This is a genomic window from Paenibacillus sp. cl123 (assembly GCF_900101595.1).
Classification (GTDB): Bacteria; Bacillota; Bacilli; order Paenibacillales; family NBRC-103111; genus Paenibacillus_G.
Map to the genome: position 1 here is coordinate 115,343 of NZ_FMYY01000005.1, position 57,671 is coordinate 173,013.

Sequence of the window (57,671 nt, forward strand, 5' to 3'; positions counted from 1 at the left end):
GGTAGGCTTTCCGATCCCCATTCTGCTGGCTCTGCTGGTCAATGAGATCCGGGTCCGGTGGCTGCAGAAGCTGCTGCAAAATACGACGTATATTCCTCATTTTCTCTCAATCATCGTGCTGGTCGGGATGCTGAACATCTTCCTCCATCCGGAGACAGGGAAGATCAATCAGATCATGGTCATGATGGGCATGGACCCGATTGATTTCATGAAGAAGGCGGACTGGTTCCAGACGATCTTCGTCACGTCAGGGATCTGGCAGCATATGGGCTGGGGCTCGATCATATATTTGGCAGCGCTCAGCGGGATTGATCCGACGTTGTACGAGGCGGCCAAAATCGACGGAGCCACAAGATTCCGGCGGGTTCTGCACGTATCGATTCCGGGTATCATGCCGACGGTTATTATTTTGTTCATCCTGCAGATCGGGCAGTTGATGGATGTCGGCTTCGAGAAGGCGCTGCTGATGCAGAATCCGCTGAACGCCAGCAAAAGCGACATCCTGCCGACCTTCGTGTACAAAAACGGCATTCAGGGCGGCCAGTTCAGCTATACGGCAGCGGCCGGCTTGTTCAACGCGGTGATCGACTTTACGCTGCTGGTGCTGGTGAACGGGTATGCGCGGAGAAAAACCGAGTCGAGTCTATGGTAGAAGAGAGGAGAGAAGCCAATGCACGCAATGAATGAAAGCAAGCTGCGCTCCCGTGATGACAAGCTCTTCGATGCCGTTGTGTATGTCATCACCGCCGTGCTGCTCGTGATGGTCGGGTATCCGCTGCTGTTTGTGATCAGCGCCTCGTTCAGCAATCCCATTGACGTCGTGGAAGGCCGGGTCTGGCTGCTGCCGGAGGGCTTCACCCTGGAGCCGTATAAGCGGGTATTCGAAAATGAAAAGATATGGAACGGGTATGCGAATACGATATTTTATGCCATAGCGGGCACCTTCATCAATCTGGTGATGACTGTGCTGGCTGCGTACCCGCTTTCGCGCAAGGATTTGCCGGGGCAGCAGTTTCTTATGTTTTTCGTCATATTCACGATGTTTTTCAGCGGGGGGCTTATTCCAACCTACCTGCTGGTGAAAAGCCTTGGCATCAATAACACGGTATGGGCCATGCTGCTTCCCGGCGCCATTGCGACCTATAATCTGATCGTGATGCGGAGCTTTTTTCAGAACAGTATTCCGAATGAGCTGCAGGAGTCCGCTTGGATGGACGGCTGTACCTTTTTCCGTATGCTGTGGAGCATCATCCTGCCGCTGTCCAAGCCGATATTGGCGGTTATGGTGCTGTTTTACGGGGTAGGGCATTGGAACGCCTATTTCAACGCGCTGATCTACCTGAAGGATCGGGAGCTGTATCCGCTGCAGCTGATTTTACGGGAAATCCTGATCTTGAATCAGGATGATATGGCGGGCGGCGATGCCGGTATGACAGAGCGCGTGATGATGGCCGAGAGCATCAAGTACTCCGTTATTCTGATATCGAGCGTTCCGGTGCTGCTGCTGTATCCGTTCATTCAACGTTATTTCGTAAAAGGAGTTATGATCGGCTCGATTAAAGGGTAGCGGATCAGGCTGTCAGAAGGGAGAACCATGATCATGATGGATAACAGGCCCAATTTACTGCTCATCCAGACGGACCAGCAGACGGCGGAAACGCTTAGTCTATACGGAAACCCGGTCTTGAAGACGCCCATGCTGGAGAGCCTGGCCGAACGCGGCGTCGTCTTTGAATTTGCTTTCTGCAATTATCCGGCTTGCTCCCCGTCCCGATCCTCGATGTTTACGGGCAGATATGCCTCCACGATCGGCGTTCAGGCCAATCATATGATGATTAATCCGGCGGAGGTTACGCTGCCTCAAGTGCTCAAGGAGCATGGCTACCAAACGGCGATTATCGGGAAAAATCATGCGTTTATGGAAAACACGAAGACCTACTATCCGGGTGAAATCGTAGACCGCGAAAAGGCCAGCGTGCTGAGGCAGGTGTTCGATTACGTCCGGCTGGCCGACCACGGGCATCTGGTTGACGGCTACCGGGATGATCCTGAATGCAAGGCCGCCCATGAGTGGTCCCATACGTGCTGGGTAAGCCCTCTCGGGCATGGAACGAATCCCGCCCGTCCGGAAAAATGCGGCACCTACCTGCTGGGAGATACGATGATCGATTACCTGGAAAACCGGCGGGATCCGGATAAGCCGTTTTTCACCTGGTTGTCGTTCCCCGACCCGCATACGCCGTACCAAGCTCCGGAGCCTTATGCGAGCATGATCGATCCCGCCAAGGTGCCGCTTCCGCCCAAGGACAGCATGGAAGGGAAGCCGGAGCGGCAGCGGGTGGCTTATCTGATGGATGCGATGGATACGGCGGACGATGAGCTGATTCGCAAGGTGCGGGCAATCCATTACGGCATGATCCGCTTTATCGACGATACGCTCGCCCGTGTGTTCGCCAAGCTGGAGGAGCTGGGCTTGACGGACAATACCGTCGTCGTCTTCACTTCCGACCATGGCGATTCGATGGGGGCTCACGGGCTCATTCAGAAGCATAACCTGTTCTACGACTCCTTTACCCATGTGCCGCTTATTGTCGCGGCCCCGGGTTATCAGGGGCCCCGGCGAACGAGCCATCTGGCCGAGCTTGTGGATATTATGCCGACCTTCCTGGACATGGCCGGCATCCCGATTCCGCCGGGCGTGCAGGGCAAAAGCCTGGCGCCGTTTCTGAGGGGCGAGGCCTACACGCCGCGTGACTATGTCGTCATCGAAAGCGGCGAGGAAGGAGTGCCGCTGCGCGTCTCGGATGTTACAGTCCGTCCGGAGCATCCGTTCGACGACCGCTATTTCGTCTGGTGCGCCTACCGCGAGGCATGGGTGGGCAAGGGCAAGAGCATCCGCACGCTGGCATGGAAGCTGAATATATACGCGAACGGCGAAGGCGAGCTTTATGATCTGGTGAACGATCGCGACGAGCTGCACAATCGCTTCGATGATCCTGCCTCGGCCGGCATTCGTGCGGAGCTGGAGCGCAAGCTGTTGTACTGGACGATGGAGAAGGAGGACCGTCTTCCTCTAAATACGACCGTGAAGTTAAGTTATGCCGAGGTGAAGACGAAGCATGCAAACATGGGTCATGAGAAGGGTTAAGCGCTGCGGACGGGCGGAGGCTAACGTTATGGAAAGAGGAGAAGAGAGGAGCTCGACTGCGAGCTCCTTTTTCTCGTATTGGAAATTTTCTAAATCCAATAGCGGGTGCGAACGAAGAAATGCCGCCTGGAGTGGTGGCAAAACCACGTCTCTACAGCTCGGGGTGGAACAAAGCTTCGGCGAGCAGCACGATCACTAAAGCTTGTCCGTAGGCAGTCGGCGCGAAGACGATTTTTTTGTAGTCTTCCTTCGTCTCGCAGATGGGAGTTCCCGCCGAGACGTTTAATACCGTGCCGTCTTCGGAGATGTTGGCAAGCACTGCGGCGACCGCCTTGCGGCAATAAGCCAGGTAGCTGTCGTCCAGCAGACCGAGGCGGACTCCCTTCAAGATTCCTGCGGCAATCGCAGCCGAGCCGGAAACCTCCGTATAGCTGTCTTTGTCGTCAAGCAGCGTATGCCAAAGTCCGGTTTCGCTTTGCAGCTCGATCAATTTATCTACTTGTGCTCTATAGGTGCCGAGAATAAGGTCGCGCGACTCCGTCGTCAAGTCATCCTGCATAATTTCCACAAATTCGGGAGCGGCCAGCGTAAACCAGCTGTTTCCACGGCACCAATGCGCTTCGCTGAAATTGTTTTGGTTTTTGAAGTCATAGCCGTGGAAGAACAGGGAATTGTCCGGATGAAAAATATGCTTGATATGAAGAGCAAATTGATCGGAGGCCTCATTCATCCATGCCGGATTCTTATAAGCCTTGCCCATCTTGGCGATGAAGAGCACGACCATAAACAACGTATCGATCCAAATTTCCTGATCATGCAAATTTAATTCGAATTTGGACGTATTGCCGGAGGTGACATGCTGAATCCCGTTCCCGGTTGTCCGCGGGCATTCATGCTCTACCCATTCCATCCACTCCAGAGCAAGCTTCTCTATATGGGGCAGATCCATCAATGTAAGCAGAGGCGCTGTCGTATTCACATTTTTGAGGGGCAGTCCGCGCGCGATCTGATGATTGGACCAATTGACGAAAAAATCCCGTGATACGTCAAAGCCTGCCTGATTCGTGAGCTTATTCAGTCCGTATAAGCCGATGCCCTGGGGCCAGTCCCATTCGTCCATACCGAAGTCACGGGGAAAGTACCCCAAGGCTTTACCCTCGTCGGATAATTCCTTTAACTGGTTTTCGTTGTCAGGTCTTTTCAAATGCAGCGTCTGGTGGATGACTTTCTTAAGCTGATGCCGGATAGTTGCTTGCATGTTGAAGAATCTCCTTTTGTTTTTATTTGAATTATTTTGTTTTTTAATCCAATCTACAATGATTAACCAAACAAACAATTGAATACGGAATTTAATGCTATTGTACCTTCTTTATTCTTCGGGAGCAATGAAAATATGAAGGAGCGAACATGTCCGGGGCGCCGGCCTGTCAGACGGAAGGAAGCGGCAGGATGCCCCGACGAAGCTCTCAGCTGCTTTCCGCACACGGCAAAGGCCAACCTTTGCAGCAGGTGCAAAGATTGGCCTTATGGTCAATCAGGCAATTTTCTCGATAACGATCGACGCGCTGACCGTAGGCGCCTCTACTGCGCCTCCGCCGATGCTGTTCTGGAGAACCACTGTGCCGGTAGCATCTATCCGGTTCAGGGTGAGTATGCTGCCCGCAGTCAGCATGGTGACGACTTGCCCCTGGTAAGGCTGATTTCCTGATCCTGCTCCGTAGTTGCTGCACATGACGAGAACCGGCGGCAGCGGACCTGCGCCATCGGGGTCGGAGAACAAGGCAAATGCCGTGTTGCCCTCAAGAGGGAATACTTCATAGCTGATATTGTACAAGCCGGTCTCATTGATGCTAATCGTTGTTGGCGAGGGGAAGCTGACCGCCGCCGTATTGCTGAGATCACTAGTGAAGGAAACCGCTCCGCCTTGCCCGCCGGCTACCGGCGCTGCGGCGATCGCCTGCTCCTCCGTGCTGCAGCGGAAAGCAATCGCTCCAACTCCCGCCGGTCCCTGCGGCCCCTGCGGGCCTTGAGGTCCGGGGACTCCCTGCAGTCCTTGCGGCCCGGCAGGTCCGGCAGGTCCGGCGACTCCTTGGGGTCCCTGCGGTCCCGCCGGTCCGGCAGGCCCTGGAACTCCCTGCAGTCCTTGCGGTCCGGCAGGCCCTGTTTCTCCCTGAGCACCAGGAGCTCCGATCGGCCCGGGAATTCCCTGCAGGCCTTGAGGTCCGACAGGTCCCGAAGGTCCGGCAGGTCCGGGCGCCCCTGGAGGGCCCTGAAGTCCTTGAGGTCCCGGAATAGGCGTAACCCTTACTTTCGGCGGCGGGCAGTTCACCTTAACAATTTTTTTGACGATAGGATGAGGGCGCTTTTTCGGCGGGCAGTTCACCCGAACGTGTTTTTTAGGATGCAAGCACTTTTTAACTTTTTTGATTTTCGGCGGGCAAACCTTGACAACTTTTTTTCTGCATGTTTTTTTAACAGGACATTTCAACACCAGCACCTCCTCGTAGGATGGTATCAGTGTACGTACTCCTGCCTTAAAGGAATTGGACGAATCACCCTGTAGAAGGTAGACTAGAATCCAATTTCTGCAAATTAGGCAAAAATACGGCGGGAAAAGCCTGCTTTCTAGTAGCATACCTAGCACTATTTCATGATAATCGGCATCTATTAGTATACAGGACATTTCAACTTAACGGAGATTGCCGGCCATTAGCGGGAATAATGGTTGGGAGTCTCTTTTTTTGTTGCCCGGCCAAAGCGCGTAATCGAGAGGCTCTATGAAGTGATTTGTACGCTCTGATATATTGATATATCCATGTTAATATATTATGAAGCAAACAAGTAAATTTACCCATTTACAAGATATTTATATTTATGTCATTGAATATGTCAGTGACATGAGTTAAGCTCGTTTTAGATCAGCGATCGAGACGTGTAAAAACGCTTCCAACCAGGCCCGTGATCTTGATAAAAGAAGGATGACGTTAGATGAAGAACGCGCGTGTGAGAAAGAAACCAAATCAGCAGCTGTATCTGCAGATTGCAGATAAGGTGATCGGCATTATCCAGAGCCGCCGGCTGCGGCCGCACGACCCGGTCCCTTCGGAGGGAGAGCTGGCCAAGCTGTTCGGCGTAAGCCGGATGACAAGCAAGCTGGCGTTGGAGCGGCTTGCCACCCAGGGTGTGGTATACCGGCTGCCGAGACGGGGGACTTTCCTGGCGGGCGCCGGGCAGCAGGAAGTAACGCCTTATCTCGGGGGAACGCCGGCCGAAGGCGAGCCGCTTCCGGCTGAAGAAGAACGGCGCAAGCAAATAGCGCTCGTCGTACCCCATCTGTCCGACTATACGTCCAGAATCATTGCCGCATCCGAAGCCGAAGCGCGCAAGCATGATTGCGATCTGATCCTTAAGATCAGCAAAAATAAAGACGATGAGGATCACTGTCTCCAGATGCTCGTCCAAGGGGGGATCGACGGAATCATTTTATTTCCCCAAGGACGCAAAACATGCAGCGATCATGTGCTCCGGTTGAAATTGCAGCAGTTTCCGATTGTGATCATTGACCGGATCTTCCGAGAGGTACAGATTGATTGCGTGTATCACGACCATTATCAGGGCTCGTACCGGATGACCCAATATTTGATCGAGAAGGGCCACCGGGAGATTGGATACACATCCAATGCCATCGATAATATCACCAGCAGAGAGGAAAGGTATCAGGGGTATATTCAAGCCTTGCTCGATCATGCGATTCCCGTCAGGACGCAGCGTATTCATTTCAGAAGCGTCCCGTGCGATACGAGCCGGATTAATGAAAGCGACCCTGAGCAAGAGCGGTTTATCCGGGAAAATCCGCAAATGTCGGCGCTTATGTGCGGGGATGATCATGTCGCCATTTCGACGTTACATACGGCGCTGCAAATGGGGATTGCTGTTCCGGATAAGCTTTCTATCGTAGGATTCTCCGATATCCAGCTGGCCGGTCTTACCTCGATTCCGCTGACTACGGTCAGGCAGGATACCGAGCAGCTGGCCCAATCGGCATACAATCTGCTGATGAAGCGCGTGAACCATTCGCTGGAGAAACAGATTACCATCAAAATTCAAACGACCATCGTAGAGAGGAAATCCGTTCTCTAGGGTTGACAGGAGGAGTTTGCAGTGAAAATTCATTTTTTGGGAACGGCGGCTGCGGAAGGATTTCCGAATGCCTTTTGCCGTTGCGAGCACTGTATGAAGGCCCGTGAGCTTGGCGGAAAAAATATACGTACCCGCAGCTCCGCCATCATTGACGATGTGATCAAATTCGATTATTCGCCCGATTCATATATGCAGTCTCTTCGCGACAATATTGATTTCACCGCGATCGAGCATCTGCTTGTGACTCACACGCATTCCGATCATTACAATGCGTTTGATCTGGAATGCCGGAGAACGGGCATCGCTCATAATCTGGAGACTCCGATGCATATTTACGGCAATGATGCCGTGATGCACCATACGCGGGTGGCGATAGGCCGCTTTGCGGGAGAGCGGTATGCGTTCCATCTGCTGCGCCCCTTCGAGACGATCACTGTGGGGGATGCGAGGGTGACTCCGCTGCTCGCCGATCATGACAAGATGGAAACCTGCCTCTTGTACGTCGTCGAGAAGGGCGGAAAAACGCTGCTGTACGGACATGATTCGGGCTGGTTCCCGGAAGCTACATGGGCCTGGTTGAAAGGAAAGCAAGTGGACTGCGCCATACTCGATTGCACGCACGGGTTTACGGGAAATTCCCGCGACCGCAACCACATGTGCATCGAAACCATCCTGGAAGCCCAGCGCGAGTTTCAGAAAGAACAAATATTGAAAGAAAACGGACAAATTATCGCCACGCACTTCAGCCATAATTCCAAGCTGCTGCATGACCAATTTGAAGAAGTTTTCAAGCCTGCGGGGGTCGTGGTGGCCTATGACGGAATGATCGTTCATATCTAGGCTGCCATGGTTTGATATACCAATCCATGAATTATAAAAAGGGAGTGTAAACAAAATGAAAAGAATGATAAGCACAACATTGGCATCGATCCTGTGTCTGGCGGTAACGGCTTGCGGCGGCGGCAATACCAGCGGCAAAACGGCGGAGACTGCTCCTCCGGCAAATACTCCGTCTGCAACAGCGCCGGCAGCGAATGAACCGGTTAAAAACGAGAAGCTGATCGTCTATACGAATGCGAATTCCGACGGACGCGGCGAATGGCTTATCGAGAAGGCGAAAAGCGCCGGCTTCGAGATGGAGCTGGTCGGAGCAGGCGGAGCCAACTTGACGAACCGCTTGATCGCGGAGAAAAACAACCCGATTGCGGACGTCGTATTCGGCCTGAACAATATGCTTTATGAAAACCTGAAAAAAGAAAACGTGCTGACCAAATATGTTCCGAAATGGGCGGGAGAAGTAGAGCAGGGCTTGAACGATCCCGAGGGCTACTACCACGGGCTGGTGAAGCAGGCGATTCTGCTCGGTTATAATCCCCAAGCTTACACGCCGGAAACGGCGCCGAAGGATTGGACGGACTTGTACAAAAATCCGGCCTTCAAAGGCAAATATGAAGCTCCGACGCTGCTTGGACAAATTACGCCGCAGCTTGTCGTAGCCGGCATATTGACCAGACACAAGGATGCGAATGGCGAGCTTGGCATATCCAAACAAGGCTGGGACGAAGTCAAGCAATTGTTCGACAACGGCGTAAGAGCGGTTGAAGGGGAAGACTTCTATGCGAATCTGGCAAGCGGCAAAACGCCGCTCGGCGCGCTCGTGTCCGGTACGCTCAGCAAGAAGGAAGAGCAGTATAAAGTGAAAGCGGGCATCGTAAGCCCATCTATCGGTGTGCCGATGATTGTCGAGCATGCAGCCATTGTTAACGGCACGAAGAAGAAAGCAACGGCAGAGCGGTTCGTAGAATGGATGGGTACAGCCGAAGTGCAAGGAGAGTTTGCCGCCAAGTTCAACGCGATGCCTGCCAATACGAAGGCCGCTGAGAAAGCGAATGATTCCGTCAAGGCACTGTATGCCAATCTGAAAGCACAGCCTCTGGATTGGAGCTTCATTGCCGGCAACATTGGCAAATGGGTCGAGAAAATCGAATTGCAGATTATGAAATAATCAAGAACAATGGACAACGGACTGCATATTGGATGCTCCAATATGCAGTCGTTCTTTAAGAAAAGGAGCAGCCATGATCACATTTCATGACATTCAAATCAAGTTCGGTAGCTTCCATGCCATTCAAAATCTCAATCTGCAGATCAACGAAGGCGAGTTTTTTACGTTTCTCGGTCCGTCGGGATGTGGGAAAACAACGATATTGCGCAGCCTTGTCGGATTTATTACCCCCACGAGCGGCGAGATTCGGCTGAGCGGCAAGGATATCACGCATGTTCCCATCGAGAAGAGAGGAATCAGCATGGTGTTTCAAAGCTATGCCTTGTTTCCGACCATGAACGTGTATGAGAATATCGCTTTCGGCATGCGCGTCAAGAAGGCTTCCAAGTCTGAGGTGGACCGGGAAGTAAGAGATATTGCGCAGAAGGTGGATCTTAAGGAGGGACAGCTGTTCAAGAAGGTGTCGGAGCTGTCGGGCGGCCAACAGCAACGCGTAGCGATTGCCAGAGCGCTGGTGCTTAAGCCGAGTATTCTGGCGCTGGATGAGCCTCTCTCCAACCTCGACGCCAAGCTGAGGGTGCAGCTGCGCAACGAGCTGAAAAATCTGCAGAAGAAGTTCGGGATCACGACGATCTATGTCACGCACGATCAAGAGGAAGCGTTAACATTGTCTGATCGCATTGCCGTCTTCAATAATGGGATTGTCGAGCAGGTCGGCACGCCGCAAGAGGTGTATAATCAGTCCCAAACCGAATTTGTATGCAACTTCATAGGCGATATCAACAAGATCGACCCGCAAATTATTCAGAACAGCCGGCTGAAGGAGCATCTGGATGCGAGCAAGGTATCGTATATTCGCAATGAAAAAGTGAGTCTGCTGCCCCTGCCGGGTCAAGATAGCGTGGAATTAAAGGGCAGAATCGTAGATAAGGAATTTTATGGCCTGTACAGCAAATTTGTCATCGAGGTGAACGGCGGCGGGCTGCTGAAAACCATCGAGAAGGAAAGCGGAACGGCTCATTATCAAGTCGGCGACGAGCTTACCGTATATGTGGACAGCAGCGATATTTTGCAGTATTAAGGAAAGGAGGATGCAGGTTGCCCAGCGCAGAGAAGTTGAAGAAATCGATAGCATCCGTCAATTGGACAACATTTATATTGTACGCGCTTATTGCGTGGTTTGTCGTAGCGTTTTTGATCTATCCGAACATTAATATTTATTACGAAATCTTCTTTAAAGGCGGCAAATTTTCGTTGGAGGCGGCAGAGAAGCTTTTATCCTCCCAGCGCGCGATGAAAAGCTTGTATAACAGTTTTATTTTGGCTGTTTCTCTTGTATGTACAGTAAATATTGTTGGCGTAACCCTGGTACTGATCTCGGAGTATTTTGACATCAAGGGTGCGAAAATTTTAAGACTCGGCTACTTTACGACCCTGATCTATAGCGGCGTAGTTCTCGTGTCGGGCTATAAATTCGTATATGGCGAAAACGGTTTCATGACCAAGCTTTTGGTCAACCTGTTTCCAGCGTTTGATACGACATGGTTTCACGGCTACTGGGCGGTTCTTTTCGTCATGACCTTCGCTTGTACGTCCAATCACGTGCTTTTTTTAAGCAATGCCATCCGCAAAATTGATTTTCAAACTGTCGAAGCGGCGAAAAACATGGGGGCGTCCACATTTTATATTTTATGGCGGGTTGTGCTTCCGGTTTTAAAGCCTACGATGTTTGCATTGACCATCCTGATCTTTCTGACAGGGCTGGCCGCCACATCCGCTCCGCTCATTCTGGGTGGAACAGAGTTTCAAACCATCACACCGATGATTTTGACCTTCTCAAACAGCGTGTCGTCCCGAGACCTGGCTGCGCTGCTGGCGCTTATTTTGGGCCTCGCGACTTTAATTTTGCTGACGATCATGATCCGGTTCGAGCGCAAAGGCAACTTTATGTCGGTGTCGAAGGTCAAGTCGGAATTGGTTAAACAAAAGATCAACAATAGGCTGGGCAATATCGCCGCTCATTTGTTGGCATACCTGCTGTTTCTCATCTATATTATTCCGGTTGTCCTGATTATCATCTTTTCGTTTACGGACGCCCACAGCATTTCGACGGCGACGCTGACGCTTTCCAGCTTCTCTTTGGACAATTACATTCAAGTATTCTCCAAGATGTCGGCGTTTAAGCCTTACCTGGTAAGCATCTTGTATGCGGCTGCGGCATCGGTCACAGTTGTAGCGCTGACTTTGGCTGCCTCGCGCATTTTGCATAAGTTTAAAAACAAGTGGACGGCAGCGCTGGAGTACGCGTTGCTGATTCCGTGGATGCTTCCGTCTACGTTAATTGCCATCGGACTTATCGTCACCTTTAATACGCCGAGACTGATCATCGGACATTCCATCCTGGTAGGAACGGTCTGGATGCTGTTTATCGCCTACGTCATCGTCCACATTCCCTTCACGCTGAGGATGGTTAAGGCATCCTTCTTCAGTCTGGACGGCAATCTGGAGGATGCGGCGAAAAACCTGGGGGCCAAATCGTTCTACACGTTTAGAAAAGTGCTGCTGCCCATCATACTTCCATCCACGCTGGCGGTGCTGGCGCTAAACTTTAACGGTATTTTGGCGGATTATGATCTTACCGTATTCCTGTATCATCCTTTGTACCAGCCGCTTGGAGTCGTGATCAAGAACAGTACGGATGCGCAGGCGCTGGCGGATACGAAAGCTCTGACTCTCGTTTACTCGGTCGTGCTGATGATCATGTCGACTATTACATTATACTTTGTGTATGGAAGGAAAAGTAAATCCTGATGCATGCAAGCTACTAGGTGCCATGTGTAAGAAGAAGCTCTGTTTCCGCTGTCCCGGTGGAAACGGAGCTTATTTGGTTTGAAGGTTGGGACTTCGCACAACGCTCCTGCTTCTACCGCCAAGCGGAAGCGTTTTGTACGAAATTCCGTACAACGCTCCTGCTTCGACCGCCATACGGAAGCGTTTTATACGAAATTCCGCACAACACTCCTACTTCGACCGCCATACGAGAGCGTTTTATACGAAATTCCGCACAACACTCCTGCTTCGACCGCCATACGGGGACGTTTTATACGAAATTCCGCACAACGCTCCTGCTTCGACCGCCATACGGGGACGTTTTATACGAAATTCCGCACAACAATGCTACTTCGACCGCCATGGGGGAGTGTTTTAAACGAAATTCCGCACAACGCTCCTACTTAGACCGCCACACGGGGGCATTTTATACGAAATTCCGTACAACGCTCCTACTTCTACCGCCAAGCGGAAGCGTTTTATACGAAATTCCGCACAACGCTCCTACTTCGACCGCCATACGGGGGCGTTTTATACGAAATTCCGCACAACACTCCTGCTTCGAGCGCCATGGGGGGCGTTTTATACGAAATTCCGCACAACGCTCCTACTTCGACCGCCATACGGGGGCATTTTATACGAAATTCCGCACAACATCCCTACTTCGACCTCCATGGGGGAGCGTTTTGGACGGTTTTTCGTTTCAACCTAGACCTGCTGACCGACCTAGCCCCGCCATGGTCTTATTTTTCCCCGTACAAGCTTTCCCAACAAGCGAAAACCTGCTTTTGAGAGGGCCTCTTTTTGTGTTTTCCCCCAAACTCCTGCAGTTTCCGGATGAAATGATCCGATTTGTTCGAACGTGTAAGAATAATACGAATGGAATTCTTCGGAAAAGTACGTATTTATGAGCCAATTTGCGATGTACGCTGCCCGTCTTGAGATGGTAAGGTGTGTCCATGAAGCGCTTGACGCTAAGACAGAAGGAGGAAGAGACGTTGACAAGGCTGGAGAGACTATACAAAAACGGAGCGCTGCTGGTCATGACCGTGCCGGGATTGCTGCTTCTGCTGGCATTTCATTATTTGCCTATCGGCGGGATCTTGATTGCATTCAAGGATTACAGCTACTCGGGAGGCGACTTCTTTAGCAATTTCACAAACAGCCCTTGGGTCGGGTTCGACAACTTTGCATTTTTTCTCAATACGCCGGATGCCTTCATCATTACCCGCAACACGATTCTTTATAATCTGGTGTTTATCGGGCTGGGAACGCTGATCGCCGTATTTCTGGCGGTGGCGTTCAATGAGCTCAGGAGCCGCCGGATGGCGAAGATATACCAGACGACGATTCTCCTGCCTTATTTTTTATCCTGGATCGCGGTCAGCTATTTATTTTTCGGGTTTCTAAGCGCCGATAAGGGGATCATCAACCATCTGGTGCTTGAACCTCTGGGCATAGGGGCGGTCGACTGGTATAGCCAAAGCGCCTATTGGCCCTATATTCTGGTGTTTGCCAATGTGTGGAAGTATGCAGGGTACAACTGCATCGTATATTTGGCTGCGATAACCGGAATCGACACCGAATATTACGAAGCGGCCTCTCTGGACGGGGCGAGCAAGTGGCAGCAGATCCGCCATATTACGATACCTTCCATCTCGACGGTTATTACGCTGCTGGTGCTGCTCGGAATCGGACGCATGTTTTTTGCGGATTTCGGCTTATTTTATCAGGTGCCGCTGAATTCGGGGGCTATCTTCGATGTAACGAATGTGATCGATACGTTCGTCTACCGGGCTCTGATCAATAGCGGCGATATCGGCATGTCTTCGGCAGCCAGTACCTTTCAAGCGTTTGTCGGGTTCGTGCTGGTGCTGTTGTCCAACTGGGTCGTCAAGCGTATCGATAATGAGAAGGCCATTTTCTAGGGAGGAAGCATCGTATGAAATCCAGTTACAGAGGCAATTCGATATCGCTGACGGCTAATGCTATCATTCATGCGATTTTCATTATCATCAGCTTATCCTGCATTGTGCCGCTTCTATTGGTGATAGCCGTGTCCTTTTCGGACGAACAAACGGTCGTTGTGCATGGTTACCGGTTCCTGCCCGATAAGCTGTCTCTCGACGCTTACCGTTATTTATGGCAAGAAGGGCGTACAATCATGAACGCATACGGGGTGACGGTATTTACGACAGTGGTGGGAACGGTGCTGAGCCTGGCGGTCATATCGACCTTTGCCTACCCGCTGTCCAGGAAGGACTTCGCCTACCGGAAGCTGTTCACCTTCCTGGTTGTATTCACCCTGCTTTTCAACGGCGGACTCGTGTCCTGGTATCTGGTGACGACCCAAGTGCTGCATCTCAAAAACAATATTTGGGCGCTAATCATCCCGCATCTGTTTAACGGCTGGTATGTGATGATCATGAAAACCTATTTCAACACGACGATCCCCGACCCGGTTATCGAATCCGCCAAAATCGACGGAGCGGGCGAATTCCGCACCTTTCTGACCATTGTGCTGCCGCTGTCGCTGCCCGGACTGGCGACGATCGGATTGTTCAGCGCGATAGTGTATTGGAACGACTGGTGGCTGCCGCTCATGCTGATCACGAACGACAAGCTGCTGAATGTGCAGTATTTGCTCTACAAGGCGCAGAGCTTTGCGGACTTTTTGTCCAGCGCCAGCGGCTTGAACTATGGGTCGGTCATGCAGATGTCGCCGCCCTCGCTGACGCTCAGGATGGCGCTGGCCGTCGTTGGGATTGGCCCGATCGTACTGGCCTACCCGTTTTTCCAAAAATATTTTGTACAAGGACTCACGATAGGAGCGGTCAAAGGCTAACCCCAGGTATACTGGTTAGTATAAAGAACAATTCACGGGAGGTTGCTGCAAATGGGAAAAAGAAGATGGTCCTCGCTTTGTATGACGGCCATGATGAGTCTGTCGCTTGTGATGGCGGGCTGCAACAGCAAGAGTGAGGGAACGCCGGCAAGCGCGTCGCCGGAAGCACCCGGCAAAGAGGCGAAGCAGGAGCTGCCGCCTTATGTCATCGACTGGTACATCATAGGGACGTCGCCGCAGCCGGACAATGCGCTCGTCGAGGCGGAGATCAACAAAATCGTGCTGCCGCAGATCAATGCGACGGTGAAGATGCATATCATTCCTTTCGGCGACTACGATTCCAAGATGACCGCTCTGCTGGCCACGGGGGAAAAGGTCGACCTGATGTTCACCTCCAACGGGAATATGAACTACAGCGCCCTGATCGCCAAGGGAGGATTGGTCGATCTGACCGACAAGCTTGACAAGCTGGCTCCGGACGCCAAGAAGCTGTTGTCGGAGGGCTTCCTCCAGGCCAGCGCTATCAAGGGGAAAACTTATACGCTGGCTGCCTACAAGGAGAAGGGGTCATGGCTTGGCTTTATCGCCAACAAGACGCTGATGGAAAAATACAGTATCGACATAACTAAAATCAACAGTCTGGAAGAGATGGAGCCCGCGCTCAAAATCATCAAGGACAATGAGCCGACGATCACGCCGCTGCTTGCGTCCGGAGGCGCCAAAATTCCATTTGTCGTCAATCGACATCTCTGGAATGCCTCACCGGTTCAGTCCATTGTGCTGAAGAAGGATGGAAGCGCTTATACGCTGGTGCCGGATGAGCCGGAATATGTCGCAAGCTTGAAGACGCTGCACCGGTTTTTTCAGGCGGGTTATCTGAGGAAGGATTCGGCCGTCCTGAAGATTACGAATGACGATAGAGTCAAGAGCGCCTTTTCATTTTCACAGCTCAAGCCTTATGTGGATGTCCAGGTTTCGAACTCTTACGGGGCGCCGTTCATCTATCATCATTTCGGCAAGCCGATTACGACTACGAATGATCTGGTCGGCTCCATGATGGGCATTCCGACTACCTCCAAAGACCCGGATCGTGTATTAATGTTCTATAACATGATGTACAAGGATGAGAAGCTGATTAATCTGGTCGGCCGCGGAATCGAGGGCAAGCATTACGTGAAGAAAAGCGACAAGAGAATCGAGTTTGCACCGGATACGGACAACGGCAAAAAATCCGGCTACAATCCGGGTACAACCTGGGCCTACGGGAATCAATATTTGACTTATTTGATGCCCGGCGAGCCGGACGATATTTGGGAGCAGTTCAAGAAATTCAACAGCGAATCCGAGGTTGTGCCCAATCTGGGCTTTAACTTTGACAGCTCCAACCTTAAGACGGAAGTCGCGGCGATCAAAAACGCCGAGAACGAGTTCCGTCCGACTTTGGAGACCGGCTCCGTCAATCCCGACGAATATTTGCCTAAATTCAAAGAGAAGCTGAAAGCGGCAGGAATTGACAAGGTGCTTCAAGAAATCAATAAGCAGTATGCCGAGTGGAGAGCGGAGAATAAAAAGTAACGCTTGGTATGTCGGTCAGAAGGGGGCTTGTTGTCCAGGTGACGGCGGGTCCCCGGGCTGAGCGGGAGTAGAGCCGGAGGGAGACGAGAGGCGATGTTGAGATGGGTGCCGGAAAAACATTATTTTTCCAGTTTGCTGATTTATTTCTCCGCGCTCGTGTCGCTGGTTATTCTGGCTGTTTCCTACATTCTCTACGTGCAGTTCATGGAAATCGAGAAAAGGAACATCTACGCCTACTCCGAGGAGTCGTTGTCGCAGATTAGTACGACGGCTGACAATATGCTGGAAAACGCCAAGATGGCTATCTCTCAGATTTTGCTGGATAAGGAAATTACACGTGTGTTCTATCAAACGGAAACGGACCCGCTGGAATTGAAGCGAATAGGGGACCGGATCAACCTGATCGGCTCGATGCCGTTTCTACATTCCGTCTATCTGTACAACAGCAAGCTGGATCTGTTCTATACGAACCAGCAGGCGCTGATCAACAGTGCCGGCTTCCAGGATCAAGGGATCGTGGAGCTGCTTAAAGACTTCGATCCCTCCCGGAATTTGAAGCCGATCACGCGTGTCATCAAAAACTCGACGGTTTTCGCCAATATGGATTATAACGTATACACCTTTATTTATACCGAATCGATGGGGCCCGGCAGCAACAACTCCATCATACTGAACATTACCGACACCTGGATGATCAACGCCATCTCCGCCATGGACAAAAGCCGTGAAGGCGGGATCTTTATTATGGATTCGGGCGGCGTGCTGGTCAGCAGTATTTACAAGGATCAGATCCTCAGCAATGTATCCAGACAAGAGTTCGCCCAGCAGATTTTGCAGTCGGGGGACAGCTCGGGACATTTCATCGGCGATGTGGATGGAACCCGTTCTTTGGTCACCTATGCTTCGTCCGATGCCCTGGGGTGGAAGTTCGTGCGGTACACGCCATACGAGGATGCGATGAAGGAGATCAACCGGATACGTTCAAGAACGATACTGATTGCGTTGGCTGTGCTTCTGGCGGGTCTTGCGCTTGCCTACGTCACCTCCCGCAGATTGAACCGGCCAGTGGAGCATATGACCAGGAAGCTGCTGCAGCAAAGCGATGCGATCCGAGAGCATTCGTACAAAGCGAAGCAAACGTTTTTGCGCCAGCTTATGATGACGGAAAGCGCTTCATTCCCGAAGGGCACCCCCAAGAAGCTGGCTGAGTTTGGCTGCAAGCTCGATGCAGAGGAACCGGTTCGGCTGCTGCTCTTGAAGCTGGATCGCTTTAAGGAGTTTGCCCGTCAGTACAACTCGCAGGACCAAGGACTGCTGCGATTCGGCATGATGAACATTGCGGCGGAAGTGATGGCGCGGCATACGGGATGCGAAACGGTAGACGCTGCGGACGATCATATTGTGATCCTGTTCAGGGATGGCGGGGACGCTGACCTTGAAGCTTGGGCAAGGGAGATTCAATTGAACATCCGCCAGCATCTGAAGCTGTCGGTGACGGCCGTATTCAGCCCGGCGGGTACGCGGCTATCGGAGCTTGGAGAGCTGTACAGAGCCTCTCGGGAGGCGGCGTCCTACAGAGTATTTACAGGCTGGGAAGCAGTGCTGTTTGCGGAAGAAACAGCCAAGCTGGAAACGGTTTCTTACCGTTACCCGCTCCAGAAGGAAGAGCAGATGACGGATGCCCTTATGCTGGGACGGATGGAGGAAGCCAGGAGCTTGTGCCTGTCTATTCTCGGCTCGACGGAAGGCTGCTCGTACCGGCACCTCCACTTGACCATGTTTCGTCTGTTTTTCGCCATCAATATGGTCGCGGATACGCTGGAGAAGGCATCCAGCTTCGGCTTTGAGGTTCGTTTCCATGAGTTGTTCGCCGAGTTGTCCGAGCTGGAGAGGCTGGAGGATATGAAGGAGAAGTTCATGACACTTTTCCGGCATATGGAGACTCGAATGGGCGAGAAGAAAAATGCCAAATACGATGAGCTGATGCGCCGGATAGCCGTCATTATAGACAGCCAATTTATGAAAGAAGACCTGTGTCTGGACAGCATCGCGGAGGTGCTGAACATGTCGCCGGTTTATCTCGGCCGCCTGATCAAGAAGTATACGTCCAAGTCGGTGACCGATTATATCAATGAGGTGCGGATCGAGAAGGCGGAGGCCATGCTGCGCGAAACGGATAAACGGATAGCGGCGATTGCGGAAGAGACGGGGTTTACGAGCAACAGCTATTTTGGCCGGGTGTTCAAGAAATACAAGGGCATCTCGCCCAATGAATACAGAGCGAATGCCAGACATTCCACGCAAGAGACGGAGGAAGAGGAATGAATCCTGAAAGACTTATTTATACGTATGTCAGCATGGCATCGTATTACCAAACCTCATGGGGGAACGGGACGCCCGTTGAAGGAGTGGAACGGACGGCTGCAACGGCTCATAAATATAACATTCCCGTTACCTGGATCGTCAACAGCGGATCTATCCGGGTGCTGGGCGAACGGATTCGCCAGTGGCATGAAGAATACGGCGACGATGTGATTCTGAAATGTCCAAATTATTACAGGGACGCCGGGCGTTCCAGGGAAAAGCTGAAGGAGCTGCTCCAGCAGGAATGGGAGGTCCTTCAAGCCGCTTTTCCTTGGGCGCGGACGAAGGTCGCGGGAAGCGGTGTAACGGACGGGGAGGTCGTCGGCGTATTGGAGGAAGCGGGCTTCCAAGGCATGTGGGGGTACTGCTGGGAGCAGGTCTGGTGGGATGGCATTACAAACAAAGGAGTTCCATGGGGCTTCTGGTACGCGGACGGCGAACGGTATAAGGTGCCAAAGTCCAGCGGAGGCAAGCTGGTAGCCTGCGAATGGACGGCGCGTGACCTGCATCAGACGTATCACACGGCAAGTCCCGTTATTTATTCGTCGGATCCGAACGATGTGCTGCGGGCCGGCTTGTGCGCAGGCGACAATATCGAATATTGGAAGAAGCTGTTCGGAGATTACCTGAATAATACGGAGGCCAACGAGCAGGTTTATTTCCTTCAGCATCAGGAAGCCCATGAGATGGAAGTCAGCGAAGCTTATGCCGTGTGGCCGATGGCGGATATTTTGGCGACCGACAGCATGCAGGATTTATTTTTTCAGCATATCACGGAGTATCCGATCACGATCACGACATTGCCGCAAGCGGTGAGCATGTATCATGAACGGAATCGGGAAACGGCGCCTGTCTATATGCTGACCGAGGATACTTCGGTCCGACCGGCTGTCAACGAGTATACGATGACCTTGGGCGGAATTGGCCTGGGACCTTGGCCGCAGACGTTTTTCTACTATGACAAGGAATGTCAGCTGGCCTTTGTCAAAGGGGAAAATAAGCCTCGCATGCTCCGGAGCTATGTGGGGCAATGGGACATGAATGATGACTTCTCGGAAGCGGTGCCGCCTGTATTCGTGACGAAGTATGAAAGAACGGAAGATACGATCGAGATCGTGTATGAGCTCGGCCATTGGAAGCCCATTCCGTTCGGATTGGCTTATTGGGGTGCGCTGGATGACTTTGAAATTGCCAATGCCGACGGGGCCGTATCGGCCAAGATCGTTGAGGACCAGCTGGCGTTTTTCCGCCTGAATCTGACTGGAGACAAAATGAACGTCGCCGTTACTCTGAAGAGGAAAAATACGGCTTGATTTCGTCCTTTACGCAGCTTGCTCCGCTGAGCTATAGTTGGTTTCGTAAGGCTTGCCCTGAACGGGGCATGTCCAGTCTGAGATGGAAGAGGACAGAACGCGATGAACGGATTAACGATATTAAACGAGCTGTCCGAACAGATTGCCGTTCGCATCCGGTCCTGTCACGAGGAATACCACCCGGGCGGCTGGAGCGAAAGCAAGGTTCATGCCGACTATGACCTCTGGTATCTATTGTCGGGAGAAGTCAAGATTCATACGAATGAGACGGATCACACGGCTAAAGCAGGGGATGCGGTTTTTTTCTATCCCCATATGCCATATGTCGCTTCAACCGGAAGCGAAGGCTGCCGATTTATTTTTATCCACTTCGATTTCGTGATGGGGGAGCAGCTGAATATTTTGAATGAATACCGGCTGACGGGTGTCGTTCCCGGGCGCTTGATCGCCGAGGAGGGCTTGTTGTTCCGGCTTGCGTTCGAATCGTTCAAACTGCGCAAAGATTTATCGGCGATGCGCCTAAAGGGCGGTCTCCTGACGCTGCTTGCGCAAATTCTCCATTGTTACGGCGACCAGAGCTATAGCGGCTCCTTCGAGCGGGCCCCGGCGGCCGGCTCTGTCTCTCGTCTGTCGGCCCTGCAGCCTGTGTTCAGCTATATTCATCAGAATGTACACCGGACGGTGCGCATTCATGAGATAGCCGAGGCGGCGGGGATGTCGGAGAAGTATTTTATCGCCTTCTTCAAGCAGGCGCTGGGCATCACGCCGGGCCAATACATGTACCACCTGAAAATGAACAAAGCGAGAGACCTCATCTACAAGCGCGAGTATTCGGTCAAGCAAATTGCCGATCAGCTCGGCTATCCGGACGCCTTCAGCTTCTCCAAGGCGTTCAAAAAGTTTTATAAAGTGTCCCCTTCCAAATTTATATGAGGACTCGGGTGGGAACGCGCATGAATCGTACTATTTGACATGTTTCCGGTACTGCTTCCTATTCTAAAAATTTTTCACCATGGTAGGATGATGTTATCCAAGCACAAGGAGGCATTATCCATGAAGGAACCGAATATTGAGCGCCCGAAGGTTGTGGTTATTGGCGCAGGCAGCTTGTTTTTTGGGCGACAGGCGATCTGGCAGATGGTCCAGTCCCCGTATTTGAACAAGGGCACCTTGTCTTTTGTCGATACGGACGAGCAGCGTCTGGAGAAGATGGTTACGCTTGCCAGGATGGTGGCCGAAGCCAATCACGTCGAGCTTCGCGTCGAGGGCTCCGCGAACAGGAGGGATGTGCTCCCGGGGGCCGACTTCGTCATCTTAAGCTTCGCCAAAGATACGGTGAAGTATCGGGGGATCGACTGCGCCGTATCCGAGAAGTACGGCATCCGGATGTGCTCGGGCGATACGATCGGGCCTGGCGGCATTTTCCGGGCGATGCGCGAGTTTCCCGTCATTCTGGAATGCGCCAAGGACATAGAAGAGCTGTGCTCCGACGCCTGGGTCATTAATTATATCAACCCTTCGGCTGTCCACGGGATCGGGATGAAGCGCTATGCGCCGAGCCTGAAAAGCTTCGCGCTCTGCGACAGCCAGCATCTGCCGCATATTAAGCAAAGGTATGCGGTCCGCGCCGGCATTGTGGCAGCGCCCGAGGAGCTGACCGAGGAGCTGTCGCGCAGGTTCGATTTCCGCATCGCGGGCGTCAATCATTTTACTTGGCTGCTTAAGGCCGACTATGACGGGAAGGACATGTCCGAGCGGATCGCGGAATCCATGCGGGCTGATGCCCGCGCTGAGAAGGAGACGCTGGGCGGAGACACCGGCGCGAAGGCGATCTTCAATCATGCGATCAGCTATGAGCTGTATTCGGCGTTCGGCCGCATTCCGACTTGTACGGGACATACGAAGGAATACGTTCGCTTCTGGCAGGGGCTGGGCACAGGCGCCGAGGGTATCCCGCCTCTGTCCATCTGGGAAACCGAAGAGCGGTACAAGCGCCACGAGCAGATGTGGGAGCAGGTTGACGATTTTATTAGCGGCCGTCTGCCGATCGAAAGCTATATGGACTCCTTCGCGCCCGATCACGCGACCGATATTATCGAGAATATGGTCGGCAATCTGGGCAAGCCCTTCTACATCAATACGTTCAATGAGGGCGCTGTCTCCAATATGAACCGGGACGCCTTCCTCGAGCTGTGCTGCGACACGAGTCTGGAAGGAGTCAAGCCTTATCCGGTCGGCGACATGCCCCGAGGCATCCGAGGGATGTGCGAGCTGATCCTGGATACCCATGAGCTGACGGCCGAGGCGATCGCCGAGCGCAGCTTTGCGAAGCTCCGGAGAGCGATGCTGACAGACCCGCTCGTGAACTCTATCGGAGACGCGGACCGGATTATCAAGGAGCTGCTGGAGCAGGAACGTGACGCGCTGCCGGCTTGGTGGTATGAATGACCGAAATATAACCTGAGGAAACCCTCATCCGGCTGAACAAACCGACCGGCTGTGCATGGACAGACAAGTCCGCGTACAGCCGGTCGGTTTTTCTCTATGCCTTCAAACTGCGGAAGAAACGAGGCTTCAGCTCTGTCGAATTCATCCTGGAGTAAGTTAGGCATTAACGGAGCATCGTATCCCACCAACTAGTAAAAATAGCCGTACGATCAGTCAAATTAGCAGCATGAATGCGGTTTCATGTCCCGGTATAATTTGGTTGTCTGCACCTATACGGCAGAAGAAGGAGGATATGTGAGTGAGCAGTAAGCAGCATTCCATTAGAACAAGGATTTTTTCGATCGTGATGTCCGCTATGCTGATCGCCGGATTGTTTCCGGCCTACGGACTGCAGGCGGTGTCTGCGGCTGCGACGGATACGATCTACGCGGCCGCCTACATGGGGGCGAAGACAACGACAGGCACTACTTTGCCCGGCAGCCTTGCGATTGAAGGGCAAAATACGCCCGTGACCTGGCATATTGGCGAGGACACCTTTGCCGTGCCTTACGAGACGGTGACGGTCACCGGTACGGCAGGCGGCGCACAGGTCGCAGCGAGTGTGGAGGTGATTCCGCCGGCAAGCAACCCGCTCGTTTACTTTGTAGACAGCGGCCGGGGCGGAGATTCCGTAGGCAATGGCCCCACTCCCTCTCCGCTGTATGAAGCAGTCAAGGGGTTAACCGGCGCCAAACTCCTAAACCAGCTTCCCGATCAGAAGTATGTCAGCGGAACGACCGCCTGGGGGCTGGACGATTCCGTCCAAAAGGTGAAAAACTCCAAGGATGGGGGACATACGAACCCCGCTACCGACCCGTCCCTCTGGGTTGTTGGGCTTCGCTCGGCGAACGACCACATCGTGTATAAATTGAAGGCGCTCCCTGCCGGAACCTATACGCTTAGCAGCGGATTCCACGACTGGTACGGCAACCGCTCCCGGGTGATCCGGCCCGCGCTCGAGTATCAGGATGCGAGCGGCGGCAAAAAGACGATTCTGCTTGATCAGTTCAATACGAATGCAACCAAGTCAATTTCCAGCGAATTCACCATTCCTGCCGACATTGACGCAAGCGTGCCTATGACCTTGACCTATGGCTACGTCTCCGGCGAAAAACCGATTCTCAGCTGGTTCGCCATCGCCGAAGGCGGAATCAAAGGCATGATCGAAAGCGCCCGGCACGCCGCAGCATCCACCGTCAAGATCATGCTGGACGGCAACGACATCAAGCCGGACAATGTCAACGGCCTGACGTTCAAGGGCTTTGGCGTATTAAGCGCCAACAGCACCAGCGCGCTGCTGATGGATTACAAGTCTGAGCATCCCGAGGCTTATGCGGATATGCTGCGGATATTATTCGGCGGCGAGCATCCGATTATGACGCATGTCAAAATCGAGATGGGCAATGACCGGAATAACTCGACAGGCCCGGACCCGGCCACGATGCGTACGGCCGATGAAGCGGCCAATGTCAAGCGCCATCCCGGCTTTCAGCTGGCAGCCGACGCCAAGGCCGTGAACCCTGATCTCAAGGTGAGCATACTGCGCTGGAGCGCGCCGGCCTGGGCGAACAGCAACGACAACATTTACACATGGTATAAAAATACGATTTTGGCCGCTTACCGCGAATACGGGTTTATGGTCGATTACGTGAATCCCCATATTAACGAGCATTCGGCCGATCTGGCTTGGACCAAGCAGTATGCCGAGCGGGTGAGAGGGGATAACGCGGGCTTTAACAGCCCGGAAGAGCAGGCGCTGTACAATCGCATCGAGATTGTCATCTCCGATGAAGTCGGGATCGGCTCCTTCGGCGGCAGTATGGTGAGCGACGCCTCCCTGCGGAGTGCCGTGTCGGTCGCCGGCTACCATTATAATACCGACGACGACAGCGCGGGCAACTTCAAAAAGCTCGCGGAGCAATACGATATCGAGATTTGGAACAGCGAGGCGCAGGCGACCTTCAGCAACTCGTCCTTCCGCCCGAACAACAACATGAAGGACCCTAGCGTGGCGGGCACCGGCCTGGGCGGCACGGGCAGCGCGCTGGAAATGGGCAACACCATTATCAAGGGATTTGTCAATTCCCGCCGGACGCATTTTGTATACCAGCCGGCCATCGGCTCCTTCTATGAAGGCGGACAATATTCCTTCAAGGAACTGCTCAGCGCGCGCGACCCGTGGTCGGGCTGGATTCATTATGACGCAGGTCTTGTTGTTCTGCGGCACTTCAACTGGTTTGCGAAAACCGGCTGGGAGAACGATACGAATACCGCGGGAATCTGGAGGGCGGTCCCCAAGGCCAGCTTCACCGGCGCCTCAGGCACGAATCCGGTCAGCGGCCGCAACGGCACGCCCAGCTACATAACGCTTGCGGCTCCCGACAAAAGCGATTTTTCCACCGTGATCGTCAACGACAGCGAATATGAACGCATTTACAAGCTGCAGACGGTCAATATGGGCTATACGGGCAACCCTGCTCTGGAAGTATGGGAAACCCGCGCGGCTGATGCCGGAAAAGCGTTCAACAGCAATCATATGAACTATCTTGGCAATGCTGCCGCAGACGGCGGCGGCGTGTACACGGTTCGCGTCAAACCGTATTCGGTCGTCACCGTTACGACGCTCGACAAGCATGATAAAACGGAATACAACACGAAGCTGCCCGTAGAGGGCGAGCGCACCGTGCTGGACACCGATGCGTCCGGGGCGGTTCGGAGGACGGATGACAAGATCCTGTATGCCGATGATTTTGACTATACGGGCCAAACGGTTCCGGTGATCGGGGCAGGCGGCCGGATTACGGGCAGCGAAAGCTACATCGACTCCCGTGGCGGCTCCAAAAGCGTGATCCCGCGGTATACGCATGACCGCAACGGGGCGTTCGAGGCGTATTTGCCGGACGGGTCCGCTAACTATGTTCTGCGCCAGCAGCTGGACAAAGCGATTATGGGGCTTGGCGGCACCTGGAACGGCGGCGATCCGGTCACGGCGATCGGGGATTACCGGTGGACGAACTACAAGGCGAGCGTCGATGTTTCGTTCGAAAACAACAGCACCCAAAACGGCGCCAATTACGCGGCGATCGGCGCCAGATACCAGGGAGGCGGCAGCTCCCATACAATCAGCGGCACGCCGTATGTGCTGAAATACTGGCTCGACGGCGGCTGGCAGCTGCTGGTCAATAACAGCGCGGTAGCCGGCGGCAATGTCGTGAGCGGCGACGGCGGCGTGACCATCGACGGGTTTAACGCAGCGTATGACGCCTGGCATAATCTGGCCATTCAGGTGGCGGGCAGCGTAGTAACCGCTTATTTGGACGGCGTGAAGCTGGCCTCCTACACCGATCCGAATCCCAAGCTGTCCGGGCGGGTCGATCTGGCCAGCGGGTATTATCACGTCCGCTTCGACAATCTGCGGGTTGAGACAGTGGACGGCTACACGCCTTACTACTCCGAGCATCTGGACAATCTGGAGATGCATGATCTGGCATCCGCTCCTGGCCCCAAGTTGATATACAGCGGTCCATGGAGCCATCGGAACGGCGAAGGGATGTATATTTACCAGCGCTCCCTATCCGTCAGCCAAGGAGCCGGCGCAGCCCTGACCTACACGTTTACGGGCACCGGGCTTGATATTCTCGGTCCGAACGACGGCTCCGCGAAGCTGGAGGTGACAGTGGATGGGGAAGTCGTCAGCGGGTCCGCGGGCACGACAAATTCCAAGGAATTGTATCAAACCTATGCGCTTCGCGGTCTTGATTATGGCGAGCATACCGTTCAGCTCAAGGTCGTAAGCGGCACGCTGACGGTGGACTCCGTAGCGGTAGTTTCCGGCGAAGTCCAAGGCACGCCGGATATCGCGGCTCTTCAGGCGGCGGCCACGGTAGCCCAAGCCATCAGCCGTCAGGCCGAATTCAAGGAAAGCGACTGGCTGCTCTTCGAGGCTTCCCGGCATGCGGCTCAGGCAGCGTTGAGCGATCCTGCCGCCTACCGGCTGGATCAGGAGGGAGCCGATCAGCTCGCGGCGCGGTTGACTTCCGCCCAAGACCAGCTGTTTACGGGCGATATTCGGGAGCTTGCTTCGCCTCTTTATGCAGCCGCTTATGTCGGGAAGCGTCCGAATCTTCCCGAGAAGGTGCTGGCGACACGGGCGGATGGCACAACGCAGGAAGTGGCCGTCACTTGGAAGCTGGACGGCGTCAGCTTCGACAATGCCTATGAAACGGTAGCGGTGACCGGAACATACGGAAGCCTGCAAACGGTCGGTTATGTGGAAGTGGTGCCGGAAGACATTCGTTATTTCGTGGATCTTAACGCCACGGCGACGGGATTGACAACCGGGCATACGTCCTCCACGACGCTCGGCTATGATTCGCCTGCTTATGGCGCAGTCGCAGCGCTTGCCGCTGCAGCCGGCAAGCCGCTGCTCAACGGCGCTCCGGATCAGGTGTACGACGCCGCCAAGGGAACCGGCTGGGGACATGCCGGCTATAACGCCGCCGGCTCGCCGTCCGTTACTTACAAAGGCATTGTGAGCGGACCTTACAGCAAGCAAAGCACGACGGGCATTTATACGGCGAATCAAAACGGCGCGTCCGTCACGTATGCGTTCGATAATTTGCCTGCCGGGGAGTACACGCTGACGCTTGGCACTTACAGCTGGTGGCCTTCCTCCGCACGGACTGAAGAAGTGTACCTGGAGTATGACGACAGCAGCAAGCTTGTCGACACCATTACGCTAAACAGCAGCTCGTTTGACGTAGTCCGGGGCTATACGTTCACCAAAGCGGGAACGGGATCGTTGAAGCTTAAGCTCGCAGGCGCGCAGAGCAACCAGTCGCCGCTGCTGTCCTTTGTCGGAGTGGCGCCGGTACGAAGCGCTGCCGTTGACAAAACGGCCCTGCAGGCGCTGTATGACCAGCACAAGAGCAAGGAGAACGACAACTACACCGATGCCAGCTGGGGCAGCTTCCAGACCGCTCTCGCGGATGCGCTGAATGTGCTCGGGAAAGCGGATGCGACACAGGATGAGGTCAGTAGCTCGCTGCAGGCTTTAAACCAGGCGGTTGCAGGTCTTGTGCGAAACACGGACACAAGCCGCACGGCCGACCTGTACGCCACTTATGCGGGCACAGTGCCGCAGCTGCCGCTGCGGATTCGGCTTGTCGACGGCGGGCCGGAGTATGAAGTAAACGCATGGATGATCGACGGGAATCATGCGATGACTGCGGCAAACTTTGACACAGCTTATGAGACGGTTACCGTGGTCGGCAGCTATACGGATGGCGGCGAGAAGCAGTTCTCCGTACAGGTGGAGGTTGTGCCGCAGAACCTCAAATACTTTATCGACGGCGGCGCAGCGAACCCTTATGTCTATAACGCCGTTCGGAAGCTGACGGGCAACGCCTTGCTGAACGATTCGGCCAATCAGGCGTACAGTTCCGAGTCCGGCTGGGGCTATATCGCGCTCAGCAGCAGCGGAGCGGTCAAGCCGATTATCAACAAGTCCGCCCAGCCCGACATGGACAAAAATGCTACGGGCATCATGATCGACGGCGGCGATCCGCTGTCCACGCTATCGTATCGGCTCGATGGGCTGGAAGGCGGGAAAACGTACCGGTTTACATCGTATCACCGTCTGTGGTGGGGCAATGAAATGCCGATCAAAATCGCGGTGACCTATGCGCTGAACGGCGAAACGGTTACCCGGGTTGTGAACCGTCTCCATCTGGATCATGCCGGACACTCCAAGCAGGTCGCCTACAGCGTGAATCTGCCGGAGGGCGCATCCGATGTGCGGTATGTTCTGACCAACGCAGGCTCCTATACATCCGGTCCGGGCGCAGGCAAAACGAACAAAAATGCCGCCATCAGCTGGCTGGCCGTCGAGGAGCTGAACGGTCCGGTCGAACCGGTAACCTACGACTCCATAGGCGGTGTGGCCGGGGAAAATACCGACGTATGGATGGATACGAACGGAACGCCGATCCAGGCCCATGGCGGTCAGGTCAGTTGGGTCGAGCACATTGCCTGGAACGGCAATGTCCCGTCTTATACAGCGTCTCCGGCTGAGGGCGACGGCGCATGGCTGTGGGTCGGCGAAGACAAGACCTACGGCGGACGGCCGATCGGCGGCATTCACACCTATGTGTCCAAAGATTTGTACAACTGGGTGGATATGGGGGTAGCGCTGTATCCTCACCGCGTATTCCCGATGGAAAAAACGCCCGACGGGCAAGGCGTTCAGACGAGCGCTGACCAGCTTGCGGCGCTTAAGGCCCGGGCCATGGGCACGGCAGGCACGGGAGTAAACGAGTTTGGTCAACCGCTCACGCAGTTCGATATCGATTATGCCCGTAATTTCCTGCAGGCTTATGTAGACCGAAGCGCGCATCCCGACTACAGCCGGGGGAACGACGCAAGCTTCAACTACGCGGCTGCAAGCTATGATAACGAAAGCCTGGAGCTGGCGTTCCATCGCACTTATGCTTACTACACGATTATGGAGCGTCCGAAAATGCTTTACAACGACAAAACCAAGAAATACGTCATCGCGTATCATGTCGACGGACCGACCGATGCGCGCATCCTGGAGCATTTCGACACGCTGAAAAACAATCCGAAGGCCGATACCGGCATCAGCCGCTACAGCCGTGCGCAGATGGGCTTTGCCGTATCGGATACGCCATTCGGTCCGTTCAAGCTCGTCAACGCCCAGAAAATGAACTATATCGAGGGCTATTACGACAGCAACAAGGGCATGGCGCGCGATATGACCGTGTTCAAGGATGACGACGGCAAGGCATATGCGATCTACTCCAGCGAAGAGAATAAATATACGTACATTTCGCTGCTGAACGATTCGTATACGGCGCCTGCCCAAGACGGAACCGAGGGGCTGGGCGAGACCTTTACCGCCCGCGTATTTACGGACGCGAGCCGAGAGGCTCCGGCGGTATTCAAGTATAACGGCTACTATTACTTTATTACATCCGGCACCACCGGCTGGGACCCGAATCCGTCCATTGCGTACCGGGCCAATCATATTTTCGGCAATACGGCGGACGGCGGCCAAACGTTCACGCCTTATACGAAGCTGGGCAATCCGTTCCCGAACGACAGCTCGAATACGTCTTACCGTACGCAGTCGACGGCGGTTATCCCTTATGATCCCGAGAACGGCCTGTTCATCTATATGGGCGACCGCTGGATTCAAAAGGCGCTGGACACTTCCGGTTACGTATGGCTTCCGCTGCAGCTTTCGGCGGGCGGAACCAAGATTGAAGGTCAGACTTTGAGCGACTGGACCCTGGATGTGATGGATAAGTTCGCCCCTCTGGAGGTGCTGACGACCAGCGATAAAGCGTTCAAGCTGGGCGAGGCTCTGAAACTGCCGGATACGCTGGACTTGAAGCGCGGCAAGGCGACCTACCCGAATGTGCCTGTCACCTGGAATCCCGCCAGCCTGGAGGCGGCAAGCTTGACACTCGGAGCGGCGACGGTACAAGGGACGCTTGGAGGAGATCCGGCTCTCTCAGGCACTTCGATTTCATTCGAGGTGAATGTGCTGCCGAATCAGGTGTATTACTTTGCGGACAGCGGCAATACCGACAGCTCCAGCATGTTCGCGGCACTGCGCGCGGACAGCGCGTCGAATCCGAAGCTGGCCGAGCTGCAGGCGGTGCCCGATCAGGTGTATGCCGACGGACTGACCTGGGGCTACACGAATTCTGTGGCGGTACCTGGCACGCGGGCGAATGCAAGCGACCCTTATAACTCTCACCGCCGTGCGGAAGGCTCGGCCAAGGATTCGGTCGATTACGCCTTCGAGCTTCCGGCCGGCGAGTACGACATCTATGTCGGGTTCTATGATCCATGGGGCTATACCCGCAAAGCGAATATTGCCGTTAGCATGAATGGCAAGTCCCTGGCCAGCCTGAGCGGCCATGAATACAAGCAAGCGAAAAGCATCGCGATGCTGGAAGGCGTTCAAGTGGATGAGGCCGGCAAAGTATTGATTCAGACCGGACCTGGCACAGCAGGTTCGAACACGGCCGTTATGGTCAGCTTCATCATCATTACAGGCAAGGAGCATGCCGATACGACAAAGCCGGTCATTACGCTCCTTGGCGGCGAGGCTGTCGATCTACCGATCGGCGCTGCTTATTCGGACGCAGGAGCAACGGCCAGAGATGACCGGGATGGAGACATCACGAACCGGATTGTGACGACGTACAGCTGGAATGGCGTGTCCGTACCGGGGGTCAGCACCGTCACAGAGGCGACCTACAAGGTCCATTACAATGTCAGCGATGCGGCAGGCAATGCCGCAGCGGAAGTTACAAGATCGGTAACCGTATCGGCGGGGCCGGATGTGACGAGACCGGTTCTTACGCTGCTCGGCGAGCCGGTTGTCAATCTCGCCATCGGTGCGAGCTATGTCGATGCGGGAGTAACGGCATTCGATGATCGCGACGGAGATCTGACAAGCCGTACCGTCACGAGCATTACCTATAACGGCATGCCGGCGCCGGCGATCAGCACAGTGACGGCAGCCACTTATATGATCCATTACAACGTTAGCGATACGGCAGGCAATGCCGCACTGGAAATCACGAGAACCGTCCACGTATCCGAAGCTGCAGCCGTAGACAACGTCAAGCCGGTCATCACGCTGCTGGGGAGCGCCGCTGTCAGAGTGGAGGCAGGCAAACGCTACACGGATGCGGGTGCCGTGGCCATGGATGACCGGGACGGCGATATCACGGGCCGGATCGTAACGACCATCACACGGGGCGGAAGCCTGGTGACGGCAGTGAATACCGCATTACCGGGTATCTACACCTATCATTACAATGTCAGCGATGCGGCAGGCAACACCGCAGCGGAGGTCACAAGAGAGGTAATCGTCTACGAGAGGGATGACGATGATTCGATTTCGACGCCTCCGGCTGGAACGCCGTCGCCGACAGCTCCTGTTGTACCGGTGACGCCGGAAGTTCCGGCGACGACCCAGGTGCTGGGCGCGGAAGACTTTAAAACAGCCGTTGGCGGCACAGTTACTGTTCAAATGGCAGCCGATAAAGACACCGTGCTGCTTCCAGGCGATATGTTGTCCCTTATCGGAGACAACAGCCTTCGCTTGACGCAAGCCAATATGTCGATCGAATTCCCTCAGGAAACGCTAAGGCAGATCCTGGAATCGGTTGACGGCGCGCAGGCCGAAGGGGCGCAGATTCAGTTCTCGGCAGCCATCGCACCGAAGGACGAAGCGGCCAAGATGATCCGCGGCGCTGCGGTCGGCGGTTCGGTTCGGCTGGCGGCTGCAAGCGATATGTATGTGTTTAACTTGCAGGTCATCGCAGCGGACGGAACATCGGTTCCGGTAACCGCTTTTGACGAACCTTTGACGGTTACGTTCAAAGTCGATCCGAACGCCAACCCTGATTTGTTGGGCGTCTACTACATCGGAGCGGACGGAGCCCTTGAATTCAGGGGCGGAACGCTGGCAGGCGGCATGATGAGCGCCAAGCTCAGTCATTTCTCCTCATATGCCGTCTTGGAATATGACCGCACATTTGCCGATGTAGACGCAACTTCGTGGGCTTATGACGTCATTAGGAAAATGGCGGCCAAGCATATTGTGGAAGGCGTCGACGCGGCCAGCTTTAACCCGCAAGGCCATGTGACGCGGGCGCAATTCGCGGCCATGCTTGCCCGTGCTTTGGGGTTAACCGCAGCCGACGTTCATAGCTTTAAGGATGTTGACGCTGGAGCATGGTATGCGGAGGCGGTTGCGAAAGTCAGCAAGGCGGGAATCGTGCTTGGGCGCACGGCGGATACTTTCGCGCCTGACGATGCGATTACCCGTGAAGAAATGGCTGTCATGACCGTGCGTGCTTACGAATACTTGTCCGGCAAAAAAGCAGCCGCAACGAATCCGGGCACGTTTGCCGATCAAGGCCGGATTGGGGCATGGGCGCAGGGAGCTGTCAGCGTCGCTCAAGGCTTGGGCTTAATCAGCGGACGCGGCGAGAATCTGTTCGCGCCGCAAGAGCTGATGACCCGTGCGGAAGGCGCGCAGGTGATCTCCAATCTGCTGGATTGACCGGTAAACTATGCTCGAGGTACAGGAAAAACGCCCCGCAAGGGGCGTTTTTGCTATGCGTTAATACCAGGTCGAAGACCTGATCGGGAAGATGGAAGCAGGGGTAAGCAAGGAGTAGATCGAAGAGGCATCCCTCCCCACATATCAAAAGGTTGGGCCAGCACGCAGAGATTTTAGAGATTTGCCCAGCATGAGCGTCATCTCCAGGCTGAAAGCCTCAAACGGAGACCTGCGAACGCCGGCCGCAGCCAATGACGTCAGTCAAAGCCCGCCGCGCGCTGCCGGTAATCGTTCGGCGTCACGCCGTTTGTCTTCTTGAACACTTTAAAGAAATACGGGCTGTTGGCAAAACCGACCTGTTCGGCGATGTCGTTGATCGAAGCGTTGGTTGTAGCCAGCAGCTCTTTGGCTTTATCGATACGCACCTCCAGGATATAGTCCGGAATGGATTTGGCCGTCAGCTTCTTGAACAGCCGCCCCAAATAGGCCGGGGACATGGCCACCGCCTCGGCCAGACTGGCGAGCGACAGATTCGGGTCCATGTATTGCTCGTGGATCAGGGCCGTGATGTTCACGGTCAGTTCGTCATACCTGGTCTTCTTCCGGTCCTCCGGAGTGGACACCATCTGTTCGTATAGCTGGAACAGGCGATGCTCAATTTCCTCCAAGGTTTCGAGCTGATTGACAGTAGCTATGAAGGGGCTGTTTTTGGCGTCGGTAATCGGAGTGCCGTTTCTTTTCAACGTCTCCAGGCATTTGCTGAATGTAAAGGCGAGATGCGTAAGGGTCAACTGGATCGTCGGGTAGTTGTTGGTGGCAACCGCCTGCCCGATGATATCCGCATATCGCTGCTTGGCTTCTTCCATTTTTCCGGACAATAGCTCCTCTGAAAATGCTTGTCCTTTCTGGAAAGGATATACAAAATCGCCGGAAGTGTCCTCGCCCAGCGTTTCGACATCGATCATGCTCTTATGCCCATACACGATGCGGTGCAGGGAGGCATGCTCGGCTTCGCGGTACACTTCGGACAAGCCGTCCTTCCAATAGAAACGTGCCGAAATAACGGTCGTCAGCGAGAGGCGGACATAGGTTTGCACGGAGCTCTGAATATGCCGGATGAGCTCATGGAGTCGCAGGTCTTCGGCGGCCCGGTCCGTATTATCGATGTTCAATACGAGCACCACTTGATCATTTTCCATGTCAACGGCCTCGTGAATGTACCCGTGCCGGCTGCATAGCTCGGAAGCCACATTCATCAATGAAAATTTGAACAGCTTGCGGTCTGAAAAGGAATACTCCGAACAGAAGGCGGCATACCGGTCGATCTGCAGAAGCAGCAGCACGAAGGGCCGCTCTGTCCGCAGGCCGATGCGAAGCGAATCGAACAGCTTGGGCAAGCTGTCCGCTCTCCCGTCGGAATCCCGAAGCAAGTTTCGCAGAAATTGCTGTTTATCGTTATGAAACCGGTCTCTTTTCTCCGCTTCAAGCTCCTTCAAGCTTGTTAATGCGGTATGTATCGGCTTGTATAATCGGCGGGACAGCACATAGGAAACCGCCAGGCCGACGGCAAGGATGACGATTCCGATGAGTAGCGTCAGCTCCCGCATCCGGTCAATCTTGGCCGTTATCCGGTCGTAAGGAATCGTTCGGATAAACGTCCAGTCCAGCGACTCGTGCTTCACATAGATCACGAGCGACTTGACCTCATCCACGTCGTCCACGAAATAGCCGGACGCTTCCCGGGATTGCCGAATCCGGTTCACGTAAGACTGATCCGAAACATCGGTAAACATCGGTGTCTGCTGATTGCTGATAATCATTCGCCCGTTCGCATCCACGATGAACGTATTGCTGGGTGCTCCTGCATCCAGAGCCTGAATCGTATTGTGCATCCACGTGTCGGATACATTCAGGATGACTACGCTGTCCAGCTTCTCGCTGTTGCCGGGAAGATCATGGAACAAGTACGTGTACACGCTGACCAGCTTCGTTTCACCGTTGGCGGCCCGTTCGGGAATGAGCCTTGGAATAGGGCTGAACTCCTTGAAGCTGCGGAAATTACTGAGCAGCCATACCGCTTCTTTATCGATGAAGGTCGACTTGCTTTGGATCGTTTGTTCGATGACCGGCGAGGTGACATAGAACGTTTCCGATTTATCGTTGTAGATGTAGATAGAATGTATGAACGGTGTAATGTACCGGTAAGTATTCAAGCTGTCCAGCGCATTATTTGTCTCCACCGGCTCTCTGAACGTATAGTACAGCAGCTTGGCGATGATGGGGTCGGAATAGACGAGAAGAGCCAGTGTCTGTGCCGATTCTGTCATGAACTGAACGCTGTAGCTGGCCTGGGACAGGCTCGTTTTCTCCGAATTGTTGATGTGGTAGGAAATAACCTTGGCAAAATTCATATATAAGATCAAAGATACGGCAAACAGGGTAACAACGATCGAGATGACCAGCGTTAGAAGCAGATTTGAGTAAAAACGGTTTGTAGGCGCACGATCCCGCGGCATGTCAGGTACCTCCGTTGTTCCCATGTGCAACTATTATAAGCACGGAGACTTCCACATACAATCTTTTTTTTGCCTTTTGTAGCAATCTTATAGTCGTGTACGAAATTTGCAGTAGCAAAATCGCCGAAAAAAAGAGCGGCTGTCCCGAATTTACAGTTTCTGAAGCGGCAATGAAACGGCTACAATGAAATAAAATATGGCAATAGGAGGGCAGATGGATGAGACAAATGAGGCGTTCCCGCTTTGCCGCTGCGCTGCTCGGCAGCATGCTTGCCGCCGCTTCCTTAACAGGCTGCACAACAGGCGACGGCGGGCAAGAAACGGCAAGCCCTTCTCCGGGGGAAAATGTGAGCACCGCCGAGAAGCCGACGGGACGGCCGGAGAAGGAGGTTGAACTGACCATGTACCTGCTCGGAGATCCGCCAAGAGATCTGCAGCAGGTGATGACCGAGCTGAACAAAAAGCTGAAAAGGGATATCAACGCCACGCTCAAAATCAACTATATTTCCTGGGGGGATCAGAACACGAAATATTCGCTTCTGCTTGCAGCCGGGGAGAAATTCGATTTGATTTATACATCGAGCTGGGCCTTTTTTCAGCAGGAAGCGCCCAAAGGGGCGTTCTTGGCACTTAATGAGCTGCTGCCCGTCTATGCGCCTAGGACGCTGAAGGAGACGCCGGAGGCGGCATGGGAGCAAGCGAAATTCAACGGAAACGTGTATATGATTCCGCAAACCTATGATGCGCCAGTCGGACAAGGGCTTCTGATCCGCGAGGATCTGAGGAAGAAATACAACGTTCCCCCGGTCCGGACGCTGGACGATTTGGGCGTGTTTCTTGAAGCGGTCAAGAAGCATGAGCCGGATATGTTTCCGTACAACATCGGCGGCAGCGATAAAAACAACATCATTTTGTGGGCCTTTAAGGAGAGCAAGGAGAATTGGCAGGGCATTGGCGGCACGGGGACGGTCCACCTGTTTTATGATAACGACCATCCGGACAAGCTCCTGACCTTGTATGAGCTGCCCGACTATCCCAAATTTGCGGAACGGATGAGGGACTGGGCGTCCAAAGGCTATTGGTCGAGGAGCGTCTTGTCCAACCAGATGAGCGCCAAGGATTCGTTCATTAACGGCAAAAGCGTTGTCGCTCATATCAACCTGCTGAGCACCAATGAAGAATACAAAAAAGTGATGGATAAGCACCCGGATTGGGAGCTCGACTGGATGATATACGGAGGCCTCGACAAGCCGCTGCCAAGAACGGCTTACATCACGGACGGAATGGCTATTAACGCGAGGGCGGCTAATCCGGAAAGAGCGCTTATGCTGCTGGAGCTGCTGCGGACCAACCGCGAGTATTATGATTTGACGATGTACGGCATCAAAGGCAAGCATTATGATCTCACGGCAGACGGCAAGCTGACGCTTCCCGCGGGCGTCAGTCCTTCGGATAACGGGTTTGCTCCGGAGGCGATGGGCGGCTGGGGCTGGAGAGTCGACAGGTTCGTCAGGGAGCCGGCGAAATCCTGGTACAAGTATTTGGATTTGAAGCAGGAGCTGCAGGATAACTTGTACGACGCCAAGCTTGCCAATTTTGTTGTGGACGTCTCCTCGTTCAAGACGGAGCTGGCTGCGGTCCAGGGCGTCGTGAAGCAGTACGGGGAGCCGGTTAACTTCGGGCTGGTCGATCCGCAGACGGCGATCCCGGTGCTCCGGCAGAAGCTGAAGGAGGCGGGGATGGAGAAAATTCGCGAGGAAGTAACCAAGCAGGTGAAGCAATTTTTAACGGCAGGCAAGTGAGGAAGAAACAGAATGAGAGTGGAGCCTTGCTCCTGAAGAAAGGGTGGCCATGATGGATGTATGGATAAAGAAGCGCAGCAGAAGCTGGATTTCATTGATGTTGTGCATAGTCATGATAGCAGGGCTACTGCTCGGGTTGGTTCCGCAAAAGGCGGAAGCGGCCGCAGCGTCTTTGCCCGTGAACGATACGTTTGATGCGGAGCAGACGGGAGCGGCGCCCGCAGGCTATACGATTACCGGCACGGGAGGCACGGCTCTGGTCAGCGATCCGGACGGGTCCGGGAACAAGGCGCTGGAGCTGAAGGACACCGACTCCGGCACTGCTGGTAACAGTGTTACGGTAACCAAAACGTTCGCGCCTAAGACGAGTGGCAAGCTTCTTGTGGAAATGAAGTACATGCTGAAGGAAGCGATGGACAAATATCCGGTGCTCGACTTTAAACTGAACGGCAAGGCGGGAACAACAACGAAGCCGGCGGCTAGTTTCCTCGTGTTGGGCAACGGCTCTACCCGATTCACGATTAAGGACAATCCGAATTTTACAGCTCAGTTCATTCCCAATTCGTCCTACGCCAATGCTAAAAATGTCTGGTACACGATGAGACTGGAGCTTGATCTGGATGCGGGCAGCTTCGATGCTTATATAACAAGCGATAAGCTCGAGGCCGCCAATGTTTCCTCCTTAGTCGCAGGGGTTACAAGGGTTGGCCCCAAGACGGTCGCTATGCTCGGCAAACCGCTCATGACGGAAGGGCTTACGAGCATCGACCAGGTTGTTATTTCATCAGGATCGAACTCGGGCATCTACCACATTGATGATGTGACGATCAAGCCGATTTTGGCTGTAAAAGGTAAAGTGGCTAATGCGGCGGGAGAAAATTTGGGCTTAGTTCCGGTCAGCTTGTATGCCGCTGCGGATACGGCCTTTGCAGCGCCGCTGGCAGCTGTGCAAACATCGGCGGACGGTAGATATAGCCTGGCAGCGCCGTCCGGCGGAGCTTACGTAGTCAGAGCCGTCAAGGAAGGATACATAAGCGGAACTGCCCCTGTTACGCTGACGGAGAGCGATGCCGCCGATGTGAATATTCAGCTGCAAGCGGACCCGGCCTACAGCAAATACAGCATCAGCGGAACGGTATCGCATGCGGCGACAGGCGCCAAGCTATCCGGTGTTACGCTGAACGTGTATGAGAAGAACGATACAGCTTTCAGCGTGTCCCTGGGAAATACGGTTACGGCGGCAGACGGCAGCTTTGCGTTTCCAGCCACGCTGGTGGCGGGCAGTTATACGATCCGGGCTGCGCTCGGCGACTATATAACGGTCAATTATCCGGTCGAGATAACCGGTACGAATCTGGAAAACGTAGACATTCGGCTGTCAGCGGCCGTGTCGGCTTTTCCCGTATATGACGCGTTCGATGCGGAGCAGACCGGAACACTGCCTGCCGGTTATGCGGTTACCGGAACTGGAGGCACGGCTCTGGTCAGCGATCCGGCAGGAAACGGGAACAGGACGCTGGAGCTGAAGGACATCAATCCCGGCAATGACGGCATTACGGTGACGAAAACGTTTACACCCAAAACAAGCGGCAAGCTTCTTGTGGAAACGAAGTACATGGTAAAAAAGGATGCGACAGACAAATATCCTGTGCTTAATATCAAGCTGAACGGCAAAGCGGGAGCGGGTCCGGAGGTGAAGCCGGCGGTTCAATTCCTGGTATTGCCCAACGGGGCTAACCGGTTCAGCATTAAGGATAGCCCGGATCCTTTTGTCGGACAGTTTATTCCTAGCTCGTCGTACTTCATCCCCCAGAATGTCTGGTATACGCTGAGACTGGAGCTGGATCTGGATGCGGGCAAATTCGATGCTTACTTAACAAGCGATAGACTGGAAGTCACCCATGCTCCCGGTTTAGACACAGGGATTACAAGGGTAGGCCCCAAGACAGTTGCGACGTTCGGTAAACCGTTCATGACGACAGGCTTTACGAGCATCGATCAGCTTGTATTCGCAACAGGGTCGAATTCGGGCTCCTTCCACATCGACGATGTGACGGTCAAGAAGGTTATGGTCGTTAACGGCAAAGTGGAAAATAAGGCGGGGGAACCGCTCGGATTAGTTCCCGTCAGCTTGTATGCCGCTGCGGATAAGGCCTTTGCAGCTCCGTTGGCAACCATGCAAACATCGGCGGACGGCGCTTATAGCTTGATCGCGCCGGGAAGCGGAGATTATGTAGTCAGGGCTGTTAAGGCCGGCTACGTAAGCGGCACGACTTCCGCTACATTGACGGACAGCGATATTTTCGGTGTGAATATCCAATTGCAAGCGGACCCGGCCTACAACAAATACAGCATTAGCGGAACTGTATCGGAGGTGGCGACAGGCGCCAAGCTTTCCGGCGTAACGCTGAACGTGTTTGAGGAGGGCGATAAGACGTACAGCGTATCCTTGGGGACTACGGTGACGGCGGAGGACGGCAGCTTTGCGTTTCCGGCGCCGCTGCTGGCGGACCGTTATATGATCCGCGCTACGCACAGCAGCTATATCACGAGCAATTATCCGGCCGCGTTATTCGATGCGGATCTGAAGCATGCAGACATTCGTATGCCGGCGGCCATTACGGCGACTGCGGAAACGATACCTGTGCCCCCTGCCGAGCATCCTCGTCTGTATGTGAGAGCGGGCGACATCCCGGCACTGAAGGCGAAGGTTGCGCCAGGAGGACCGCTGGAAGCCGTATGGAAAAAGGTGCTGCAAACAAGCGAAAGCGCAGCCTTCAGGGGCAAGTCAAGCGGCACGACATCGGAGATCGAGAGATACAGCTTGCCGGCTCTGCAAAACACCCGGTATGTAAGAATAGTCGGGCACGGCAGCAGCTCGGGCAGCTTATGGAATTCCATTGTCGAAACGGAAATTTATGACTCCGTATCCGGAGCTGTGTACAAGGTGCCGGTACAGAGTGTGTCCGCTAGCAGCGTAGGCAGCGGCACCGACCCGAATTTGACATTGGACGGCAATATGGCTCCGGAGTCCAGGTGGTCGGCCGAAGGTGACGGCGAGTGGATCAGCTACGATCTAGGCTCCATTAAGCAAGTTGGATCTGTCGGCATCGCTTGGTTGTCGGGGCACACCCGCAGTTCTTATTTCGACATTGATGTTTCTACGGACGGTGTAACCTGGGAGAGGCTCGAACTGGGATTGACTTTGCCTGAAGGAGCTATTTCTCCGCTACCGCCGGGAACAACGGATAAGACTAACTACTTGCTGGCTATCCGGCAAGCCATTGAAGCGAACGCCATGATCTATTTGCTTGAAGGCGATCCGAAGCGTGGTCGCAGAACGATCAATATGCTGTTGAACAATTTGAATACGGTTCAATTTACGAGGGCGGATCAGTACCCGCAGATAGGGGCGACGATTAATGCCGCGGCTATTGTCTACGACTGGATCTACCCGCTGCTGACCGAAGCTGAGAAAACGACAATTATTAACAGAATGGAAGCTATCGCCGCACAAATGGAAATCGGGTATCCTCCTCTCCAGCAAGGCTCGGTTGTCAGCCACGGCACCGGCGATCAGATGTTGAAGCACCAGCTGGCGGGCGGGGTAGCCATTTACGACGAGAAGCCGCTCATGTACAATGCTTCGGTGACGCGGATGTTCAAGGAACATATACCTGCCAGCAACTTCGGCGCTTTGGCCGAGATGCATTCCCAAGGGGATTCTTACGGACCCAACAAGATAAGCTCAGAGCTATGGGCGGCGTGGATTTTTAGAAGGATGGGGTTAGGACCTATCTATGACGAGCGGCTAGGAGGAGCGAGACTTTACCGTTCGCTTTATGAGCGCTTCCCTGACGGTCAGCTCCTGCGTTCAGGCGATTCCCATTTGCCTATCTATGCACAGCGCAATTCGTATTTAGGGATCCCGTCTACGCTCATACTGGCAGCACCTTATTACAAGGATCCTATTCTCCAACATGAGTTTTTGCGTCAATACAAGCCGGGCACGATTGATCCGATCAACGAGATATTGTTCGTCGACATGAGTCTGCCGACGCAATCGGACAGCAGTTTGCCGCTTACCAAATATTTCGGCTATCCGATCGGAACGATGATCGCAAGGACAGGATGGGATACCGGAGGGGTCGATAGAACGGCGCCGGCGGTTGTTGCCGAAATGAAGGTCGGCGGTCACTTTTTCGCCAATCATCAGCACCGGGATTTTGGTCACTTTGCCATCTACTACAAAGGATCGTTAGCCCAAAACTCGGGTATTTATGAGGGCGGTAACGGAGGTTATGGCAGCGATCATGACGTCAATTACCATAAACAGTCGATTTCCAGCAACACGATGCTGGTCTACGACCCGAATGAAGTGAAAACCTGGATGGGCAGACAAATCATTAACGACGGCGGCCAACGCACGCCTAACAATGGCTTCGATGCCGTTACTCTGGAGGAGCTGGTCGGCAGAGACACTTACATGGGCAAGGTGGTCGGACAACAGTTCGGACCGGATGCGGCAGCGCCTAACTTCAGTTACATCAAAGGCGATTTAACGTCTGCCTATACGTCGAAGGTGAAGCAGTCCATGCGTTCCTTCGTGTTCCTGAATCTGAAGAACGACCGGCATCCTGCGGCAATGATCGTCTACGACAAAGTGGCTGCGGCCGATCCTAACTTCAAGAAATATTGGCTGCTGCACAGTATTGAGGCGCCGGAGGTAAACGGAAATACAACGACAATCAAACGCACTGAAGACGGCTATAACGGCAAGCTGGTCAATGAGACGCTGCTGCCTGCGGCCGAAAATACGGCCATCGAGAAGGTCGGAGGGCCAGGGCGCGAATTCGAAGTGTTCGGTACGAATTTCCCGAATTTCCTGAGCAGGCTGCCAGGCGAAACGACGGCTGAACCGGGAGAATGGCGTGTGCAAATCTCGCCAAAGGCTCCTCAGCAAACTGATTATTTCCTGAACGTAATGCAGGTCATGGATCCCGGCACAGCGCCTCTCGCCACGCAGAGGCTGGACTCGGACCGGATGGTCGGCGTGAAGGTGTCCGGCAATGCCGTATGGTTCAGCAAAGACAGTAATCGTCTTGACGGCGCTGTAACGCTGACGGTTCCCGGCGACGAAACGAATCTGCAATTTGTGGTGACGGATCTGGAAGCGGGCGCTTGGAAAATATCCCGCGACGGCGTGGATACATCCGGTTCTGTCAGCGAAGAGGGCGGCGTGCTCTACTTTACCGGCGCGGCAGGGACCTATATGCTGACGCGTGCGGGCAATGCGGATAGTGAAGCGCCTGTGACAACTGCGTCCTTGTCGCCGGCTAACCCGGACGGTAAGGACGGCTGGTATGCCAAGTCGGTTACGGTTACCTTGGCTGCCACCGATAACACGGCGGTCGCCAAGACGGAATACAGCCTGGACGGCGGCGCAAGCTGGCAGGCTTATACGGCTCCCGTGACTATCGCGAAGGCGGGCCAATACACGTTCCAGTATCGGTCTACGGATTCTGCAGGGAATGTGGAAGTGGCGAAATCAGTCAGCTTCAAAATAGCGGCTGCAGCCGCTGACCCGGATTCAGGTTCGGGGTCAGGCTCAGGCTCATCGAGCGGATCTGCATCTGCGGTGGATGCGCCAACAGTCAAAGAAACAAATCTTGGCGTAGAAATTAGCGGCAGCGGCGTCGTCACCAAGAAAGAGACATCGGCGGATGGCAAGAGCGTTCAGAACGTTGCCGTTTCTGCGGAAGCCGTCGAGAAAGCCTTGCAAATGCTGACCGGCAAAAAGCCCGGGGATCAGAAGATCATCGTAGCTGTAGGCGGCACAGAGTCGGTTAATCGAATCGAACTGCCGGGAGCCGTCTTGGCAAAGGGCGCCGGTTCGACGCCGAATGCGACGATTGCGATTCAAACTGGAACGGCGGCTTATCATCTGCCGGTAGGCTTGATTGATGTTAACGGGATTGCGGAGTCGCTTGGAGCAGACCCAAAAGATACCAAGATTGTAGTGAAGATTGAGAAACTAAGCGGTGCTGCGGCAGAAGAAGCTGCGAAGCGTATTAACAGCCTTGGAGCAAGGTCGGTATCGGACATAATCGATTTCTCGATCCAAGTGGAGGCCAACGGAAAAGCGGCATCGGCAAATGACTTCAGCCAGTACGTAGAAAGAAGCCTCACAGTCTCAGACGATGTTACTCCTGAGGGTGTAACGGCTGTAACGATTGATGATGCAGGTCGGATGACCTTCGTGCCTATGATCCTTCAGCAGACGAACGGTAAGTCGGTTGCCGTTATGAAGCGCAAAGGAAACAGTGCTTATGCCATACTAGCTTACAATAAAACCTTTGCTGATCTGAACGGGCACTGGGCAAAAGCCGATATCGAGCTTCTAGCCTCCAAGCTGGTCGTTCAAGGGCAATCCGCGGATGCTTTTGCACCGGAGCAAAGCGTGAAAAGAGCGGAATTCGCAGCACTGCTTGTACGTTCGCTTGGATTGAGTGAAGATAGCTCTGGAGCTGCCTTCACTGACGTATCCGCTAGTGACTGGTATGCTGGAGCCGTTGGAGCCGCTGCTCGGAGCGGTTTGGTCGAAGGGTTCGAGGATGGCAGCTTTGACCCCCACGCCTCCATCACACGGGAGCAAATGGCGGTAATGATCGCGAGAGCGGTGACAGCCAGCGGCAAAGCTTTAGGCAACGGTACGGCCAATGAAGCTGCCTTTAGCGACCAGTCCTCGATCTCATCCTGGGCACTTGAAGCTGTTCGACAAGCCGCCGGCGCAGGCCTGCTGCAAGGGCAGCCGGAGAATCGCTTCGCTCCTGCCGAGCAGGCGACACGGGCTCAATCCGCAGCTCTCATCAAACGATTCTTGCAGTATATAACATTTATTAACAAATAAGCACGACCCGGCGAAGCTTGTGAACGTTTCGCCGGGTTTTGTTTTGTGATTTCCCGCCAGGAGATGTTAAAACGAATGTTAAGGGGCATTAGGCATTTTCTCCGAATATCATACTTTTTTTAGAAAGTTTGCAAAATGCCATGTGTTATCCATATTGTTGATTTTTAGCAGGCACCGATAGCTTTATGATGGATGTGGAAAGGAGGAGGTTGAGCTTTACAGCTTTGTAAGCGGATTCAGTATGAGGATGAAATCAAAAAGGAGATGATGAATTGAAATGAGGGAATTGAAAAAACGAGTGTCGTTGTTTATGGTTTTCGTAATGGCAGCGGGACTGCTGGGGGCCGTCCCGTTCGCCAAGCCGCCTGTGGCTCAAGCCGCGGAAACTTGGCCGGCAGATATTTTATCCGGCTTCAATATGCCCTTCGCTCCGGCAGACTCGCTCGTCACCACGCAAAATCCGCCCGACTTCAGGTGGCCGGCCGTTAAAGATGCCGATACCTACTGGCTTCAGGTTAGCCGCAGCGATCAGTTCACACAAGTTCCCTATGAGAACCAGTCGGTTACGACGAATGTCTATAACTTTTCGGATGCATTCGATCCGGGAACCTGGTATTGGCGTGTCAGTTATCATAAGCCGGCCACAGGCTGGTCGGAATGGAGCACGGCACGCAAATTTCGCATCGAAGAGCAGCATGTTGCTTTTCCTGTACCAACTATAGAACGATTGATCGCTGACGTAGAGCAGGACCATCCCCGGATCTGGACGACGCCGGATAAGCTGTCTGATTTCAAAGAGCTGAAGCTAACCGTAGGGAAAGCCGTTTACGAGGAGAAGCTGCAGTCGGTACCGGCCAGCTTCGGCCAGGTTCTTACGGAACCGACATTCCCTTATCCGCCATCGCATCCCAAGGATGAGGAATGGAATCAAGCCTTAAAAGTGATGGAGCGGGATGCCCTAGAGAAAGTGAACAAAATGCTGGACGCGGCATTCTTTCATCTGATCGCGGATACGCCGTCAACGGATTTAAGGGATAATGCGATCGAAAAGCTGCTCAGCGTTGCCGGTTGGTCTACGAATGGTCCGACGAGCTATGCGATGCATGATCAGGTTCATCGTTATATTACGCTTGCTTCTGCGATGGCTTACGATTGGTTATATAACGATTTGTCACCGGCAAACCGTACGGTCGTTCAGAGCATGATCAAAAGCCGGACCGTAACCATGATGAATGCCATTTTCAGTTCTGAAAACCCGATTCAGAAAAATCCATACGACTCCCACGGCTGGACAGCGATGGGCTATATCGGGATCATAGCTACTGCGTTGCTCCATGAAATACCCGAAGCCGAGCAATGGTACAGGCGAGTGGTACCCGCTTATATCAATATCATGCCGCCTTGGGGGGGGGAGAATGGAGGATGGTCGCAAGGGACCGGTTATTGGCAATGGTCGTCCTATGTCGGGATCGAGTTTATGGATGTTCTGCTCAGCTCAAGCGGCCTGAATCTGTACGAGAAGGCTTATAACCGCAACCAAGGCTTATATCCGCTCTACGCCTTTCCGCACGGTACTCCGAAGGGAATTTTCGGGGACGACAGCGAATACCTTCCGGGGAAGCCGGGAGTAACGATCTATAACCGGCTTGCTCAAATGAATAAAAACCCCATATTGAAATGGGCGGCGGGAGCAATCGGAACCGGGCCGAGCGATACATTGAACAACTATTACTTCGGCGACCCTTCGCTGACTGCCAGACCGCCTGTGGACCTGCCGGATTCCAAATGGTTTCAGGATGTCGGTCAAGTCGCCATGCACTCCGAATTATATGATCCGGACAGAGTCTCCTTTTATTTCAAATCCAGTCCGTACGGCAGCTACAACCATAGTCATGCGGATCAGAACAGCTTTGTGTTGAATGCATACGGCGAATCACTAGCCATTGAGAGCGGATATTATGATGCCTATTTCACGAATCATGATAAAAATTACGCCAAACAAACGTTTGCTTCCAATGCGATTACATACGACGGAAAACAGGGACAGCCGTTTAATGATATCGACGCGGACGGCCGCATCTACGGCTTTGTGACCCATCCGGATTTCGATGCGGTAAGCGGTGACGCTTCGGGCGCATATAAGGGAGTGCTGTCCAAAGCCGGAAGGAATGTCATTTATGTCAGACCCGACAAGTTTGTCGTGATCGATCAGCTGCAAAGCGCTAAGCCAGGCGGAAGCGAATTGGAGTGGCGGCTGCACGCCGAGGATTATTTAGCCATCGATTCGGATCAGTCCGGGGCGACAATCTTGAAAGGCGATGCCGGTCTCAAGGTCAAGGTACATGCTCCGGAAGATGTTCGGGCTACCTATGAGGATCAATATCTGGATATGAACGGAACCGAGATAAAGCCTGGCGGCAATTTTGCAGACAAGAAGCAGAAGCATGCGGCCTTCATATCCCCCAAGACGAAGTCTACGACTTTCATTACAACCATGGATGCGTATAAACGCGGGACTGAGCGCCAAGAAGTCGTATCGGAAAACCACATCGGTTATATGAAGCTAAGGTTTGAGGACGGTACGGATGTCTATGTCCGGAGGACGGCAGCCGGTGAGATTGATACAGGCGGGATTGTATTTGACGGAACCGCGGTAGCCGTAAAAGGGAATAGCGTGCTGCTGGTAGACGGCACCAAAGTGATCAAAAACGGAGTAACGGTCATCGAAAGCAACGTTCCCTCCACGATCGCGTATGGCGGGGACCGGTTATCCGTCTCAGGACCTCAGGATGCGCAGATTTCGATTCATGCTCCCGGCCTTTCACGATTAAGGAAGGATGACACCGGCGCTGACATTCCGCAAGGAGGGAATGCTGCGGATAATATGAGCTTGCGTGGCGTGCACTGGGATACTTCAGGGAATACGCTTCTCCTGCAAGTGGAAAAAGGGCAGCGCGCATTCAAGCTGAATAACGCTCCGATGCCTCAGGCTATGGGTAACGTTACTTTACAGACTTCTATCGATGGTCAATCAGGTACAGTGACCATGCAGACTTATAGCGATACGGCAGGCGTTCCCGTACATTGGGGGAGCTTAACTAACACAGCCGGCATGTACTTGGTGGAAGAGGCTCCGCCGGGGTTGATCTTTGAAAAACACGGACGGCCCGAAGGCGTTTATCTGGAAGCCAATGCAGCCGTCATTGTGCGTGGGGAAACAGGGCTGCTGAAGCTGAAAAAGATAGGTGCCAGTCAACCTGCGGTAACGGAGACATGGTCCGATCCGGATGCAATGCGGTCAACCCGGTCGATTTCGTGGCTGGAAGCGGAAACGCTCGCCGCTTGGGGCGAGCGACAGCTGCAGCCTTTCCAATCCTCGTTCCTGTCCGGCGGCAAAGGATTGGGGAATTGGACGCAAATCGGACAATGGGGCAAATGGACCGTCGATATCCCGAAAGCCGGAACCTATGATTTGGTCTTGAAGTATACGGCCGGATGGAATCAGCCTGCCGGAACTTCCGTAGGCCGGCTGGCTATGATCGGCGACCAGCCTTATTATTTCGATGCGTCAAGAACTGCGGATACGGGGACGACGGCTGCGAGCTGGAAAGGGCTTCGTGTCAAAACCGGCCAGCAGTTGGAGGCTGGACCTGTGGATGTCCGGATGTGGAGTCCCGGTGGCGTGATGAATCTGGATTGGATCGGTTTCATCGAAGTGAAATCGGACGAATTGCGGCCAAGCGCGCCGGGCGGCTTACAGCTTACTAACCAGACCGATACGTCCGTTTCCGTGGCGTGGAATGCCGCTACGGATAATGCTGGTCTGAAAGAATACGTGTTATATGTGAATGGCGTTCAAAAGAAGGTTGTTCCAAGCACCACTTTGTCCACAACCATCGACGGTTTAACCCCCGGCCAAGCTTATTCAGTGACAATCCGGGCTGTGGATACGAGCGAGAACGAGTCGCTCGAAAGCGCCGGTTTGAACGTTACCTTAACCGATGGGGATGCGCCTGTCTGGGAGTCCGGGGCTGAAGGCTGGGCGGCGCATGTATTTAACAAGGCTGTGAGATTGGCGTGGGATGCGGCTTCGGACAACTCCGGCCAAGTTCAATCTTATTCGGTTTACCGGAAGAACGGCGGGGCGCAATCGACATCCGCATATGCAAAAATTGCGACAGTCAATGGCACATCCTACGACGCAGCGGCAGGCTTGCAGCCAGGCAGCACCTACACCTTCAAGATTGAAGCGGCGGATGCGGCCAACAACGAATCCGATGATGGTCCGTCCGTCACCGTTACACTTCCTGCTTCTCCGGCGGGCGGCGAATATTACGAATCGTTCGATGACATGGCGACCGGAGAGATGGGAACTGTTCCAAACTGGGTGGTTAACCCCCTTATGAATGGTACGATGGTTGCGATTCAGGAGCTGGAGCCGGGCAATAAGGCGCTGAAGCTGACCGATAATTATTCGCCGAGCGATAGCGATTACACGGCGGCTCCGCAAGTAGTGCGCAATAATACGCCGATTAACGGCAAAGTGACGTTCGAGACCCGCTTCATGTTTAATAAATTGGCGCATGATACGCCCATCTTTGAGCTGCAGCTTGGGGGAGGCGGAGCCGTGCTCTTACGGTTATCCAGCGCCTCGGACGGAACGTTCGGCTACTATAATATGGATACGGGCAAGCTGGTGAAAATTCCGGGCAACACGTTAAACCTGCCGAGGGATCAGTGGATTACGCTGCGCATCGACGTCGATCTGCCTGCTGATCAATACAGCATCACGATGCAAGCGGACGCTTTCAAAAGCTATGCGGGAGTTGTGGATGCACCGGGCACGTTAGATAAATCGACAGGTATGTTTCGCATCAGCGATATTCCTTTCAAAAGCGATCTGGGGTGGGTGAGTTCACTAAATAAATTTTTATTCAAGACGACCCGGTTTACGAGTACCTTCTTACTTGACTATGTGACGATGTACCAGACCCCGTCCATACCTGCGCCCGGCAGTCCTCAGCTGGCTGCTCTGACAGAAACGTCCGCAACCGTTTCGTGGAGCGCCCCAGCCGGCAGTGCGCCGATTAAGGAATATATCGTCTATGCAGACGGCGTGCGGAAAACGGCGGTGCCTGGCAATACGCTTACAGCGACTCTAAGCGGACTTGTGACGGGACACAGCTACGCAGTAACGGTCAAAGCTGTCGACGCAAGCCGGAACCACTCGGCTGAAAGCGCTGCACTGACGGTTACCCCTAAGGATAGTACGAAACCGACTTGGGAAACGGCCGATGCCATCCGAATCGAAAATGCATTCCCGGGCGCTGTGAGATTAGCTTGGGACGAAGCCGAGGATAATTTCAGCCTGATCAGGTCCTATTCGATCTATCAACAGAACAGTCCGCAGCCGGCATTTACGAAAATTGCGACGGTTGCAGGGAGGGCCTACGATGTTGTAACCGGCTTGCAGGCGGGCTCCGCCTACACCTTCAAGGTGAAGGCGACCGATGAGAGCGGCAACGAATCGGACGATGGGCCGAGTGTGACGGTGACGCTGCCTGCGGCAGGATCAAGCGGCGAATATTACGATTCCTTCGACAATTGGCAGACGGGGGAGGCGGTAACAGGTCAGGGGTGGACGATAAAGAAGGGCACGGATACCTCTGTTGACATCGTAGAGCTGCCGAACGCAAGCGGTAAAGCTCTTCAGCTGACCGATAACTATTATATCTCAGCGGATGAATACGCCAGGAGTCCGATCGTCGAAAGAATAACGACACCGGTCGGAGGAAAAGTCGTGGTTGAGACCCGATTCAAGCGTCTGCAAACGAATTTCGGAAATTATGAATGGGTAATCAGCGGCGGCGGAGCGAATTTGATCCGTTTCACCGGTATTTACGACGGCACATTCGGGTATTGGAAGATGAAGGACGGCGAAAGCGCTTACTTCAAAATTCCAGGCAGCAGCACCTTCACTCTGCCGCAGGATCAATGGGTGACGCTTCGCTTCGATGCCGATATGACGGCGAAAACGTATCGGATTACGATGCAGTCGGAAGCCTTCAAAACTTACACCGGCACCGTGGATGCGCCTGGAACGCTGGACCGGTCAACGGGTATTTTTCAGATCGACGGACTTCCATTCAACGATGGTATCACTTACCCGACCTCATTGAATAAACTCACATTCAATACGAACCGGTTCACAAGCCAGATGTTAATTGATTATGTGACGATGTACGATATTCCGTAAGCAGCGGCTCGAGCGGGGATTCGTTCGTCCGGTTGGATGAGGGGGGGAGCTGAAAAAGTAGTGGAGGGCGTCCGCCCTCCAAGAAATTTCAGTTCCCTATTTTCGTAAATGAGCCATCCGCTTCAACAGCTGCTGCGAAATTTCGGGATGTGCTTTGAATAGATTCGTCAATTCGTGCGGATCCTCCTGAAGATCGTATAATTCGTTGCCGTCATTATGATTTTCAATAAGCTTGTATCGTCCGTCAAAAACCATCCGTGTATGAGTCAGCTCGCTTAGCTGAAGAGCTTTATGCTCGGCAGCCTCCGACTTCAGCAGCGGAACAATCGAGCGGCCGTCCAGGCGGCCCGGTCTGTACTCAACACCGGCCAGTTCCAGTATCGTCGGGTGTAAATCCACTAATTCGACAAGCGCTTGACTCTCCCCTCGGTTCGACTCCCGCGGATCCGCGATAATGAGCGGGATTCGCAGCGCCCCCTCGTACATCGTGCTTTTCTGAAATAATCCGTGATCCCCCATCATTTCGCCATGGTCTGCGCAGAAGATGATGACCGTTTGGTCGGACAAACCTTTGCGCTCCAGCGTGTCCAGAATATGGCCTACCCAATCGTCGATCAGCTGGATAGCGGCGCCATAATGCCGTTTCACCTTGTTGAGCTCCTGCTCCGACATGCCCCCCGTCTGTTTCTTGACTTTGTTCTTGACCCACTCGGGCTTTCCGGCAAGATCATCCTGGATGGATGCCGGGAACGTTTTTTTAGGGAACGCATCCACGTATTCGGCCGGAGCGTCCCACGGATCATGCGGTCCGACGAAGCTGACAAATAAATGCCACGGCGTTTCGCCGGAAGCGCGTTCCAGAAACTCGCACGACTTTCGCCCGATGTAGCTGTCATGGAAATGCTCGGCAGGAAGCGGCGAAGGCCAAGCGTTATAATATTTCCATTCCGTAAACCGTTTGCGGTAATCTTCAACGAATGCGGTTAACAGCCCCTGCTCTCGCAGATAGCTCTGGTATGGTCCGGCGATATGACTGTCCTTGTCCGGGTCCAGCTCGAAGTTCATCAGAGCGTTTCGGCGAAACGCCGCATTCATCTTTCCTTCCGTTTCATGCGGATCGGTAAAGCCGAGATGGTACATGAACGGAATGTCTCCGTTCAGACCATAGTTATGATCTCCTTTATGCAGATCGCTTTTTCCCACGATGCCGACGCGGTAACCTGCTTTTCTCAGCTCTTGATAATAGGTCGGCTGATCTTCGGGGTAGTTTACAAAATTCTCAAGATTGCCCAATCGGTGAGGGTACAAGCCTGCGGCCAAGGAACAGCGGCTCGGTCCGCATACGGGACTGTTGCAGCTGGCCTTCTCGAAACGGATGCCTCTTGCCGCAATACGATCGATGTTCGGCGTTTGTACAAAATCTGTACCTGCACAGCTTAGCCAATCCGCACGAAATTGATCCATCATGATCATCAGTATATTCGGAGCGCTCAAGCTTCATCATCCCTTCTCCTAAATTAGAATCACACCCCACTATATCAGACGGAAATGAGAGCTTCGATAACGGATTATCCGATTTATTCGCATATTTTCCTTAGTTTCAAGCAGTCCAAATAATCTTGTAAAAAATGCAAAGAAACCGGAAAATGCGATAACGACTTCGCTGCCGGCTGCGCGCTATATTAAGGATAGCTTCATAGCAAGGCGAGCAACCACAAGGGGGGAGCCGTACAAATTGAAAAAAAAACCTCATATCATTTTGTTCAACCCCGATCAATGGCGCGGCGATGTGATGGGTCACCTCGGAAATCCGGCGGCGATCACGCCTAATCTGGACGAATTGGTTCAATCGGACGGGGTGTCGTTTCGCAACGCGTTTTGTCAAAATCCGGTATGTACGCCGAGCCGCTGCTCCTTTATGTCAGGCTGGTACCCGCATGTTCGAGGACATCGCACGATGTACCATATGATGCGTCCTGACGAGCCGGTGCTGCTCAAAACGCTGAAGGACGCCGGCTACTATGTGTGGTGGGGAGGGAAGAACGATCTCATCCCCCCGACAAGCGGGTTCGAAGCCTACTGCGATGTCAAGTATGCGCCGACGGAGAAGGTCAAGCCCATATTTGGCGGAGCGTTCGAAGGCACAGGAAACAACTGGCGCGGAGCGCCCGGCAGCGATACGTATTATTCCTTTTTCGTCGGAGAGCTGGACGCCGGAGAGGAAGAACATTACTACGATTCCGACTGGGCCAATATTAGGGGAGCGATCGAGCTGATTAAAAATCCCCCAAGCGAGCTGCCGTTATGTATTTACCTGCCGATTCTTTACCCGCATCCTCCCTATGCCGTGGAGAAGTCATGGTATAATCGGATCGAAAAACACTTGATTCCGGAGCGCATTCGAGCGGAGGTTTTATCCGGGAATAAGCCGTCGATTCTTAGCGGTCTTCGCGAAATTTATAACATGGACAGCTGGTCCGAGGAGCGCTGGACAGAGCTGAGAGCTACTTATTACGCCATGTGCGCGCGGGTGGACCATCAATTCGGGTTGTTGATGAAAGCGCTTAAGGATGCGGATATGTACGATGATACCGCTGTATTTTTCTTCTCCGATCACGGTGATTTTACAGGGGACTACGGATTGGTGGAGAAAAATCAAAATACGTTCGAGGATTGCTTGACGAGAGTTCCCTTCATCGTGAAGCCTCCGGCCTCCGAAGCGGTGAAGCCGAGGGTCAGCGACGCGCTTGTCGAGCTGATCGATATGACCGCTACGGTGCATCATTACGCAGGCATTACCCCGGATTACACGCTATTCGGGAAAACGCTGGCTCCCTTGATCGGAGGGGACACGCAGACGCATCGGGATGCCGTGTTCTGCGAGGGGGGGCGGCTGCACGGCGAGAAGCATTGCAATGAATCGGCGCCTGCCAACGAGGACCCGTCTACGCTGTATTGGCCCAGAGGCCAAATGCAGCGCAGCGAAGGACCGGAGCATACGAAGGCTACGATGGTTCGGACACATAAATACAAGTATGTTCGCCGCTTTTATGAAACCGATGAGCTGTATGATTTGGAGCAAGATCCGTCAGAGACTCAAAACCGGATTGACGATCCCGCTCTGGCGACCGTGCTGAGCGAGCTGAAGGAGAAGCTGCTGGATTTTTATCAGGAAACCTGCGATGTTGTTCCCCATGTTCGGGATTCGCGAGAAAAGAAATAATATACCCAGGGAGGCTTACGCATGATGAAGAAGTGGACCGCATTAACAGTAGGTACGCTGCTGATCTCTTCAACGCTGGCAGGTTGTGCAGGAAATTCGTCGTCGGGAAAACCGAAAGGCGGGGATGCCCAAGGCGCCGCCGACGATGCGAACGAAAAAATAACCATAAACCTTATGACGCGCAGCTACGCCGGTGGCGGCTGGCCTCCGAACCATCCGATGATTGATGAAATTAACAAACGTCTGAATATTGACCTGAAGATCGAATGGGTGCCAGCCGCGAGCTATCAAGAGAAGCTTAACGTAATGGCCGCCTCGAACAATTTTCCGGACGTTTTCTATGCCCCGAATGCCGAGTTTGTCAAGTGGCAGGCAAAAAACGTATTTATGGATGTCATGCCCGAATTAAGCAAATACCCGAACATTACGAAGTTCATTCCGGAGGAATCGCTGAAGCAGTTTAATCCGAAGGGCAAGTATTACGGGATTCCTTTCTACTATCAAGAGGTTCGGGATTCGCTCGCGATTCGCAAGGATTGGCTCGACAAGCTGGGACTGAGCATGCCGGAGACGATCGACGAATTTTATGAGGTAGCCAAAGCCTTCGCGCTGAAGGATCCGGACGGCAACGGGAAGCAGGATACGGTAGGGTTCTCGCTCGAAGTAAGTCCTGCCGGGCGCTTTGGCTTCGGAGGCACGGCAAACTTCCTCACGGCCAGCTTCGGGCTCGCGAATTATTGGACGAAGGATAGCAGCGGCAAACTGATTCCCATGCAAATCCAGGCCGAGGAACTGAAGAGCTATCTTGCCTTCATGCGCAAGGCGTATGCCGAAGGCGTACTGGACAAGGATTCTCCGATCCTTAAGTCGCGCGATTCGCTGAACAAGCTGGAGGCGGGCAAATCCGGCATCGCTTATGTGAATCCGCAGCAGCTTTTTGCAGAGACGATGCCGCCGCTCTTAAAAACGGATCCGAAGGCCGAGCTCGTACAGCTAATGCCGCCCAAAGGACCGTCGGGTAAAAGCGGCATCCCCAGCCTGACGACCGGGGACCGCATTGTCATCAATGCCAAAATTGATGCTAAGAAGCAGCAGCGTATTCTGAAGCTGCTGGATTATATGCTGTCCGATGAGGGCTATGATTTTGTCAAACACGGGATCGAGGGCGTTCATTATAAAAAGCTGAGCGACACGAAATACGAACAACTGGAGGCATCGGTGAAGGATCGCCAATTCCTGCTGCTGGGCTGGGTCTTCAAGCGCTTCGATCCGATGTTCCTGATCTATAAATGGATGGAGCCGCAGCAAATCTCTACCATTCAAACCTACTTCGACAATAACGAAAAGGTCAAGGTGAAGGATGCAGGGGCAGGACTTGTTTCGGAAACGGCCACAAAGCTTGGAGCGAACATCGACAAAAAATGGATGGACACGATGGTGAAGGTCATTGCCGGTCAAGAGCCGATGGAAGCGATCGATAAAGCGATCGCGGAGTGGAGAGCCGGCGGCGGTGACAAAATCATCCAAGAAATGAACGATGCCTATCAAAGTGTGAAATAAACGGAAAGAAAGGAGGAATTTGGCGTGAGTGCAGCAATTACACAGCATGAGCATGTAAGCGGCAAGACAGCAACTCGCAGCCGGTGGTATGAGTGGAAGCGCGGGCTGCCCATCTATATTCTGATGCTGCCGGGCTTTCTGTTTTTCATCATCTTCAAATATATCCCGATGGCGGGGATCGTCATTTCATTTCAGCAATACGATCCGTTTGAAGGCTTTTTGGGCAGCCAGTGGGTTGGCTTGCTGCATTTTGAGACACTGTTTCGGGACCCGGACTTTTGGATGATTTTCCGTAATACGCTCATGATCAGCGCCATTAATTTGTTCTTTTTCTTTCCCGTGCCTATTTTGTTGGCCTTGCTGTTGAATGAGGTCCGGAACCGGTGGTTCAAAAAGGGCGCCCAAACGCTGCTGTATGTTCCTCATTTCTTAAGCTGGGTCGTTATTGTCAGTATAACGGCGCTGTTATTTTCCACGCAGGACGGGGGGATCAATAATCTGATTTCCACATGGGGCTTCGAGAGGCTGGACATCATGACCAATCCGGACTCCTTTCGCACCATGTATCTGCTGCAGGTCATCTGGAAGGAAGCGGGCTGGAGCGCCATCATCTTCCTCGCCGCGCTGGCCTCGGTCGATCCGACCTTGTATGAAGCAGCCCGGGTGGACGGGGCAAGCCGACTGCGCCAAATCTGGCACATCAATCTTCCAGCCCTGCGCTCGACCATTATTATTCTGTTCATTCTTCGCCTGGGGCATGTGATGGATAGCGGCTTCGAGCATATTTTGCTGCTGCAAAATTCACTGAATATTCAGGTTTCGGAAGTATTCGATACGTATGTTTATCGGGTTGGGATCAATCAGGCGGAATTCAGCTACACGACGGCGGTCGGTTTATTTAAAGCGGTCATCGGACTTGCGCTCGTTTATATCGCCAACCGCGCATCCCATAAGATCGGCGAGGAGGGGGTTTATTAAGATGGGGACCTATGCTTCGCTGCGAAAAATCTCCTTGTTCGATACGCTCGTCTACGTACTGCTTGCCCTCATTTTGCTTGGTGTGCTGTTCCCGTGCTTGTATGTATTGTTGAGCTCATTTGCGACGAAGCAGGAGATGCTCTCCCGGGGCTTTTTCCTTATACCGGAAACCTGGACACTGAATTCCTATGGGTACTTGTTCAGCAATCACAACTTTTTAACCTCATATTGGAATGCGTTTGAGATTACGATTGTCGGAACGGCGCTTAGCATTTCGGCCACGACGCTTATGGCGTACGGGCTGTCCCGCACATGGCTGAAGGGCAGGAAGCTCCTGAATATCATGGTTGTATTTACGGTGCTTTTCAGCGGCGGCATCATTCCCATGTATTTGCTCACCAGTCAGCTAGGACTGCTGAACAGCTATTGGTCGCTGTTTCTCAACAATCTGATCTTGCCCTTTAATCTCATTGTTATGCGCAGTTTTTTCCAGAATACGCCGAAAGAGCTCGAGGAGGCCGCTCGTATAGACGGGTGCGGCGAATGGAGACTGTTTTTCAGCGTGATGCTGCCCTTATCGATGACTTCGGTGGCGACCTTTACGGTGTTCTACGCGGTATTTTACTGGAATTCTTATTTTCAGGCCATTTTATTCATTAGCGATTCCCAGATGATTCCTTTGCAGGTTTTCTTGCGGCAAATCGTGCTGGAGTCCGGCAATTCGCTGGAATCGGTTGCGGGAGGATACGAGTTCGGACCGCCGGTCAAGATGGCTGTCGTCGTCATGGCCTCAATCCCGATGATTGTGATGTATCCGTTCTTTCAGAAGTATTTCGATAAAGGGATGCTGATGGGCTCTGTGAAGGGCTAAATGTTTCCTGCTCTACCCTCTTCTGGGGAGCGAAAACCGAGCATGTTATAATGAAGCTTGAGGCGCCTAAGGTCCGGGACGAGGGCCTGACTTTCATTACTAAACATTCGGATGGTGTTCCTATGTATCAGGTTATGGTAGTAGAGGATGAGCAGTGGATCCGCAGCGCTGTGGTCAAAATGGTGGAGCAGCACGGCGGCGGCTTTGAGGTTGTGGCGGAGGCTGGCAATGGAGAAGAAGCCCTTCAGACGATCTATCAGATGTGGCCGACGATCGTCATAACCGATATTATGATGCCCGTTCAGGACGGCCTGTGGCTGGCGCGTGAGATCGCGGAGCGGCAGCTGCCGGTGATTACGATTATCCTGACGGGCTATAATGAGTTCGAATATGCGCGCCAGGCTCTTAGATATCAAGCAAGTGATTTTCTGTTGAAGCCCGTTCTTGAGGAAGAGCTGAGCAAGGCGCTCGAAAAAGCGAAGCAGCGAATTCCGCAGTTTCACGACCTGCGCCAATATTATCTTAGTATTCAACAATTTTTCGATAAGATTACGGATTTCGACGCACCGGCCTTGTTCAAGGAGCAATCCCGGATCGTGAGCGGTATCTCGGAGGCTGCGGACCTGCAGGATCATGAGAAGAGCGTACTGCTGCGAACGTATTCCAGCAAATATAATGATTTGATCCAAAGCATGCAGCCGGGCTTTACCCGGATCCCGTTCTTGGCCGGGGAAGAAGCCG

General features: G+C 53.6%; 28 protein-coding genes (2 of these 28 running past the window's edge). 24 read left to right on the forward strand and 4 right to left on the reverse strand.

Translation table 11 applies throughout. The features are described 5' to 3' along the window. The 3 genes in view from BLR08_RS11390 to BLR08_RS11400 are tightly spaced (at most 33 nt apart) and all read left to right on the forward strand, a layout consistent with a single transcriptional unit that may run on beyond the window. Positions 1-652, forward strand: partial view of an ABC transporter permease gene (locus tag BLR08_RS11390; protein ID WP_072329388.1) — the 3' portion only. The gene continues 308 nt to the left of window position 1, outside the view; 652 of the gene's 960 nt are visible here — the last part of the coding sequence; its start codon lies off the left edge, out of view; its stop codon occupies positions 650-652. An 18-nt stretch (positions 653-670) separates the two neighbouring features. Beyond that, complete coding sequence (locus BLR08_RS11395; RefSeq protein WP_090586067.1) at positions 671-1,567, forward strand: carbohydrate ABC transporter permease; 897 nt, start codon at positions 671-673, stop codon at positions 1,565-1,567. Positions 1,568-1,600: 33 nt separating this feature from the next. Further along, a complete protein-coding gene (locus tag BLR08_RS11400; RefSeq protein ID WP_176835490.1) occupies positions 1,601-3,148 on the forward strand; it encodes a sulfatase family protein in 1,548 nt (515 codons plus the stop codon). 151 nt (positions 3,149-3,299) lie between these two features. On the opposite strand, the gene BLR08_RS11405 is transcribed toward BLR08_RS11400, so the two are convergent. Together BLR08_RS11405 and BLR08_RS32000 are read right to left on the reverse strand one after the other, a co-directional pair. Beyond that, a complete protein-coding gene (locus BLR08_RS11405; protein WP_072329386.1) occupies positions 3,300-4,406 on the reverse strand; it encodes a glycoside hydrolase family 88/105 protein in 1,107 nt (368 codons plus the stop codon). 276 nt (positions 4,407-4,682) lie between these two features. Then, on the reverse strand, positions 4,683-5,555 hold the full coding sequence (locus BLR08_RS32000) for a collagen-like protein (RefSeq protein ID WP_305367647.1): 873 nt from the start codon (positions 5,553-5,555) through the stop codon (positions 4,683-4,685). Between the two features lie 581 nt (positions 5,556-6,136). Here BLR08_RS32000 and BLR08_RS11415 point away from each other — a divergent pair. The 13 genes from BLR08_RS11415 (at position 6,137) to BLR08_RS11475 (ending at position 32,814) form a co-directional block, all read left to right on the forward strand. Continuing rightward, the gene (locus tag BLR08_RS11415; protein ID WP_072329385.1) at positions 6,137-7,288 is read left to right on the forward strand and encodes a GntR family transcriptional regulator; all 1,152 of its coding nucleotides are present in this window, start codon (positions 6,137-6,139) and stop codon (positions 7,286-7,288) included. 21 nt (positions 7,289-7,309) lie between these two features. Then, the gene (locus BLR08_RS11420) at positions 7,310-8,128 is read left to right on the forward strand and encodes an MBL fold metallo-hydrolase (RefSeq protein ID WP_072329384.1); all 819 of its coding nucleotides are present in this window, start codon (positions 7,310-7,312) and stop codon (positions 8,126-8,128) included. Positions 8,129-8,183: 55 nt separating this feature from the next. Then, positions 8,184-9,293, forward strand: a complete 1,110-nt coding sequence (locus BLR08_RS11425; RefSeq protein WP_072329383.1) for an extracellular solute-binding protein — start codon at positions 8,184-8,186, stop codon at positions 9,291-9,293. A gap of 73 nt (positions 9,294-9,366) precedes the next feature. Further along, complete coding sequence (locus tag BLR08_RS11430) at positions 9,367-10,374, forward strand: ABC transporter ATP-binding protein (RefSeq protein ID WP_072329382.1); 1,008 nt, start codon at positions 9,367-9,369, stop codon at positions 10,372-10,374. 17 nt (positions 10,375-10,391) lie between these two features. Beyond that, entirely contained in the window at positions 10,392-12,104 is a 1,713-nt protein-coding gene (locus BLR08_RS11435) for an ABC transporter permease (RefSeq protein WP_072329381.1), read from the forward strand. 977 nt (positions 12,105-13,081) lie between these two features. Further along, on the forward strand, positions 13,082-14,050 hold the full coding sequence (locus BLR08_RS11440; RefSeq protein ID WP_072329380.1) for an ABC transporter permease: 969 nt from the start codon (positions 13,082-13,084) through the stop codon (positions 14,048-14,050). 14 nt (positions 14,051-14,064) lie between these two features. Continuing rightward, positions 14,065-14,967 (forward strand): carbohydrate ABC transporter permease, encoded by a 903-nt coding sequence (locus BLR08_RS11445; RefSeq protein WP_072329379.1) that lies wholly within the window; start codon positions 14,065-14,067, stop codon positions 14,965-14,967. A 51-nt stretch (positions 14,968-15,018) separates the two neighbouring features. Beyond that, complete coding sequence (locus BLR08_RS11450; protein WP_072329378.1) at positions 15,019-16,542, forward strand: ABC transporter substrate-binding protein; 1,524 nt, start codon at positions 15,019-15,021, stop codon at positions 16,540-16,542. 93 nt (positions 16,543-16,635) lie between these two features. Next, positions 16,636-18,867 (forward strand): helix-turn-helix domain-containing protein, encoded by a 2,232-nt coding sequence (locus tag BLR08_RS11455; protein ID WP_072329377.1) that lies wholly within the window; start codon positions 16,636-16,638, stop codon positions 18,865-18,867. Further along, positions 18,864-20,219, forward strand: a complete 1,356-nt coding sequence (locus tag BLR08_RS11460; protein ID WP_072329376.1) for a hypothetical protein — start codon at positions 18,864-18,866, stop codon at positions 20,217-20,219. Before BLR08_RS11455 ends, BLR08_RS11460 begins: the two co-directional genes overlap by 4 nt. Before the next feature lie 102 nt (positions 20,220-20,321). After that, positions 20,322-21,152 (forward strand): helix-turn-helix domain-containing protein, encoded by an 831-nt coding sequence (locus BLR08_RS11465; protein ID WP_072329375.1) that lies wholly within the window; start codon positions 20,322-20,324, stop codon positions 21,150-21,152. 120 nt (positions 21,153-21,272) lie between these two features. Continuing rightward, positions 21,273-22,667 carry a family 4 glycosyl hydrolase gene (locus BLR08_RS11470; protein WP_072329374.1) on the forward strand — a complete coding sequence of 465 codons (1,395 nt, stop codon included), beginning with the start codon at positions 21,273-21,275 and terminating at the stop codon, positions 22,665-22,667. 298 nt (positions 22,668-22,965) lie between these two features. Continuing rightward, complete coding sequence (locus BLR08_RS11475) at positions 22,966-32,814, forward strand: immunoglobulin-like domain-containing protein (protein WP_083536934.1); 9,849 nt, start codon at positions 22,966-22,968, stop codon at positions 32,812-32,814. 257 nt (positions 32,815-33,071) lie between these two features. Here the strand turns inward: BLR08_RS11475 and BLR08_RS11480 are convergent, their stop codons facing one another. Further along, positions 33,072-35,330, reverse strand: a complete 2,259-nt coding sequence (locus BLR08_RS11480; protein WP_072329373.1) for a helix-turn-helix domain-containing protein — start codon at positions 35,328-35,330, stop codon at positions 33,072-33,074. Between the two features lie 218 nt (positions 35,331-35,548). Here BLR08_RS11480 and BLR08_RS11485 point away from each other — a divergent pair, with 218 nt between their 5' ends. From BLR08_RS11485 to BLR08_RS11495, 3 genes are all read left to right on the forward strand, one after another. After that, positions 35,549-37,132, forward strand: coding sequence for an extracellular solute-binding protein (locus tag BLR08_RS11485; RefSeq protein WP_072329372.1), 1,584 nt, complete (start codon positions 35,549-35,551; stop codon positions 37,130-37,132). A 112-nt stretch (positions 37,133-37,244) separates the two neighbouring features. Further along, positions 37,245-44,042 (forward strand): heparin/heparin-sulfate lyase HepB, encoded by a 6,798-nt coding sequence (hepB, locus tag BLR08_RS11490; RefSeq protein WP_176835491.1) that lies wholly within the window; start codon positions 37,245-37,247, stop codon positions 44,040-44,042. 277 nt (positions 44,043-44,319) lie between these two features. Beyond that, entirely contained in the window at positions 44,320-50,298 is a 5,979-nt protein-coding gene (locus BLR08_RS11495; RefSeq protein WP_072329370.1) for a DUF4962 domain-containing protein, read from the forward strand. A gap of 96 nt (positions 50,299-50,394) precedes the next feature. On the opposite strand, the gene BLR08_RS11500 is transcribed toward BLR08_RS11495, so the two are convergent. Beyond that, a complete protein-coding gene (locus BLR08_RS11500) occupies positions 50,395-51,792 on the reverse strand; it encodes a sulfatase family protein (RefSeq protein WP_072329369.1) in 1,398 nt (465 codons plus the stop codon). A 241-nt stretch (positions 51,793-52,033) separates the two neighbouring features. On the opposite strand from BLR08_RS11500, the gene BLR08_RS11505 reads away from it, so the two are divergent. The 5 genes from BLR08_RS11505 to BLR08_RS11525 all read left to right on the forward strand — a co-directional run. Next, on the forward strand, positions 52,034-53,521 hold the full coding sequence (locus tag BLR08_RS11505) for a sulfatase family protein (RefSeq protein WP_072329368.1): 1,488 nt from the start codon (positions 52,034-52,036) through the stop codon (positions 53,519-53,521). Positions 53,522-53,542: 21 nt separating this feature from the next. Next, positions 53,543-55,081: an extracellular solute-binding protein gene (locus BLR08_RS11510; protein ID WP_083536930.1), complete on the forward strand. Its 1,539-nt coding sequence runs from the start codon at positions 53,543-53,545 to the stop codon at positions 55,079-55,081. Between the two features lie 24 nt (positions 55,082-55,105). Then, positions 55,106-56,059 (forward strand): ABC transporter permease, encoded by a 954-nt coding sequence (locus BLR08_RS11515; protein WP_072329367.1) that lies wholly within the window; start codon positions 55,106-55,108, stop codon positions 56,057-56,059. 1 nt (position 56,060) lies between these two features. Continuing rightward, positions 56,061-56,930 carry a carbohydrate ABC transporter permease gene (locus BLR08_RS11520; protein ID WP_072329366.1) on the forward strand — a complete coding sequence of 290 codons (870 nt, stop codon included), beginning with the start codon at positions 56,061-56,063 and terminating at the stop codon, positions 56,928-56,930. Between the two features lie 122 nt (positions 56,931-57,052). Beyond that, a protein-coding gene (locus BLR08_RS11525) for a response regulator (protein WP_072329473.1) crosses the window boundary here: on the forward strand, positions 57,053-57,671 show its 5' portion. 389 nt of this gene lie beyond the right edge of the window; the window shows 619 of its 1,008 coding nt (coding positions 1-619); the start codon lies at positions 57,053-57,055; its stop codon lies off the right edge, out of view.

Coding starts and splice junctions, on each gene's coding strand:
- BLR08_RS11395 (WP_090586067.1), top strand. CDS start 671: ATGCACGCAATGAATGAAAGCAAGCTGCGCTCCCGTGATGACAAGCTC.
- BLR08_RS11400 (WP_176835490.1), top strand. CDS start 1,601: ATGATGGATAACAGGCCCAATTTACTGCTCATCCAGACGGACCAGCAG.
- BLR08_RS11405 (WP_072329386.1), bottom strand. CDS start 4,406: ATGCAAGCAACTATCCGGCATCAGCTTAAGAAAGTCATCCACCAGACG.
- BLR08_RS11415 (WP_072329385.1), top strand. CDS start 6,137: ATGAAGAACGCGCGTGTGAGAAAGAAACCAAATCAGCAGCTGTATCTG.
- BLR08_RS11425 (WP_072329383.1), top strand. CDS start 8,184: ATGAAAAGAATGATAAGCACAACATTGGCATCGATCCTGTGTCTGGCG.
- BLR08_RS11430 (WP_072329382.1), top strand. CDS start 9,367: ATGATCACATTTCATGACATTCAAATCAAGTTCGGTAGCTTCCATGCC.
- BLR08_RS11440 (WP_072329380.1), top strand. CDS start 13,082: ATGAAGCGCTTGACGCTAAGACAGAAGGAGGAAGAGACGTTGACAAGG.
- BLR08_RS11445 (WP_072329379.1), top strand. CDS start 14,065: ATGAAATCCAGTTACAGAGGCAATTCGATATCGCTGACGGCTAATGCT.
- BLR08_RS11450 (WP_072329378.1), top strand. CDS start 15,019: ATGGGAAAAAGAAGATGGTCCTCGCTTTGTATGACGGCCATGATGAGT.
- BLR08_RS11455 (WP_072329377.1), top strand. CDS start 16,636: ATGTTGAGATGGGTGCCGGAAAAACATTATTTTTCCAGTTTGCTGATT.
- BLR08_RS11460 (WP_072329376.1), top strand. CDS start 18,864: ATGAATCCTGAAAGACTTATTTATACGTATGTCAGCATGGCATCGTAT.
- BLR08_RS11465 (WP_072329375.1), top strand. CDS start 20,322: ATGAACGGATTAACGATATTAAACGAGCTGTCCGAACAGATTGCCGTT.
- BLR08_RS11470 (WP_072329374.1), top strand. CDS start 21,273: ATGAAGGAACCGAATATTGAGCGCCCGAAGGTTGTGGTTATTGGCGCA.
- BLR08_RS11480 (WP_072329373.1), bottom strand. CDS start 35,330: ATGCCGCGGGATCGTGCGCCTACAAACCGTTTTTACTCAAATCTGCTT.
- BLR08_RS11485 (WP_072329372.1), top strand. CDS start 35,549: ATGAGACAAATGAGGCGTTCCCGCTTTGCCGCTGCGCTGCTCGGCAGC.
- hepB (WP_176835491.1), top strand. CDS start 37,245: ATGATAGCAGGGCTACTGCTCGGGTTGGTTCCGCAAAAGGCGGAAGCG.
- BLR08_RS11495 (WP_072329370.1), top strand. CDS start 44,320: ATGAGGGAATTGAAAAAACGAGTGTCGTTGTTTATGGTTTTCGTAATG.
- BLR08_RS11510 (WP_083536930.1), top strand. CDS start 53,543: ATGATGAAGAAGTGGACCGCATTAACAGTAGGTACGCTGCTGATCTCT.
- BLR08_RS11520 (WP_072329366.1), top strand. CDS start 56,061: ATGGGGACCTATGCTTCGCTGCGAAAAATCTCCTTGTTCGATACGCTC.